Here is a 56321-nt window from a genome sequence, read left to right on the forward strand (position 1 = left end):
ATGAGCTCCGATCTTTGGCAACGCTGCTGCGAACGTCTCGCGGCAGAGATGCCAGAACAGCAATTCAACACCTGGATCCGACCGCTGCCCGCCGGCGTCGTCTCGCATGCCGAGGCCGGCCAGGTGGTGTCCGTGCGGGTGCCGAACCGCTTCAAACTCGACTGGATCCGCAACCAGTACGCGCCCCGCATCGAGATGCTGCTGGCCGACCTTGCCGGCCAGCCGGTCAAGCTCGAACTGTCGCTGGCCCCCCGTGACGGTGCGCCGTCACGCCCGGCCGGCGGCACGGCCGACGCCGCGGTGTATGTCCATGCCACGGCCGCATCGCATGCACACGGCCACCACAACGGCATCGCGATCCATCACCCTCCCGCCCCCGCCACGGCGCCACCGCCACCCGTGGCAGCTGCCGCTGCGCAGCCGGCCGGCACGTCGGCCTGGTCGCGCAGCCGTTTGAACCCGAGCCTGACCTTCGACACCCTGGTGCCCGGGCGCGCCAACCAGATGGCGCGCACCGCCGCACTGCACGTCGCGGGGGCCCCCGGGCAGATGTACAACCCGTTGTTCATCTATGGCGGTGTCGGCCTGGGCAAGACCCATTTGATGAACGCGGTGGGCAATGCACTGCTGGCCGACAACCCGAATGCGCGCATCCTGTACCTGCACGCCGAGCAGTTCATCACCGACGTCGTCAAGAACTACCAGCGCAAGACCTTCGACGAGCTGAAGGCCAAATACCACCAACTCGACCTGCTGCTGATCGACGACGTGCAGTTTTTCGCCGGCAAGGAGCGCACGCAGGAAGAGTTCTTCAACGCCTTCGAGGCGTTGCTGGCCAAGCGGGCCCACATCATCATGACCAGCGACACCTATCCCAAGGGGCTGGCCGACATCGACGAGCGCCTCACCTCGCGCTTCGACTCGGGGCTGACGGTGGCCATCGAGCCGCCGGAGCTGGAGATGCGGGTCGCGATTCTGATCAAGAAAGCCGAAGCCGAGGCGACACAAATGCCCGAGGACGTGGCGTTTTTCGTCGCCAAGAACGTGCGGGCGAACGTGCGCGAGCTGGAAGGCGCGCTGCGCAAGATCCTGGCTTACTCGCGGTTTTCACACAAGGAAATCAACATCCAGCTGGCGCGCGACGCGCTCAAGGACTTGCTGTCGATCCAGAACCGGCAGATCTCGGTCGAGAACATCCAGAAGACGGTGGCCGATTTCTACAAGATCAAGGTCGCCGACATGTACTCGAAAAAGCGCCCCGCCAGCATCGCCCGGCCGCGCCAGATCGCGATGTACCTGGCCAAGGAGCTGACCCAGAAGAGCCTGCCTGAGATCGGCGAGCTGTTCGGCGGACGCGACCACACGACCGTGCTGCACGCGGTGCGCAAGATCGGCGGCGAGCGCACCAAGAACACCGAACTCAACCAGCAGCTGCACGTGCTGGAACAGACGCTGAAGGGTTGAGCGGTGCCGCGTGCCTCTGCAGCACCCCGGCCCTGCTGCCGCCCGATGACAAGCCTGGGGACAAGTTTCGAACAACACCCGGGTTGTCCACAGCGCGGCGGCGCCGGCCGAAGTTGTTGTGTTTTGCCACTCGCGCAATCGAGGGTTCGCTGCACAAGCTTGTCAGCCTGCTAAAGCCTTGACCGGACAAGACAAAATAGCGTTTTCCACAAAAACTCGGCCGACCTACTACGGCTACCACCCCAAGAGGTTCATATGATTGTGTTGAAAGCACCCCAGGAAAAAGTGCTCGGCGCCCTGCAAGCGGTCTCCGGCATCGTGGAGCGGCGTCACACCCTGCCCATCCTGGCCAACGTGCTGATCCGCAAGACTGGCAGCCAGGTGGAGTTCACCACCAGCGACCTCGAGATCCAGGTGCGTACCACCGCCGAGTTCGACGGCGATGCGGGCGACTTCAACACCTCGGTGGGTGCGCGCAAGCTGATCGACATCCTGAAGTCGCTGCCCGCCGACCAGACCATGTCGCTCAGCGCCAACCAGAACAAGCTGACGCTGCAGGGCGGCAAGAGCCGTTTCACGCTGCAGACGCTGCCGGCCGAAGACTTCCCGCTGGTGCAAGAGGCAGCCGACTTCGGCCCCGCCTTCGGCGTGCCCCAGAAGACGCTCAAAAGCCTGATCGGCCAGGTGCACTTCGCGATGGCGGTGCACGACATCCGCTACTACCTCAACGGCATCCTGTTCGTCGCCGAAGGCAAGCAGCTGACGCTGGTGGCCACCGACGGCCACCGCCTGGCGCTCGCCAGCGCCACGCTCGAGGTCGAGATGCCGCGCCAGGACGTGATCCTGCCGCGCAAGACCGTGCTCGAGCTGCAGCGCCTGCTGAAAGACGAAGACACGCCGATCGAGATGCGCTTTGCCGGCAACCAGGCCAAGTTCAGCTTCAGCGGCATGGAGTTCGTCACCAAGCTGGTCGAGGGCAAGTTCCCCGACTACAACCGCGTGATCCCCAAGAACCACAAGAACAGCGTGACGCTCGGCCGTGCGCCGCTGTTAGCCAGCCTGCAGCGCGCCGCCATCCTGACCAGCGAAAAGTTCAAGGGCGTGCGCCTGAACATCGAGCCGGGCACCTTGCGCATCGCCTCGAGCAATGCCGAGCAGGAAGAGGCCAAGGAAGAGCTCGAGATCGACTATGGCGGCGACACCATCGAGATCGGCTTCAACGTCACCTACCTGGTCGACGCGCTGGCCAACATGAGCCAGGACATGGTGCAGATCGACCTGCACGATGCCAACAGCTCTGCCCTGCTGACCATCCCCGAGCAGACCGGCTTCAAGTACGTGGTGATGCCCATGCGCATCTGACGACGACGACCCGCGGCCCACCGCCCGGCGTCGCGCCGGGTGCTGGGGCCCGCCGAACGACGCGCACCCCGATGGGCGCGCGCGTGAGCGGCACGAGGGCTCCCCGCCCCCTTCCCGCTTCAGCGTTTCCATAGGGCAACGGCGCTAACCCCGCCCTGCCCCGACCGAGAGAATCGAGACCCTTCATGAGCGACGACCAAGCCAAGGACCCCAACGCACAACCTGCCAATGCCGCGCCGGCACCCGCCGCGCCCGACACCGGTTACGGCGAGGCCAGCATCCAGATCCTCGAAGGCTTGGAGGCGGTGCGCAAACGCCCCGGCATGTACATCGGCGACACGTCCGACGGCACCGGTTTGCACCACCTGGTGTTCGAAGTGGTCGACAACTCGATCGACGAAGCGCTGGCCGGCCACTGCGACGACATCGTCGTGACCATCCACACCGACAACTCGATCAGCGTCATCGACAACGGCCGCGGCATCCCCACCGGCGTCAAGATGGACGACAAGCACGAGCCCAAGCGCAGTGCCGCCGAGATCGCGTTGACCGAGCTGCACGCCGGCGGCAAGTTCAACCAGAACAGCTACAAGGTGTCGGGCGGCTTGCACGGTGTGGGCGTCAGCTGCGTCAACGCGTTGAGCAAGTGGCTGCGGCTGACGGTGCGCCGCGAAGGCAAGGTGCACCTGCTCGAATTCCGCAAGGGCATTCCGCAAGACCGCGTGCTCGAGCAGCGCAACGGCTTTGAGGTCAGCCCGATGAAGATCGTCGGCGAAACCGAAAAGCGCGGCACCGAGGTGCACTTCCTGCCCGACGAGACCATCTTCACCAACATCGACTTCCATTACGACGTGCTGGCCAAGCGCCTGCGCGAGCTGAGCTTCTTGAACAACGGCGTCAAGATCCGGCTGGTCGACGAGCGCAATGCGAAGGAAGACAACTTCGCCTTCGCCGGTGGCGTCAAGGGTTTCGTCGACTTCATCAACCAGGGCAAGAAGGTGTTGCACCCCAACGTCTTCCACGCCATGGGCGAGAAGATGAGCGAGCACAACACCAACGTCGGTGTCGAAGTGGCGATGCAATGGAATGACGGCTACAGCGAGAACGTGCTGTGCTTCACCAACAACATCCCTCAGCGCGATGGCGGCACCCACTTGACCGGTTTGCGTGCGGCGATGACGCGGGTCATCAACAAATACATCGAAGACAACGAGCTGGCCAAGAAGGCCAAGGTCGAGGTCAGCGGCGACGACATGCGCGAAGGCCTGGCCTGTGTGGTGAGCGTCAAGGTGCCCGAGCCCAAGTTCAGCAGCCAGACCAAGGACAAACTGGTGTCGAGCGAGGTGCGTGCACCGGTCGAAGACATCGTGAGCCGCTTGCTGACCGACTGGCTGCTCGAAAACCCGACCGACGCCAAGATCATCTGTGGCAAGATCATCGAAGCGGCACGCGCGCGTGAAGCCGCCCGCAAGGCCCGCGAGATGACCCGCCGCAAGGGCGTGCTCGACGGCCTGGGCCTGCCCGGCAAGCTGGCCGACTGCCAGGAGAAAGACCCGGCGCTGTGCGAGATCTACATCGTCGAGGGCGACTCCGCCGGCGGCTCCGCCAAGCAGGGCCGCGACCGCAAGTTCCAGGCGATCCTGCCGCTGCGCGGCAAGATCCTGAACGTGGAGAAGGCGCGCTACGAGAAGCTGCTGAGCAGCAATGAAATCCTGACGCTGATCACCGCGTTGGGCACCGGCATCGGCAAGACCGGCGCGGGCAATGGCAGCGACGACTTCAACCCCGACAAGCTGCGCTACCACCGCATCATCATCATGACCGATGCGGACGTCGACGGTGCGCACATCCGCACGCTGCTGCTGACCTTCTTCTACCGCCAGATGCCCGAGCTGGTCGAGCGCGGCCACATCTACATCGCGCAGCCGCCGCTCTACAAGGTCAAGCAGGGCAAGCAAGAGCAGTATCTGAAGGACGCGCACGAGCTGGACGCGTTCATGCTGAAGGTGGCGTTGAACGACGCTGCCCTGCACACCGGCACCGGCGACACGGTGCTCAAGGGCGAGGCCTTTGAGCAGCTGGCCCGCCAGTACGTGCTGGCCGAGAACGTGATCGACCGGCTGGGCAACTGGATGGACGCCGAGGCGCTACGCGTGCTGGCGAGCGGCACCGAGATCAACCTCGACACGCTGGAGCAGGCCGAAGCGTCGGCGATCGCGCTCAAGGGTGCGTTGCATGGCGCTGAGGTGGCGGCCGAGTTCGACTCGCGCATGGACAAGCACATCCTGCGCATCAGCCGCAAGCACCACGGCAACGTGAAGAGCAGCATCATCAATGCCGACTTCGTGCATGGCGCCGACTATGAAGTGCTGAGCACCGCGGGCAAGACCTTCAAGGGGCTGCTGGGCACCGACGCCGTGATCAGAAAGGGCGAAGGCGAGAAGCAGAAGGAACAGAAGGTCAAGGACTTCCGCGAAGCGATGCAGTGGTTGATGACGCAGGCAGAAGGCAGCGTCGGGCGCCAGCGCTACAAGGGGCTGGGGGAGATGAACCCTGGGCAGCTGTGGGAGACCACGATGGACCCGACCGTGCGGCGCTTGCTGCGCGTGCAGATTGAAGACGCGATCGAGGCCGATCGGGTGTTCACGATGCTGATGGGGGATGAGGTGGAGCCGCGGCGGGTGTTTATTGAGAGTAATGCGTTGAGGGCGGCGAATATTGACGTGTGACGCGTGTTGTAGATAACCGCAAAGCCTGAGAAACGGGGCCCGATCAGCTGAGCGACTGATCGGGCTCTGATTTTTTCTAATGGCCGTAAATCAGGCTGAGCGACCAGCGCTACGAACCCACCGGTCGCTTCGAACCGTGAAACAAGCCAGACCAGCATGCTCGACGCCTAGGTCGACGCGGGCTGAACAGCCTTCTGGTCCAGCACATCTCCAACCGGGTGCAGCGCTGGAGCACAGCGCCAACCCCGTTTTCATCCACCGCCTCGGTGACGAAAACAGCAGCGATGCTGGCACATCGGAAGATGCTCGGTTCCCCGTCCCCGGGCTTTCATCGAAGAAGCGAAGTGACGATCGATGCGATCGAGACCGTGATGAGTGCAATGCTGAAAGCCACATCACGCACTGTCAGTCTTCGCTGCATGCGTCTCCAAGCTTCGAGCTTGATCTCGGGCGGGTCACGACGAAAGTACTTGAACTGATCCGGATCTTGCGGGAGCTTCATCATCTGCATCACCTTCGCCATACGCATGCTCGAGTGACCAGAGATGAGCCGCCGCTTTGGCTTGCAGCGCGCGAAGCTGGTCAATCTGTTCTTGAATACGACCCTCTGTTTCCAAAGCCTCGGCTGCTGCCGCTTGCTCTTCGCTTGACGGGAGCTGAACTGGCAGTGCCAGCAGTTCACGTAGCTGGATCAGCGGTGTCGTGCTTCCTGCGACGATGCCACGCAACTGAAGCTGCCCCATGGGCGAGCGGAGCAGCAGAAAGAGCGCCCTTGGGTCGACAGAGCGCGGATCGCTGACGCGAAGAACAATCCCCGACTGGCCGGCGATCCAGCCGCCCGGGCCGGGGTTAGGCACCTTGGTAGGCACGATTCCCACTTTGCCGACGCTGCCCTTCACAATCAAAACGATGTCGAGCGGCTGCAAAAACAACGGAGCAGCCGACGCGAGGGTGCCGCCGTCAATGGAGATCCTGCGTTCTGCTCCGGAGATATATCCGTGTTCAGGAAGGTCGGCCGCTCCAATCTCATACAGAGTCGTGGGTTGCGCAGAAGCCGGAACATCTTTGCGGGTGGTCGCCGGCAGCGGCCGGACAGTGCGGACGAGCTGGCCCAATGTCACGGGCCGCCCGGGTGAGGGTCGTGGACCCAACAGGTTTGCTGCCTTGCGGGCCGTCACGTAGCGATTGACTTGCAGCGTGGCGTCGTTGTCGATGACGTCGGCTTGGGGGACTGTTGCAACGCACGGGTCTGAGGGTTCCTGCGCAGACGTCGCAAGCTCCGCCAGATCCCCAGGATCGCAAAGCTGCCACCGGGTTTTGGAGGTAGGAGTGCAGAACCTTGATCCGTCAACCTCCAAGAATCGAACTCGGTGGTGCCCGCCGTTGGGATCGAGGATCAATAGCGCGGTTGCGACAGCCGTGGATTCGAGCAGGCCCTTGGGAAACGCGATAACCGCCTCGACCATCCCTCGCTTGAGGAGGTCGTAGCGAAGAGCCGCTTCAGCGCCTGTATTCGACAGCAAACTGTTAGGCACGAGCACCACGACTCGTCTTTTCGCCTGAGCCAGCAAATGACGAATTGCGAGGATGGAGCCGGAAGTCGTGCTCTCCGCGAATCGGTTCCAACGGCCATCGTAGGACACCTCCCTCTCATAGCGAAGTCCCACCGGCGGGAAGCTGAGAGCGACATCGAACTTGATCAGTGAGCCGTTCGCGATCTGGGAGGGTGCAAGGATGGGATCAGCGTAGTGAACCGGCGAGGAGGCCCCGGCCAGCAGCTGAAAGAGCCGCGGGATGCTCGAGTGAATCGGTGTCTCAATAGAAGCGACTGCCCCGACCGCGTGGGCGGCGATCGCCAGTTGCGCGTAAAAGTCCCACGGTGTGTAGACAGAGTCGTTCGGTGCGAGCCGGCCGAGCTGGACCATGAGTGATACCAACCGGCTTGGGATTGCCAACGGCGCGCCGCGATCACTTCGAAGCAGATCGCCCACCGACAGCTTGTCGAGTTCCCCGGCGACAGCCAACTCGTACGCTAAAGCGACGAGTGTCAGCACCACTGTGCCGTCCATTCCTTGCAGCTTGGCAAGGTCGCTGAGAAGACCGTCGTGTTGCTCTTTCGTGGCGCTGAGCAGCGTGTCCTGAAGAACAGACAGGCCTCCGTCTACGATCCGCTGCATCGCGCAGGCCTCTGAAAGCCTGCCGCTCACCGAGAGCTTTGCCCACCCAAAAAGCGCCATGCCGACGACGAACGCGTCCAAGTCGGACAGTGCGTTGGCGCGCAGGAGCCTGATGACGTTCAAGGGACGGTTGTCTTGCATGGCCTAGCTCAAGTGGCATAAGAAGTATTGACTACTTCGAAACAAACGTCAATTCGACCGAGGACGGGCGCTGAAAGGTGGCGATGCACTCGTTGGCCGCATTAACGGCAGGACCGCACGCGAGCGCAACGAACGACGGTCACGGCTGGCAGGGGCGCGATGCAGCACTCAAGCGCGGCCAGTCCGACCAACCCTGATGGACACTCTGGTATTTCTCGTCATATGATGCCCATCATGAAGTCCGAAGACCGCCCGTCCCGCAAGGAGCTCACCCACGAGCGCATCGTGCGCACGGCCGCCCGCATCATCCGGGCCAGCGGCTACCACGGCACCGGCGTGGCGGACATCATGAAGGCGGCCGGCCTCACGCACGGCGGCTTCTACGCGCACTTCCCTTCCCGCGACGCGCTCCTGGCCGAAGCGTCCGACCAGGCCGGCGCCGAGGGTGTCGCCAGCCTGACCCAGGCTGCCGCGCGGGCTCCGGCCGGCGAAGGCCTGCAGGCTTTGCTCGACGCCTATCTGTCCGACGCCCATCTGCAGCAACCCGAGCGGGGATGCCCGGTGGCGGCACTCGGTTCGGAAATGCCTCGCCAATCGCCCGAGGTGCGCGCCGCCGCAACACGCCGCATCAAGGAGCTGGTCGACCTGATCGAACGCCTGCGGCCCGATTGGGGACAGCCCGGCGCGCACGACGCGGCGCTGGCCACGCTCAGCGCCATGCTCGGTGCGCTGCTCGTGGCCCGTGCCGTCGACGACCCTCGGTTGGCGGACGCTGTGCGCCACGCCACCCGCGAACACCTGCTGCAGCACCTCGGTTAGGTTCACCCGATGGCCTCGCCCTGTTCTGTTTCGCATACCAATATGATGCTCGTCATACAGACGCTCGGCGAATCGACGGCATCACCGGCCCGACGCCGGCCACGGGCGCCGGCCAGCGCACCCGCCGCCAGGCCAGCCGCCCCGCTCGCGGTGGTCATACGCCGCCCTTCCCCACCCATTCACCTCACGGCTCACACAGGGGTCCTCGCATGAACCAACCCATCGCTGCCGCCACCGGCACCGTCGCCGCCACACGCTCCCCGCCCGACGCAAGCCCCTGGCCGGTCTTCGGCATCGCGGCGGTGGCCGTCTTGCTCGTCTCGGTCGACAGCACGGTGCTGTTTGCCGCCTTCAGTGCCCTGCGTCGTGCCTTCCACGGCACCGACGCGTCCGACCTCTCCTGGGTCATCAATGCCTACACGGTGGTCTACGCAGCCCTGCTGGTGCCGGCCGGGCGGCTAGCAGACCGCCACGGTCGACGGCGGATGTTCCGGCTCGGCCTGGCGCTGTTTCTGGTCGCGTCACTGGCTTGCGGTGCCGCTGGCTCCGTGCCCCTGCTGGTGGCAGCGCGGGTGTTGCAGGCGATGGGCGCCGCGCTGCTCACGCCGGCCTCGCTGGCCCTGGTGCTCGCCGCGTTCGGGCCGCAACGGCGCGCGGTGGCAGTCAGCCTGTGGGGCGCGGTCGGCGGCCTTGCCGCGGCCCTTGGCCCGAGCCTCGGGTCCTTCGTCGTCGACACGCTCGGCTGGTCCTGGGCCTTCTACCTCAACCTGCTGCCAGGCGGCTGGGCCTTGTGGCGCAGCGGCCGCTTAGCGGAATCGCGCGACCCCGATCGAGGTGCGCCGGCCGACCTGCCCGGCATCGTGATGCTGATCGTTGCCGTCGGGGCGCCGGCCTATGGCGTGGTGCAGTCGGAGTCGCACGGCTGGAGCCACACCTCGGTGCTGTTGCCGCTCGCCTGTGGTGCCGTGGCCCTGGCGCTGTTCATCGCCTGGGCGCGAGGCCGGCCGCATCCGGCGGTCGATCTGTCGCTGTTCCAGCACCGCACCTACCGCTACGTCAACCTGGCCACCTTCACCTTCGGCATGGCCTTCGCGTTGATGTTCTTCGGTTTCTTCTTTTTCATGACGCACGTCTGGCACTACAGCCTGCCGCTCGCCGGGCTGGCCGTGACGCCGGGCCCCTTGCTGGTGGTGCCGGTCGCGATGCTGGGCGGGCGGCTGGCGGCACGCCACGGGCACCGGCCCCTGCTGGTCGGCGGCAGCCTGCTCTATGCCGCCGGCGGCACTTGGTTCTACCTGAGAGCCGGCGCCACGCCTGACTACCTCTACACCTGGCTGCCCGGCCTCTTGATGACCGGCACCGCCGTGGGTCTGGTGCTGCCGTCGCTCAGTGGCGCCGCCGTGGCACGCCTGCCTCCGGCCCGCTTCGGTGTCGGCAGTGCGGTCAACCAGGCGGTACGCCAAATGGGCTCGGTGCTGGGCGTCGCGCTCACCGTCGTGCTGGTCGGCCACGGGGCGCCGTCGCTGGCTGACTTCGAGCCGCTGTACGCCGCTCATGTCCTGCTAGCACTCACCACCGCCTTGTTGTGCTTGCCCGTGGACACCCGACCGCAAGTGGCGACACTACCGTCGCCACCCAGGGCGCCGCAGGAGGTCTGAGCTTCCGCCGCGCCAACCCTGATAGATCACGCGGGAATCCCTCGTTCGCGGGGACCAGGCATGCCAATGCATCCCTAGCATCGCCGTTCCTCGAAAAGCCAAGGAGGTTCCGCCATGCAACCTCTTTCCCGCCTGATCGGCTCACCGGCCATCGCCGTCCTCCTCGGGGTCCTGGCGGCCTGCGGCGGCGGCGACCCGCCGCCAGCACCCCGGCCCGAGCCCCGCCCCACTCCCGGCCCGACCTTTGCCGCCGAGATCCGGCGCACCGCCTTCGGCATTCCCCATATCCTCGCCCGCGATGAGGCCGGCTTGGGCTATGGGGTGGGCCATGCCTATGCACAGGACAACCTGTGCGTGGTGGCCGAGAAGTTCATGAGCCTGCGTGGTGAGCGATCGCGCCATTACGGGCCCGGCGAACCCGACGCTGCCGCACCGGAGGGCGCCCACCTCGCCAGCGACTACGCCCATCGCTTGATCGGCGACGATGCGAGCGTGCAGGCGTACCAGCGGGCACAGACCCCGGAAGTGCAAGCCCTGCACGCCGGCTGGGTCGCCGGCTACAACCGCTACCTGCGCGACACCCCCCGGCTGAAGCTGCCCGACGCGTGCCGCGATGCGGCCTGGCTGCGTCCCATCGAGCCCGCCGATCTGGCCCGGCTGATGCGCTACTACACGACGCTGATGGGCCTGTCCGGTTGGGCCGTGGCCCTCTCAGCCGCGCAACCGCCCGCCCCGCAATCCAGCCTGCCTGTGGCCGGCCCGCCAGCGACGGTGAATCGCCGCGAACGCGCCTTGATGCGCCTGACACAACGCCGCGCCCCCGCCAGCAATTCGATCGCCTTCGGCCGCGACACCTCCGCCAACGGCCGCGGCCTGTTGCTCGGCAACCCCCACTTTCCCTGGACAGGCGTTGAACGCCTGTACCAACTGCACCTCACTCTGCCGGGCAAGCTCGACGTGATGGGTGCGTCGCTGCCCGGCATGGCGGTGGTCGGCCTTGGCTTCACGCACGAGTTCGCCTGGAGCCATACCGCCAGCAAAGCCGCCCATGCAACCTTCTACCAACTCGAGCTCGACCCCGCCGACCCGACCCGCTATGTGGTCGACGGCATCAGCAAGCCGATGGCACGACGCCGCCTCACGCTCGACGTGCTCGGCCCCGATGGCCGATTGAGGCCGCAATCGCGCGTCTTCTACAGCACCGAATTCGGCCCGGTGGTTGTCAGCCCCGACCTGTTCGAATGGACTCCCACCACCGCCTACGCCTTGCGCGACACCAACGCCCACAACCATTGGATGGTGGCCCAATGGCATGCATTGAACCGCGCCGCCTCGCTGGCGGAGGTCAAGGCCGCGCACCAATCGCTGGTGGGCAACCCGTGGAACAACACGCTCGCGGCAGACCGCCACGGCCGCACACTGTTCCTCGACGTGTCGCCAGTGCCCCAGCTCTCGGCTGCCAAGGTGAGCCGCTGCCAGTTGGCCAGCCATGCCGACATGGCCGTCTACGGCTTGTGGGTCTTGAGCGGCAACCGCAGCGACTGCCACTGGGACGACGTGCCCGGCGCCGTCCATCCCGGCACGGTGCCCGGCCCGCAGCTGCCAGTGCTCGAGCGCGACGACTATGTGCACAACGCCAACAACAGCGCCTGGATGACCCAGCCCGCCGCACCGCTCACCGGCTACTCGCCGGTGGTGAGCCTGCAGGACGTCCCGCTCGGCCGCCGCACCCGGATGGGATTGCGGCAGATCGAAGACCGGCTCTCCGGACGCGATGGCCTGCCTGGCCGACGCGTCTCGCTGCAGCAGCTGCAAGACTTCGTGATGGGCAACCGGGTCCACCTCGCCGATCTGGTGCTCGACGATCTGCTCGCCTTGTGCCGCCCCGGCCACCCCTTGCACGACGATGCCGACAGTCCCTGCCCCGCGCTGTGTGCCTGGGACCGCACCGCCAACCTCGACGCGGGCATCGGCTACGGCTACCTGGAAGCCCTGCTGCCCTATCTCGACGAGCACCCCGAGGTCTGGCGCGTGCCCTTCGACCCGCGCGACCCGGTCTACACGCCGCGGGGGCTGGACCTGCGCACGCCCCTCGTCGAGGCCGGCCTGGTGGCGGCGCTGCGGGCCGCGGTGCAATCGGTCCATGCGAGCGGCTGGCAACCCGGTATGCGCTGGGGTGAAGTGCAGGGTGTCACGCGCGGCCGCGAGCGCATCCCCATCCACGGGGGCGACGAAGGCCTGGGCGTGTACAACTCGGTCTACAGCACACCCTCGGGCCCGGGACAGCGGGAGGTGTACGACGGCACCAGTTATGTCCAGGCGGTGGCCTTCGACGCTGACGGGCCGCATGCCGAGGCCTTGCTCAGCTACTCGCAGTCGACCGACCCCGCGTCACCGCACTTCGCCGACCAGACGCGACGCTTCAGCCGCAAGGCGTGGCTGCGATTGCCGTTCACGGAAGCCGAGATCCGCGCTGACCCGGGTTACCGCCGACTGCGCATCGAAGAGTAGTGGGCCTGCGACCGGCGCGGCCGCGCAGCTCCCCCTCCGCGCTGCCGCCCTCAGCCGCGCGGGAAAACCGGCAGCTCGTCGAGTTGCACATGGCCCAGACAAGCCGCGCTGTGCGCCGCAGCAGGCCCCTGACGCTCGACCTCGTGCGCGAATTGCACCGCCGGGTCGTCGGCCAGGCGTTGCGCCCACTGCGCGATGTGCGGGTACTCGACCGCCAAGTCGAAAAACCGATGGAAGTCCGCCCAGCGGACGACGCCGCAGGCATACGCGTCGGCCACCGTGCGCTGCGCACCGAGCAGCCACGGGCCTGCACCGATGCGCCCGTTCAAGACCTCGAAGCACTTGCGCACCTTGCCCTGTCCTATGTCTTGCAGTAGCCGGAGCTGCTCCGGCGTCAGGTCCTGCAAGTCATAAGCCGCCCACAGCGGGCCGAAGGCCGAGAAGACATCGGTGTGGAGAAACGCCAGCATCTGGTTGAGCCGGTCGAACTCGCGCGTGCCTTGTGCGAAGCCGAGGCCCCGGTCCAGGCCTTGGGCCGCGAGGTGCAGCAGGATGCCCATGCTCTGGCTTAGTGCTTCGCCGTCGGGCAGCAGCAGCGCCGGTGTCTGCAGCATCGGGTTGATGTGGCGATACAGCGGCGGCCAAGGGTGTTCGAGCATCTCGATGCGGCACAAACGATAGGGCTGCTGCAGCCACTCCAGCGCCACGATCGAGCCGAACGAACAGCCTTGCGGCACGCCATAAAAAAGAACCGGGTCCATGCGATGTGCTCCTTGCGTTAGACAACCGCGCAACGGCATCAGCAGGCCCGCGCGGCGAGCAGCACCATAAGCAGCTCATAGGGTAGATTCCGCCCTATTGAACCCACCACATCTGTAACGCTCGATGTCCAAGCCTGCCACCCGCGTGTTGGCGCTCCTGGAGCTGCTGCAAACGCACCGGCGCATGTCGGGCAACGAGTTGGCCCGGCGCCTGGGTGTGGACGGGCGCACCTTGCGGCGTTATGTGTCGATGCTGGAAGACCTCGGCGTTCCGGTCAGCGCCGAGCGCGGCCGCTACGGCGGCTACGGGCTGGCGCCGGGGTTCAAGATGCCGCCGCTGATGTTCACACCCGAAGAGACGCTGGCCCTCTCACTGGGGCTGGCCGCCGCCCGCCGTCTCGGCCTCGACCGCGTTGCGCCGGCCCTCGAGAGCGTGCAAGCCAAGCTCGAGCGTGCCATGCCGGCCCCGCTCAAGACCCGCTTGCGCGGCTTGAGCGAAGGCGCCACGGTCGATATTCCCCCCGCCCGCCTGCCCGCCGACCCTGCGTTGCTCGACACCTTGGCCGACACCATCGCGTCACACCGCCGGGTCCTGATCGACTACCGCACCGCGCAAGGTGAGGTCAGCGCACGCCGCGTCGACCCCTATGGCCTGGTGTTCCGCCAGGGCCAGTGGTACATGAGCGGCTGGTGCCACCTGCGCCAAGAGCTGCGCTCATTCCGGCTCGACCGCGTGCTGCAGCTGCAGGCGTTGACCGAAGCTTTCGAGCCCCCGGCCCCGTTCGATGCAGCCGCCCACCTGACCCACAGCATCGCCACCCTGCCGCGGGCCATGCCGGTCCGGGTGCTGCTGCACACCGACCTGGGAGATGCCTGCGACGGCCTGGGTGCTCACCTCGGCCTGCTGGTGCCGCAGCCCGACGGTGTGATGCTGCACGGCCACACCGACAGCCTGACCTGGTTTGCCCGCCAACTGGCCCGATTGCGTTGCCCGTTCGAGGTGCAAGACCCCCCCGGCCTGCGCGACGCGTTGCGCGAACATGCCGAGCGGCTGCTGCGGCAGTTGGGCCCTGCGCACCCGCCTTCGGCCTCATCCAAGCCGCCGAGGCCCTCGCCGCTTGCGACGGCCCGCCGCCGCACCGGCTCGACCGTGCCCCGCTGAAGCACCCGCGACGCGCAAGGCGCCGAGGGCGCCCGTGTGTGCACGGCGCTCAATCGCTGCGCCGCCGGCGTTGTTCCAAAAAGAACCTCACCATCTCGGCGCTGGCATCCGGGCCACGGGCATCGGTATAAGACCCTCGGGCGCTGCCCCCAGACCAAGCATGCCCTGCGCCATGCACCAGCCAATGCTCGGCCACCACCTGCCCGTCGGTGGCCCGGTGGATGCGGCGTGTACACGTGCGACCGCCGGCGGCCGCCACGGTCTGCGGTTCGACGCGGGTGTCGACGCCGACGCTCGCGGCAATCACCTGTTCGGCATTGCGGGGGTGCACCGTGGTGTCGGCATCTCCATGGAACACGATGGTCGGCATGCGACTGGCCCTGCCTGGCATCTGACCGTTGCCACCGCTGCGCATGGCAGCCAGTGCCGACGGCAAATCCGTCGCGCTGCCGGCGGCCAGCCCCGAGTGCACACCCACCGCGGCAAACAGCTCGGGGTAGGCAGCGCCGAGGATCGCGGCCATCGCGCCACCGGCGGACAGGCCGGCCACATAGACCCGCTCGGAATCGATGCTGTGCTCGCGCATCACGCGCCGCACCATGCCGGCGATCAAGGCCGCCTCGCCACGGTCGCGCTGCTGGTGGTGGTGCTTGAACCAGTTCCAGCAGCGCTGCGGATTGGCCTGTGCCGACTGGGCGGGATACAGCACGAAAAAGCCCTGTGCCGATGCGGCCTCGTTCATCGCCGTGCCAGTCGCGAAGTCGTCCGGGCTCTGTGTGCAACCGTGCAGCATCACCACCAGCGGTCGCGGCTGCGGGCCGGCAACAGGCGGAATGAACAGCTTGTAGTCGCGCTGCCCGGCCGCGGGGTCCGCATGGCTGCCGCTGATGAAACGTCCGCCCGCCGCACTGCCCTCCTTTGCGCGCGTGGCACCGTCCGTGGGCGGCGTCGACGCTGGGGCCCGGCGCCACAGGCTTTCGGCCCAGCGCATCGTCTCGGCCCGACCCGAAGGCGGGGGCATGGACGTGACGTCGGCAGGCGCACCTTCGACCGCGTCGACCACCTCACGTGCTTCGACGTCGATCACCTGGTCGGCAAACACCCGCGCCGCACCCTGCCGCGCGGCCGCCGGGGCCGCACCGGCAGGGGGGCGCTGGCCGAGGGCGGCCTGCAGCGCAGCGGTGGCGCCCTGCAGGTCGCCGGCTTGCGTGAGGCGCGTCGCCTCCTTCATCCAGTGTTGGAAGTCGGGGTGCATCGTGGTGCGCTTTCGGTGGGAAGGTGTAAGACCTGGCCGGCCGCCGCGATCAGCGGATGCGCGCGGCCAGGGCGGCCTTGACTTCGGGGCTCGCGTGCAGGGCACCGAGCACCGTCAGGGAGTCGATCGTGGCAAGGGCCAGTTCGGGCGTGACGTCGGAGCCGATCGAAGCGAGACCGAGCACGCGGATCTGCAGCGTCTCGCCTGCCGCCTGCACCGCCCGCAGATCGGCCGCGCTGTAGTGCTGGATGCCCAGCACCAGCGTCTTGCGCGCCACCACCTGGTGGACCGCCTCACGGTGGAGCGCCAGCTGGTTGCGGATCGCCGTGCGGATCAGGTCGGTGCGGTTGGCATAAAAGCCTTCCTGCACCAGCAGGTCGATCTGCCCAAGGTCGACATACCCCAGGTTGATCGTGATTTTTTCGTCCGCAGGCTTGGCCGAGGTCGAGGGAGAGGCAGGTCGGGCTGGCATGGCTCCATCCTAACACCATCCACTTGGATGGCAAAAGGAATGCAAAAAAGTGAGGGAAACTGGCCCGCGTCGCCAGTCGCCATGCCCGGCTGTGGCCACCTTGCAAAGCTTGACCGCCCACCGCATTCCAGAGGATGGACCGCCTGCCGCACCCCTCACCCTCCTGCCCGGCGCTGCGATGCGTCACGCCTCTATCCGCCAGTTGCACAACCCACCCGCCTCCACCGGCACGCTCGCACCTTCACCTTTGAAGGAGCCCCCCGGATGCCGATGACGTTCACCCCTCGACGACTGCTGCCGCGCGTTGCCACCCGCCCGCGGCGTGACGCCGCCGCATCACTTCACGAGCCGCTGCTGATCTCCTACCTGACGCTGCGCAAGCTCGTTGGGGGCCTCGGCATGCTGCTGCCGGTGATGCTGGCGCTGGGGGGTTGGTGGGTGGAGCGACCGCTCCACGTCGAGCCCTCGCTCAGTGCCTACTATCACACCCCGCTGCGCGACGTTTTCGTCGGCACGATGTTCGCGATCGGTGTGTTCCTGTCCGCGTATCGAGGTCACGACCAGCGCGACAGCCGGGCCGGCACCAGCGCCTGCGTCGGGGCCGTCGGCCTCGCGTTGTTCCCGACCGCACCGTTGGTGCCCGAGTCGCGCACCGCCGTTGTCGTGGGCCATGTGCACCTCGGCTTCGCCTCGGTGTTCTTCCTCTCGCTGGCCTATTTTTCGCTGTGCCTGTTCACCGAGAGCGCGCGCACCCAGGCGCCGACGCTCGAGAAGCAGCGGCGCAACCGCGTCTACCGTGGCTGCGGCCTGGTGATGCTGGCCGCCCTCGGCTTGATCATCGGGTACCAGGCCTTGCCCGACACCGCCAAGCTCGCGATGGAGTCCCATTCGCCGGTGTTCTGGCTCGAGTCGACGGCCATCATGGCCTTCGGTGTGTCCTGGTTCACCAAGGGTGAAGGCCTGGCGCTGTTGAAGGACAAGCGCCCTGGCCAGGCGGCGAACTGACACGCTCTCGTGCGAGGCACGTCGGTCACGATGGATGGAATGCGTACCTGGAATCGGTGCTACAGCAGGAAAAGGTGGTGACCCCGGTGTCACGCAACACCGAGGTACGCGGGTGCGACTCGGTCAACTCGCGACCGCACGCCTGACCGCGTCGAGCAGGGTTTCCGGTGTGACCGGCTTCTGCAGCACCACATAGCCCTGTTCGGTGGCCGCGGCCATGTCGGTGCTGTAGCCGGTGGCGAGCAGCACGGGCAGTTGCAGCCGCTGCTGCTCGATCCACTGCGCGAGCGCCACACCACTGACGTCACCGGGCATCACCAGGTCGCTCAGCACGAGGTCCACCTTGGCCGCGCCGCCCGCTTGCAGGTAAGCCCGCGCCTGTTCGCCGCTGGTGACATGCAGCACCTCGCAACCCGCGGCCTGCAGCAACTCTCGCGTGGCGGCGCCGACGTCAGCGTTGTCTTCCACGACGAGCACGCGTGCCGCCAACCGTGCCGCGGCCGTGCCCGGTATCGAGGGTGGGTGCGCGAGGGTTTCGTCGGTGGCTGGCAGCACCAGCGTGATGGTGGTCGACACGCCAGGCTCGCTCGCGATGTCGAGCTGGCCACCGGCTTGTGTCGCGAAACCATAGACCTGGCTCAGGCCGAGACCGGTCCCGCGGCCCGGTCCCTTGGTGGTGAAGAACGGCTCCAGCACGCGCGACAACAGTTCAGGCGGAATGCCATGGCCGGTGTCCGAGACCTCGAGGCGTATCGACTCGACACTCCCGTCCGGTGCTGGCGGCAGCCGGTCCACCGTGATCGTCAAACACCCGCCGTCCGGCATCGCATCGCGAGCGTTGACGGCCAGGTTGATGAGGGCCAGTTCCAGCTCCGACCGGTCGACCTTGACCGAAGGCGTGTCGGGTGCCACCTGTAGCCGCACCTCGATCTGCCCCCCCAGCGTCGCCTGCAATACCTGCAGCAGTTCGGGCAGCTCCTGCTGCAGACACAGCGGCTCGGGCCGGATCGCCTGCCGGCGCGAGAAGGCCAGCAGTTGGCGCGTCAGGCGCGCACCGGTGTCGGTCGCCCTGGCGATGGCGGCCAGCTGGGGACTGTCGGCGCAGGCCGGAGACAAACACCGGTGCAGGTAGACATTGTTCGACACCACTGCCAGCAGGTTGTTGAAGTCATGCGCCACGCCACCCGTCAACTGGCCCATGGCCTCGAGCTTCTGGCTCTGGCGCAAGGCCTCTTCGGCCTGTTGCAGCGCGCGGGCCTGGGCTTTCTGGGCCGTGATGTCACGACCATAGGCATACACCAGATCCCCCTCGGCCGCGGTGTACCAGGACAGCCAGCGCGGCGTGCCATCGCAGTGGCGATAGCGGTTCTCGAAGTTGCTGAGGTCGCCGCGGGTCATCGCCGACGCCAGCGCCGCCTGCGTGCGCACCGCATCGTCGGGCCAAACGAAGTCGAGAAAACTCCGGCCCACCACCTCGTCGGCTGCATGCCCCAGCAACACGGTCCAGGCAGGATTGACCGCACGGAAAATGCCATGGGCATCGACGACCACCAACAGGTCGCGCGAATTGCGCCAAACACGATCGCGCTCGGCAGTGCGCTCGGCCACCTGTTGCTCGAGCGACGCTGTCAGCGCCAGCAGGTCTTTCTCGGCGCGGCGCCTTGCGACCGCACTGCGCGTGCGGTCCGCCACCTCGCGTATGAATGCCAATTCCTCCGGGGCCCACCAGCGTGGCGTCGCATCGTGCAGGTACAGCACCCCGACCACCCCTCGGTGCTCGCTGATCGGCATGCCGACCACGGTCCGCGCGGGCAATACGGCGGCGGGGGCCTGCGTCTGGGCGTCTTGCGGCGCGTCGGTCCAGACCACGGTCTCGCCATGCTTCAGAGCGTCGACGTCCACACCTTGCTCGGGCAGCGGCAGCACCGCGCCTGCCTCGGGTGTGCCCGGCAGGTGCCAGTCGCGTTCGATCAGTAGCTTGTCGCCGGCGGCATCGAGCACGCCGTAGCCGGCCCGGCTCACCGCCAGCGCCCGCCCGAGCAATTCGGCCGCCGCATAGGACAGGTCGGCCGGGTCATCGAGTTCGCGCAAACGGTCGCCGAGCTGCACCAGCAGCGCCTGACGGCGTTCGTTGGCCGCCAGTTCGACCTGCGCACGGTGCACCTCGGTGACGTCGTGGCCCTCGACGAAGATGCCGGTCACCTCGCCCGCATCATCGAGGACGGGCTCGTAGATGAAGTTGAGATACCGCTCGTCCGGCGTGGCTTGACCGGGCATGTGGAACCGCACCGGCACCTGCACGGCGCCATATCGCTGCCCGCTGGCGTAGACCTGGTCGAGCAATTCGAAAAAGCCCTGCTCGGCCACGTCGGGGAACGCCTCACGCACGCTGCGGCCGATCAGGTCGCGGGAGCCCGCCAGGCGGACATAGGCCTGGTTGACGAACTCGAAGACATGTTGCGGCCCCTGCAGGATCGCAATGAAGCCGGGCGCCTGCTCGAACATGCGGCGCTGGCGCGCTTGCGCGGCGGCCTGGCGCCGGTCGGCCAGCACCTGGTCGGTGGTTTCGATGCACACGCCGAACAGGCCGGCCACGCGGTCCTGCTCGTCGCGTGCGGGCGTGTAGGAGAAGGCGAAGTGCGATTCCTCGGGCCAGCCACGGCGATCCAGCATCAGGCTGATGTCGTCCATGTGCACCGGCTCGCCGCCGAAAACACGGTCGAACAGCGGCTTCAAATCGTCGCGGGCCTCGCCCCAGACGTCGAGCGCCGCCTGTCCCAGCGCGCGCGGGTGCTTGAGCCCGAGGATGGGCACAAAGGCGTCGTTGTACAGCCAGGTCTGCCCGCTGCCCCAGGCCATGAACATCGGCTGCCGCGACGCGAGCATCAAGCCGACCAGCGTCTTCAGTGACTGCGGCCAGCCTGACGGCGTACCCAGCGGCGTCGATGCCCAGTCGTGCTGCCGTATCAAGGCTGCCATGTGCCCCTCGCCGCGCAGGAACGGCGGCAGGTTGTCGGCCTCCGTCGGGAACGGTGCCGGCGGCGGGCCTGCGATCGATGAGGCGTCGTGAAGCAAGGGGCAACTCGTTCTGGGTGTGCGGGCAGTGTAGCAATCGACACGGCCCGGCGGCCGGTTCATACCGCCATCCGGCGCCGTCGGCACTCACCAACATCGATCGCCGGATGCGTCAAGTGATAAAGCTGTGAACAACATTCGAACAAGGCCCTGGTTGTCCACAGGCGCCGGCCGATTGCTGAAGTTGTTGTCGGTTCGCGTTGGTGTAACCGGGGGGCGGCTTCACACGGTTGTCATGGTGCTAAGCACTTGAAGCCGTTCACGAAAACATGCTTGTCCACAATTCTTAGCCACCTCTACTACGGCTACCACGCTAAGAATTTGAATTCACTGTGTAGAACGCGACCCGTTTCACGGTGCGATCCGTCTCTGTTTTGTGCGGCCCCTGTCAGCCTTGGCACCGTGACCTCACGATGCCGCTGTCCCGGCGCAACAACTTCCGCGGCAACCTCAGGCGCTCTGCCACCGCTTCGCGATCGGATCGCCGTCGAAATCATTGAAGGCAAGCTGAGCAAAAAGAATGTGGGCGTTTGCTTTTGCAAACATTCCTCCCTCGTTTGAGGTGCAGCGCAAAGCCCCGGCTGTTGCTAGCATCACCGCCGATCACAAAGGGTCGATGGCGGCGATGCTCAAGGGTTCGACCGGCCAGAGCCGGGAACACGCCGGCTGATCGCACGGCAGGCCCGGCGAACGGCGAGAAACACAAACAAACAATCTGGGGGCACGAGCCCCGTCGGGGGGTTGCATGTCCTCTAGCGCTTTCACGTCGCTGGCCACCGGTGTGGCCGGCGGCTTCGATTTCCTCAAGTTCTTTCGGCAGGACACGCGGCTGTTGACGCTCGAAACTGCGCTCGACCACTGTGTCCTGGTGCCCGAGCGGGCGCGCGTGCGTGAAGCGGTCAACCAACCCTTCGAGCTGGAGATCGACGCCTTGTCGACCTCCGCCTACCTCGACCCGGCCGCGCTGGTCGGCGAACAGATCAGCCTGCGGCTGCAATGCGGTGACGGGCGCTACCGTCCCTGGCATGGTTTCGTGCTGCAGGCCGCGCGCATCGGCTCCGACGGTGGCGCTGCCCGGTATCGCTTCACGATGGGCCCCTGGCTCAGCTTTCTGGGCCTGCGCCGCGACAGCTTCTGCTTCCAGGACAAGACCGCACTGCAGATCGTCGAAGAGGTCTTCAAGGACTACCTCCAGGCGCATTACCGCCTGGAGGTGAGCGAGGCGCTGCGCGTGCGCAGCCTGTGCATCCAATACCGAGAGAGCGACCTCGACTTCGTGACACGGTTGTTGGCCGAAGAAGGTTTGAGCTATCACTTCGAGCACCTGGATGCCGACGCGGCACGGCAGGCTGCCGAACAAGGCCACGCCCGGCACGTGATGGTCATCACCGACCGTGCTGCCGAGCGATCGCAACTGGGCCACATCCGCTACACGCGCGCCGATGTCAACACGGTGGGCGATGCCATTTCGAGCTTTGCCGCCCATCGCCGCCTGCAGACCAACGCGATCACCGTCGGCAGCTGGAACTACAAACAGCTGGCCGGGACCACCGCCAGCGACAGCTCACACCTGCCGCAAGGCGACGTCGGCTCACTCGAGCACTACGATGGCAGCGGCGCCTACCGCTACGAAAACGCCGAGCACGCCGCCCGATCGGCTGCGCTGCGGCTGGCGTGGCACGAGCTGCAGCTCAAGCAGTTCGAGGGCCAGGGCGCGATGCGGCGGCTGCACGCGGGCCACCGCTTCCATCTGATCGACCACCCCTTGTACGGTGCCAACACGTCGGCGCTGAACTACAGCGGCCAGCTGACCGCGAGCCGGCAACGGCCTGACAACGAGTTCACGCTGCTGGCGGTCGAGCATGAAGCTGTCAACAACCTCGGGGCCGAGGTGGCGCGCTGGCTCGGCCAGCCCGAACTGGAACGCGGCGGTTATCGCAACCGCTTCGATGCGGTGCCGGCGGCGGCGCCGGTGGTGCCGCTGTTCGTGCGCAAGCCCACGGCCCCTGGCGCTCAGACGGCGCTGGTGGTGGGCCTGCAGGGCGAGCCGCTCACCACCGAGCGCGACCTGCGCGTGAAGGTGCAGTTCCACTGGCAGCGGGGCCAGCGCCCCAACCCGGGCGGCCTGTCTCACGAGAGTGTCGGTGACACCGAGGGCAATGCACCGGGCAACGAACAAGCCGGCACCTGGGTGCGGGTCGCGATGCCGAGCGCCGGCGCCAACCATGGCGCGGTGTTCGTGCCGCGCCACGGCACCGAGGTGCTGGTGGAATTCCTCGAAGGCGACATCGACCGCCCGGTCATCGTCGGCCAGCTCTACAACGGGCAGGACCTGCCGCCCTACAGCGCCGGTGTCGATTCGGGTGTCAACCATCCCGGCGTCATCAGCGGCCTCTACACCCATGCGCTGGACGGACAGGGGCACAACAGCTGGGTCGTCGACGACGCCACCGGCCAGCTCCGCATGCGCTTTCTGTGCAGCTACGCGATGAGCGAGTTGGGCCTGGGCCATTTGATCCAGCAGAGCCCGCACGGCGCGCAGCGCGGCGCCTGGCGGGGCTCGGGTTTTGAACTCGCGACGCAAGGCTGGGCCAGCGTGCGTGCCGCCGAGGGCTTGTTCATCAGCACCAGCGCGCGGCCGCAACAAGGCGCGGGCGTGGCCAGCACGCAGATGGACGCTGCCGAGGCGGTGGGTCAATTGAAGGCTGCCCACGACCTGGGCAAGCGCCTGAGCGAGTCGGCCGGCCAACAGCAGGCGCTGAAGCTGGCCAGCCACGAGCCCGACCAGGCGTTCGAGAAATTCCTGAAGCTGCTCGACGTGCAACAGGATGGGCACCACGAGGGCACCGTCAACGGCCAAACCGCCCGTAAGGCGCAGCCGGGCTCACGCGAATTGGGCGATCCGGTGGAGCGGTTCGCCGAACCCGTGATCGTGATGGACACGCCCAGCACCGCTGCTTTCGTGACGCCGGCCACCTTGGCGCAGTTCACCGGGCAGGACTTGAGCATCGTCGTGCAGGGTGACGTGCAGCAGACCGCAGGCCACACCTACAGCAGCGTGAGCGGCGAGACGACCAGCGTGTTCACGCACGAGGGGGGCATCCAGGCGATTGCGGCCAACGGGCCCGTGTCGCTGCGCGCGCACACCGACACGCTGCAAATCCTGGCCGATCAGGACGTCACGGTGATTTCGGTCAACGACGAGATCCGCATCCAGGCCAACAGCAAGATCGAGATGGTGGCGGGGCAGAGCCGCATCACGCTCGAGGGTGGCGACATCACGTATGCGTGCCCGGGGAACTTCACGGTGAAGAGTGGTGGGCACCATTGGGAGGGGCCGGGGAGTGGGCAACCCGTCTTGCCGCACTTGCCGAGCGATCTGAGCCAACTCAAGCCCAACGAGTTGGCGTTGGAATACTTCCACGCGGATGGTGAGCCGGTCCAGGGCGCACCTTTCGAGGTGACGTTCGCGGACGGCTCGAAGCGTAAGGGTGTGCTCGATGCATCCGGCAAAGCTCTGCTCACCGGTGTGCCGGCTGGCTACGCACAGGTGAAGTACGGCGAAGACGCTCGCAAGGCGCCTGAAGGCGACGGCGTGCCCAACCCGCTGTTCGGGCAGATGTGAACATGACAACGACCGCCGCCAATAATCCTGAGGCCCAACGGTTCTGGGGCTATGTTTCCTCGTGGCCTGAGGAAGTCCAACAATCGTTTTGGGAAGCGGGAACCCGTCTCAGCCAGTTCATCGGCGAAAACCCCGCGCCGCGCGTCTTGAAGTACGACACCAGCGCGCCGCCGCCTGGCATGCCGTGGTGGGAGCAGATTCTTTTTCGTCTGGGCCAGAGCGCAGTCAATCAAAGCGTCACGGCTCAGTACCAGGCGCAGGCTGTCGCCGGCGGTGCGAAGTGGCTGTGGCAGGCGCTGCAAGGCGATTTCAACAAGAACCCGACCACCGGGCAGGTGGTGACGGGCGGCATCATCAGTTTGATCCCGGTCGTCGATCAACTTTGCGACGTCCGCGACGTGATCGCCAACTGCCTGGTGTTGAGCGATGCGAAGGAGCGTGAGAACCACGAGAACTGGATCGCGTTGGGCCTCACCTGCTTTGGCCTGATCCCCCTTGTCGGCAGCGCTGTGAAAACGGTGGCCAAGGCGGCGATGAAGAAAGGAGCACGTCTGCTCGATCTGATCAAGCAGATGGAGTGGGTGGAGCGACTGGGCAAAGCGGTGCGCGTGCCTTGGGGTCGCGCGCCGCTCGAGTGGTTGTCGAAGTACGACTGGCAAGCTGCCGCAAGCGCTGCTTCCAGCAACGCGAAGAAGGCTTTTCAGAACGCGCTGGCCAAAGTCGAATCGGCGAAACGTTGGGCGGCAGGCGTCGTGAAGGCGCGGCTGGAGAAGCTTGCAGAAACGTTCCAGGTCATCATTTCGCGACTTGACGAGACCGTCAAAGTGGCAGCGCAACAACTGAAAAGCAAGCTAGATGCGCTGCTGCAGAAAGAAAAGGCACAGGTCGGCAAATACGATGGCGCCACGGGGACGAAAGCGAGCCATACCCAAAAGGGGGTGCCGCCGCGGGACCCGAGGCGCGAGGCGGCCGAGTTGATTGCGAAGGCACGCAAGGCCGAACCTCGTGTCACCGAGGACCTTTCAGGTTTGGCAAGCAAGACGGGAGGCAAGCAAGAGGGCCTCGATTACCGACTGAAGACGGAAGAGTCGCTTGCCCGCAAGCTGGAAGGAACTCGCCCGGAGAAAATCGGCGATGCGCTTCGGTACACGACTGTGTATCCTCCCGACAAGCTGGGCGATGGCGCTGCGCAGACGCTCAAGGAGCTTGAAGCCAAAGGATATACGGTTGAAAAGGTGAAGAATACCTTCGTCGAAGGTGCACCGTATAAAGGGATCAATACAACGATCCGTTCGCCCGACGGTCAACCTTTCGAGCTCCAGTTCCACACACCACAATCGTTTGATGTGAAGCAGAATCTGACGCACGGGCTGTACGAGGAGCTTCGCTTGCTGCCGCCGGACTCGCCGCGAGCGGCGGAACTGACGCAGGAGATCGCGAAGCTGTCGGACGCGATCAAGATTCCCCAGGGTATTGCCACCAAAGTACCGAACGTACCTTAGAAAGATGGAAATGTTCAATTCCGACTGGCGCTACTTCGGCCGGACCAGTGGTATGGCGGACATCTACGAGATCTTCCGTTGCCCTGCCGACAAGAAGAAGCTCGGTTTGACCGATATTCCGTTGATGGAACGGCTCAGAAGTGACGGTACATGGTTCCAGGACCCCACCGACCGTGCTTTGATGGACGAGATGTTCAGCGGCTGGTTCTCCGAGTCCGACGAGATTTCTCCGGAGAAGGCACGAGAACTTTTTGAACGCTGGAAGACGATAGACGATTGGCCCGGACGTGAGTAAGACGGCGAGTGGCTGTTGAAGGCAGATAGGCACGATACGATGTTGTGGCCGCAATCGTCCCGGCGTCGATGAAACGCACTGTTCGAGCGGGACGTCGGAGAAACGACATCATGACGTTAAACACAGACGCCCTGGACAACGCGTGGCGGTTTGCCGCCGCTGCGCATGCGGGACAAACAATCCCTGGCAGCACGCATCCCTACCTCCTGCACATCGCCTTGGTCGTCACCGAACTCGCGGCCGCCAGTGCCGCTGTTGCCGATTTCGATCTTCCCTTTGCGCTGTGCGTTGCTGTGTTGCACGACACCCTGGAGGACACGGCGGCCACCTACGAAACCTTGGCCGACACGTTCGGCGTCGACGTGGCTGACGGCGTGCAGGCCTTGAGCAAGAACCCGGCGTTGCCGAAAGAGCAGCGCATGCCCGACTCGCTGCTTCGCATCCAACAACAGCCACGCCGCGAGGTCGCCGCCGTGAAGCTGGCAGACCGTCTCGTCAACATGTCTCGTCCACCCGAGTCATGGCCGCAGGACAAGCGGCAGCGGTATTGGGAAGAGGCACAGCTGATCTGGCGGGAGTTGCACACGGCGCACGAGCCGCTGGCGGCGAGGCTGCACGACCGGATAGGCGCTTACCGGCAATACCTCTGAGCGACAGCGGGTCCGGGCATGGGTTCATTTCGATCTGCATTGCGCGTGCGTCGCCGCGCGGTGGTCCGTGCGCGGTCCATCCTGCTCTCGCTGCCCCTTGCCACGTCGGCTGTGTTCGCAATGCCGCCATCCGTCCTTGAAGCGGACCTGCAAGACGGCTCGACGCTGTCTCTTGAACGGCACTCCACCACGCCTGCGGCCCGATGGACGATCGGCCAACAGTCCCGGCCCGTGTCCTTGGACCCTCGTGTCACCCGGTCGCTGCGCCGGCCCGCGGAGGCGGTGGCGTTCCGGAACGCCGGCCCGGCCCTGGCCGGCGGCGACGCCTGGCTCCTGCTGGCCGTGACCCGGCCTTCAACACAAGGGCGTCCGACCGACTACTGCGGCAGTGGTACCGAAACCACCCTGTATCTGCTTCGCTGGTCACTGCGACGGCGGCAGCTGAACCAAGCCGACGAACTGTTGGTGCAAAGCTGTTTGCAATCACTTGTCCTGCAGTCGGACGCGGCAGACGAACAAACAGCGCTGGTCTATGCCTTGCAGCGTCCCGGCCCGGTGGTGTTCGCTTGGCAGGCGCACCCTCTGCAAGGCGATAAGTCCCGACAGCTGTCGATTCGAGAGGGCAAGATGGTGCTAGAGCCTGTAGCGGTTCAGCGGGAGGTTCGACCGTAAGACCTCGCCTGATGGCATACCCTTGCCATCAAGGTCGACCCAGCCTGTACAGCCATACCCTGCCGCGGCGCCTGAGGCTGATCCATAAAGCCCACCGCCGGTTTCAATGCCCACCACCGGCCCCGCCTACCTGCACCAGCACATGCTGCGTCATCGCCCGCACCAGTTCGTTCTCGCCGACGAACACCGTGCAGTCGCCTTCACGTTCCAGCAGTGCTGCCTCCTCGACGTTGTGGCTGCGCACCACCACGTCGACCTGCGGGTTCAACGTGCGCGCCGTCTCGATCATGCGCCGCACTTCCAAGGTCTCCGGCGTCGCCACCACTAGCAGCCGCGCTTGGGCAATATGCGCCTGTATCAGCGTGGCGGGCTCGGTCGCGTTGCCGAGCACGGCGGCCTGGCCCTGCCCTCGCAGCTGTTCGACGATCTCGCGGTTCTCCTCGGCGATGACAAAGGGAATGCCGCGCGCCTTGAGCGCGGCCGCGATCCCCTGGCCAACCCGCCCGTAGCCCACCACGACCACCTGGTTCTTCAGATAGCGTGCGTCGGTACTGGTCGGCAACTCGGCCAGCGGGTCGTCGGAACGATCCAGACGCCGGGCCAGCTCCGAATGCTGGCGGATCCATCGCAAGGCCGGGCCGGTGGCCGAGAACACCAGCGGGTTCAGCGCGATCGAGATCAACGCGCCGGCGAGGATCAGGCTCTGCCCTTCGGGTGGCAGCACCTTCAGCGACAGGCCCAGGCCGGCCAGGATGAACGAGAACTCGCCGATCTGCGCCAGGCTGGCCGACACCGTCAGCGCCGTGTTGAGCGGATAACGCAGCAGCAGCACCAGAGCACCGGCCGCGAGCGATTTGCCGACCACGATGATGGCGACCACCGCCAACACCTGCAGCGGTGCGTCGACGAGCACGCTCGGGTCGAACAACATGCCGACCGACACGAAGAACAGCACCGCGAACGCATCGCGCAGCGGCAAGGTCTCTTCGGCGGCGCGGTGGCTGAACTGCGATTCGCGCAACACCATGCCGGCGAAAAACGCGCCGAGCGCGAAGCTGACGCCGAACAGATGTGACGAGCCATACGCGATGGTCACGGCGGCGGCCACCACGCACAGCGTGAACAGCTCGCGCGAGCCGGTACGCGTCACCTGCCACAGCAACCACGGAAAGGCGCGCCGGCCGACCACCAGCATCAACGCGACAAAGGCGGCCACCTTGAGCAGCGTGACGCCCAGCTCGGCCCACATCGACGCGGTGTTGTTGGCGCTGGTCGCGGCCGCGTCGCCGCTCAACATGCCGGCCAGCGGCGGCAGCAAGACCAGCGCGATCACCATCGCCAGGTCTTCCACCACCAGCCAGCCGACCGCGATGCGGCCGTTCACCGATTCGAGGATGCCCTGGCTCTCCAATGCCTTGAGCAGCACCACGGTGCTCGCCACCGACAGCGACAGCCCGAACACGATGGCCGCAGCGGGCGACCAGCCCCACCACAACGCCATGCCGGCGCCCAGGGCCGTGGCCACCAGCATCTGCACCACGGCGCCGGGCAAGGCGATACGTCGCACCGACAACAGGTCTTGCAGCGAGAAGTGCAAGCCCACGCCGAACATCAGCAACATCACCCCGATCTCGGCCAGCTCGCTGGCGATCGCCATGTCCGCCACGAAGCCCGGCGTGCCGGGCCCGATCAGCACACCGGCGAGCAGATAGCCCACCAAGGCCGGCAACCCGAGGCGCACAGCGCCGAAACCGAGTACCAACGCCAGGCCGAAGGCAGCGGCGATGGTGGTGATCAAGGGGATGGAGTGTTGCATCGTACGGGAGCTCCTCGGGTGAGGCGGCAGTGTAACGAGCGTAGTGTTCCCTGCCGCGGGCGACCTCGAACGCAGCGCCGGCCTTGACATCTGTACACCACGCCGTCCGGCGACCCCGCCTAGCATGGTGTCGCCACGCTCCCACTTGCGGTGCAGGGTCCGCAAGCGGGCGCGCGTGCAAGCGGCGCGCCGGGCAGTAGCGGGCGCCGTTCGACACCTCTTCGACCCTGCCCTGCGCACGACGGAGACTGCACCGTGAAGCTCTACTACAACCCCCGTAGCCGCGCCACCATCGCCAAATGGATGCTCGACGAATGCGGGGCCGACTATGAGTTGGTCCCCCTGGATTTCGAACGACGCGAGCACAAGAGCCCGGCGTATTTGAAGATCAACCCGGCCGGCAAGGTGCCGGCCTTGGTGGACGGCGAGGCCCGCTTGTTCGAGAACGCCGCCATCGGCCTGTACCTGGCCGACCGCTATCCGGCCGCGCGGCTCGCGCCCGCCCCCGACGCGCCGGAGCGCGGCCGCTATCTGTCCCTGATGGTGTTTTCAACCTCCCAGCTCGAGCCGTCGATGGGCGACGCGCTGCTCAAGCTCGAGACACCGCCGCCGCGTGGCTGGAACGATTTCGACATCACCCAGGACGTGGTCGAACAGGAGCTGGGCGACGGTCCGTATCTGTTCGGCGACTGGTTCACCGCGGCCGACGTGCTGGTCGGCTCGATGTTCATCTGGAAGCGCATGTGGGGCGGCGCGCCCGGGCGTCCCAAGCTCGAGGCGTATGTGGACCGGCTGTTGCAGCGACCTCACGCGCTGCGCATGGGCTGAATCGACGGCGCGCGGTTTGGAGCAGGCAGGGCGGGCCGCTCGCCGCGGCCTGTCTTATTGACCGGGGCCCGGCACGTCGAGCCCGCCGCGCGCCTGGTCGACCGGGAAGCGGGTTTCGTTGCGGTCCATCTTGGCATGGGCCGCGCTCACAAGGTCGAACCCCAGCGCGTCGGCCAGCCGCACCAGGTAGATCAGCACATCGGCCGCCTCGTCCTGGATGCGCTGCAGGCGTTCCGGCTCGGGCGTGCGGCTTTGCGCCTCGGTCAGCCATTGCAGTTCGGCGATCAGCTCACCAGCCTCGCCGGCCACGGCCATCGCCAGGTTTTTCGGGGAGTGAAACACCTGCCAGTCCCGTGCGGCGGAAAACTGGCGCAGGCGTTCGGCAAGTTCGGTGAGACGGTCGGGTGTCATGGCCACGCGATGCAAGGGTGAGCCGTCAGCATGACACATCTATCTGCCTGGCTCACCACATCTTGGCCGCGGCCGCCGGCGCGCCACCGGATGCCCCCGCACCGCATGCGACGCGCTGCCCGGGCCCGCACGGCCCTGCCCTATGCTCACGGCTTCGGTGCACGTGCTCGAGGCCGAGCACCCTGCGTCCCTTGTTGTTGCTGTTGTCTGACCGGAGTTCCACGCCATGTCGCTCGATGCGATCGAAATCGAAACCGCCCCTCATCCCACCGCGACCGTGATCGTGCTGCACGGCCTCGGCGCCGATGGCCAGGACTTCGTGCCGATCGCCGGCGAACTCGACCTGACCTCGGTCGGCCCGGTGCGTTTCGTGCTGCCCCACGCGCCGACCCGCCCGGTGACCATCAACGGCGGCTACGTGATGCGCGCCTGGTACGACATCCTGGGCGTCGACCTGGCCCGCCGTGAAGACGAAGCCGGGCTGCGAGCGTCTCAAGCGCAGATCGAAGCCCTGATCGCCCGCGAAGAAGCGCGCGGCATCCCCGCCTCGCGCATCGTGCTGGCCGGCTTTTCGCAGGGCTGCGCGATGGCCCTGCTGACCGGCCTGCGGTATGGCAAACGCCTCGGCGGCCTGGTCGGCTTGTCGGGCTATCTGCCACTCGCAGCGCAGACCGCGGCGGAACGCTCGGACGCCAACGCCGAGGTGCCGATCTTCCTCGCCCACGGCCGCGTCGACGGTGTGGTGCCGTTCCATCGCGCCACCGCCTCGCGCGACGTGTTGCGCGAACTGGGCTACGCGGTCGACTGGCATGAGTACCACATGGAGCACACCGTCTGTCTCGAAGAGATTGCCGACCTCAATCGATGGCTCGACGGTGTGCTCGGTGCGACGGCGCCGGCTCCCGGGTCGGCCTGAGGCACGAGGCCTCATATGCCGCACCTCGTCCAGCTGTTGCTGCCGCTCTACGACAACCAGGGTCAGCGCTTGGCCTCCTCGCTGTATGCCGAGGTGCGCGCGGAACTGCTGGACCGCTTCGGTGGGCTGACGGCCTACACACGGGCGCCTGCCACGGGCGTCTGGGAGCCCGACGAGGGCCAGACGGTGCGCGACGACATCGTCGTCTACGAGGTGATGGTGGACAGGCTCGACCCGCCCTGGTGGCGGTCCTATCGCGAACAGCTGGAAGCGCGTTTCAAGCAAGACGCGCTGGTCGTGCGGGCGCATGCGGTCGAGCGCCTGTAAGCCCGGCGTTCCGGCCGCCGGCGGGGCCAAGCGCGCGCCTCAGGGCGCCAGGAAGCCCTCTTTCACGGCGTCCATCAACGGGTTGGTCTTGCCGTCGCTGCTGCCGTAGTTCACCAGCCAGACGATGGTGCCGCCGGCCCCGGTGCGGCGCACCCACGCGCCTTTGGCGCGGATGCTGTCGGGGTCCTCGTAGCTGAGGTAGCCGGTGAGGCCCCGGCCCTCGGGCTGGAAGCCGCCGGGGTAGCTGCGATAGTGCATCTGGGCCGCGGTGTCCCAGCGTTCCTGGCCCTCGCTCAGGTAGCCGTGGCGCACCAGGTTGCTCCATGACCACTCGACGTCGTAACTCTCGACGTGGACACCCTCGGGAATGGCCTGGTCAGGCCCTGTCACCGGCGGTGCGATGTTGATGGCGTAGAAGCCGATGCCGATGCCGACCTTGTGGCGCGGCACGCCGGCGTCGACATACGCCTGCACGCTGCTGGTCAAATCCATCGGCCGGTTGGGCTTGGCCCCGGCGATGGGGCTGAAGTGGGAGCTGACCCAGCCCGGCGCGTCGAAGGCCATCGCATAGCTCATCAGGTTGTACTGGTCCACCAGTGATGCCACTTCGACTTTCCAGGGGTCGACGCGGTCGGTGTTGGTGTTGAGCGCATAGCCCGGGAAGGTGATGACGAAGGGCCGCTCGCGCCACCGCGGGTAGTCGGCCTTGGCGCGTTGGCGCAGTTCCTTGAGCAGGGCGATCAGCTGGGCCTGGTGCTGGGGCGCATCGAGATCGTCTTCCCAGTCGATGTCGACGCCGTCGTAATCGTGCGCCGCCAGGTAGTCGAGCAAGTTCTTGACGAAGGTCGCCCGCACGGCGGGCGCCGTCGAGGCGGCATAGGCCGGGCCGTCGCCCACGCCGCCCACCATCAGCAAGGCCTGCGTCCCGGCCGCATGGGCGCGGTCGATCAAATACTGTTCGACGCTCTTGTTGCCCGCATGGCCGGCGCCGACGTAACCCGGGTTGTAGGGATGGTTCGGGTCGTGCGCGGTGCCGGCGCCTTCCACCACCTGTGCGACCGTGGCGCCCATGCCGGGCGCGACGCGTGCGAACACCAGATGGGTCATCGCGGTCATGTCGACGTGTTGCGGCTGCTGCAACCCTTCGCCGTCCTCCCAGAAGTAGCCTGCGTAGTAGGCGGTGACCCAGGGACGGCTGTCGCCGGTGCCCCCGCTGCCCGTGCCGCTGCCGGCCTGGTCCCCGGAGGACGGTCCACCACTCCCACTGCTGCTGCTGCTGCCGCCGCCGCCGCATGCGACCAGGCCGACGCTCAACAGCGCACCGGCGGCCAGGTGCTGCATCAGCGCGCGTCGTTGCGGCGCCGCGGGCCTGCCGGCGACGCCGCGGTTCTGCTTGCCTTCGGTCAGCCGCACCGCGCTGGCCGGCTTGTCGTCCCATCCACTGCTCATGATTCCTCTGCCCTGGTTGTTCTTGCCGCGCCGACAGCGGCACGTGGAGGTGCAGACGCTGGACCGACCGGCGGCGGCCGAACCTTAGCGAGGGTGGGAGGGGTTTGGAATGTTCGGACTAGGGGGCGGTGTCCCCGCTTGAGGGGACACCGCAGGGGCGCCCGCCGTCAGGCTGTGACGCAGTGCGCAGACGGCGTTGCAGCGGCGGTCGCGAGCGCCGGCGTCAGGCGGGCTTCTTCTTCTTGCCCCGATCGGCGACCAGCGTGACCACAGAGGGCATCACCGCCCCCGGCGAGAGTGGCTTGGCCGGGCTCTGGTCTTTCTTCGGCTTTTTGGTTTCCTTGTTGCTGCGTTGCTGGCCTTTGGGCATGTGAGCCTCCTTTTGTGGTGTGCGAGCGGCCAGGGTGGCCGACTTCGGCTCGAGCATCGTCGGGCCGGCCGGGGAAGTCAATCGAGGCCGGCGCTGGGCACGCGGGCCGCGAACGGGAGGCCCGCCGGCCGACCTGTGCAACTGTGAAAGTTGTAGTTCAAAGATACCAGAACAATACCAAAACCTTATTTGGTATTGTCAACTGGTAGCATCGTCGGGTCCTCGGATCGAGCCCGTGGTGCACGTCGGGTGACCGAGGCCAGCCCGCCCGCCGCGTTTTTCTTGCGCGTGCCCGGCGTCGCATTCCGTACCGAGGAGCCCCCAACCATGCATCCCGACAAGCTCACCCGTCTCGCCCGTCTGTTTGCCACCCTCGCGGTGGCCGGCGGCGTTTTGGCCGCCCATGCCGCCCCCCTGTGGCAGGAAGGCAGCACCTACAACGCCGGCACGGTGGTCACCTATCAAGGTCGCGACTACCAGGCCTGGGTCACCCATACCGCCTACGCTGGGGCGGGCTGGAACCCGGTGTCCACGCCCAGCCTCTGGAAGGACCTGGGCCCGACCTCGGGCGCACCCGCCCCCGCGCCGACACCTGCCCCGACACCGGCCCCCACGCCTGCGCCCACACCCGCTCCCACCCCGGCGCCCACGCCGGCCCCGACACCCGCACCCACCCCTGCCCCGGCCCCCACGCCGGCGCCCGCCCCCGGGCCGGCGCCCGCCCCCGGGCCGGCGCCGTCGTTGCCCAAGCATGTGGTGGTCGGCTATTGGCACAACTTCGACAACGGCACCGGCACCATCCGCCTGCGGGACGTGCCCGATGAATACGACATCATCAACGTCTCGTTCGCCGAGGGCGACCCGTTCGCGCCGGTCGGCACTGCCAAGTTCGAGCTCGACAAGGCTTTCAACGAAGCCGAGTTCATCGCCGACGTGCGTGCCAAGCAGGCCAAGGGCAAGAAGGTGCAGATCTCGCTGGGCGGCGCCAACGGCGTGATCGTGCTCGACAGCAACGCCGCGCGCGACGCCTTCATCAAGAGCATGGGCGCCATCATCGCCAAGTACGGCTTCGACGGCATCGATGTCGACATCGAGAACAACCTGTCGATCGGCGCCGGCGAAGACTTCCGCAATCCGCAGACGGCCCAGGTGGTGCACCTGATCGCCGGCGTCAAGGCGCTCAAGGCGCGCTTCGGCAGCAAGTTCACCGTGACCATGGCGCCCGAGACGGCGTATGTGCAGGGCGGCTATGCCGTGTCCGGCGGCATCTGGGGTGGTTATCTGCCGATCATCCACGGCCTGCGCAACGAGCTGACGCTGCTGCACGTGCAGCACTACAACACGGGCAGCATCACCGGGGCGGACGAGAAGATCTACAGCCAGGGCACGGTGGACTTCCAGGTCGCGCTGACCGACATGCTGCTGACCGGCTTCAACGTCGGGCGTGACCCCAACAAGTTCTTCCCGCCGCTGCGGGCTGACCAGGTCGGCTTCGGCCTGCCTGCCACGCCGGGCGCCGCACCGTCCGGCGGCCACTTGTCGGTCGCGCAGACGCAGCAGGCGCTGGACTGTCTGATGAAGCGGCTGAACTGCGCCGGCTACACGCCGAAGACGGCCCACCCCAACCTGCGCGGCATCATGACCTGGTCGGTGAACTGGGACAAGACGCAGAACTACGCCTTTGCCAAGGGTCATCGCGCGTATTTCAACCGCCAGCGCTGAGCGGGGCGGCCGGCGGCCGGTTCAAGGGGGGGCGCCCTTGGCGGCCGCCTGTTCCAGCTGCCGCGCCAGCTCACGGGTGTTGATCGGCTTGGTGACGTAGGCGGCGCAGCCGGCCGCCAACAGCTCCTGCTCCCGGTAGCGGTCCGGGAAGGCCGTCACGGCGACCACCGGCACGTCACGCGTCGCTTCGCTCGCCTTGAGCAGGCGCACGAAGCTCAGGCCGTCCATGCCCGGCAGTTGCAGGTCGAGCAGGATCACATCCGGGCGGTCCTGGGCGATGGCAGCCACCGCCGCCTCTGCCGAGCGGCTGCTCAGCACCAAATGGCCGCTGACCTCGAGCACCGTGCCGGCCAGCTTGAGGTCGACCCGGTCGTCTTCGACCACCATCACCTTGACGCGGGGCCCCGTGCTCTGCTGCAGGAACTGTTCGACCTGGCGGCCCAGCTGCCGCGTGTCGATGGGCTTGGTGATGTAGCCCGAGCAGCCGGCCTGCAGCGCCTTTTCGTCGTCGCCCTTCATCGCGAAGGCGGTGAGGGCCACGATGGGCGTGTTGGCATAGCGCGGGTCGGCCTTGAGGCGACGGGTCAGCGTCAGGCCATCCATGCCCGGCAGCGCGATGTCCATCAGGATCAGGTCGGGGTGCATCTCCTGCAGGCGCTGCAAGGCCTGCTCCGCGTCGGCGGCGGTGGTGACGACATAGCCGTCGAGTTCCAGCACGTCGGCAGCCAGCTTCAGGTTCAAGCGGTTGTCGTCGACGACGAGGATACGTCCGGGCATGGGGTCTCCTTCTCAAGCCGGCAGGGTCTGTTGGGACACGGTTTCATGGAGCGGCAGGCTGACGCTGAAGGTGCTGCCGCGCCCCGGTTCGCTCTGCACGCTGATGCGGCCTCCTTGTAGTTCGACGATCTTGCGGGTCAGCGCCAGGCCCAGCCCGGTGCCTTCGTATTGGCGCGCCTCGCCCGAATCGAGCTGCTGGAACTCGACGAACAACCGGTCCATGTCACGGGCGTGGATGCCGATGCCGGAATCGACCACCTGGAGCGACAGCGCCGGGCCTTCGACACGCTCGATGTGCACGCTGACATGTCCGCCCTCGGGCGTGAACTTCACGGCGTTGGAGAGCAGGTTGAACAGCACCTGCTTGAACTTCTGCAGGTCCAGTGTCACTTCGCCGACCGCGGCCGAGACGTTGCGCTGCACCTGGATGCGCTTCTTGTAGGCCAGCGGCCCGAGCACGGTGCAGATGTCTTCCACGGCCCGCGCAGGGAGGAAAGGCTGCGGGTGCAGTTCCATCTTGCCGGCCTCGACCTTCGACAGATCGAGCACGTCGTTGATCAGCTGCAGCAGATGCCGGCCGCAGCCGAGGATGTCGGCGATGTATTCCTTCTGCTTGTCGTTGAGCTTGCCGAGGCGCTCGTCCACCAGCAGTTCCGAGAAGCCCAGGATGCCGTTGAGCGGTGTCCGCAGCTCGTGCGACATGTTGGCCAGAAACTCGCTCTTGAGCCGGTTGGCTTCCTGCAAGGTCTTTTCGATGCGTTTGCGTTCCGTCGCGTCGCGGATGGCGCTCGCGATCAACAGGCCGTCCTCGGTCTGGATCGGGCTCAAGCTGATCTCGACCGGGAACTCCTGGCCGTCCTTGTGCAGGCCGTTGAGCTCCCTGCCCGCGCCCATCGAGCGCGTCTTCGGGTGGGCGCCGAATACCGTCCGGTGCTTGGAGTGGGCGGGCCGAAAGCGCGGCGGCACCAGGATCTCGATCGACTGGCCCAACATCTCCTCGCGCCGCCAGCCGAACAGCTGCACCGCCTGCGAGTTGACCAGCACGATCTCGCCCTGCTCGTTGACGATGACCATGGCGTCGGGCGCCGATTCGAGCAGATCGCGAAACTTGCGATCGGCCTTGCGACGCGCTTCCTGACGGTCGGTGATGTCGCGCACCGCACTCATCACCATCGGCCCTGCATCGGTGTTCAGCGGCCCCAGGCTGATCTCGACCGGAAACTCTTCGCCGTTGCGGCGCTGACCGTACAGTTCCAGCCCTGCGCCCATCGTACGGGTACGCGGCTGGCCGAAGAAGCCGCCGCGGTGGCCGAAGTGCAAGGCTCGATAACGGGCAGGCAGCAGGATCTCGATCGGTTGGCCGATCAATTCGGCGCGGGCATAACCGAACACCTGCTCGGCCTGAGAGTTCACCAGGACGATACGGCCGCTGACGTTCACCATCACGATCGCGTCGGGCGTCGATTCGAGCAGGTCGCCGTACTTCGAGCCGACCAGTTTGGCGTCGCGCAACACCTTCAGGTGGCTGACGTCCTTCATCGTCAGCAGAAAGCAGCGCAGCGCGCCGGCCTCGTCGAGCACCGCCTTGCACGAGACGCTGACATGCAACAGCGCCCCGTCCTTGCGGGAGCGCACCGCCTCGGCGACCGACAGGCCATGCCTGCGGGCGTTGTCGAAGCCGCGCCGCAGCTCTTCTGCCTGCTCCGGCGTGGTGATCAGGGCCGAGAGCGGGCGCCCCACGGCTTCGTCGGCGCTGTGGCCGAAGATGTGTTGCGCCGCAGCATTCCAGGCCAGCACGTCGCCGCTGGCCGAGACCACGATCACTGCGTCCGGGTTTTCCGACAGCGACAGTGCGTTGAAGTCTTCCGCCATCGTGTACTGCTCCTGATGTACGACAACACAACCATCGTACTGCTGTTCAGCAACCCTCAAGGGCTGGGGGCTGGCCGGTCGCAGGGCTGGGCCACGCGGTCGACCAGCGCCAGCAGCGCGTCGAGGTCGGCCGGTTTGGTCAGGTGATGCTCGAAGCCGGCGGCGGCCGAACGGCTGACGTCGGTGGGTTGCCCCCAGCCGGTGAGGGCAACCAGCACCGGGCAGTCGGCGCCGCACTGCTCGCGCAGGCGGCGCGCCAGTTCATGGCCGCTCAGATCGGGCAGGCCGATGTCGAGCAGCGCCAGCTGCGGTTTCCAGTGGCTGATGATGCGCAGCGCTTCGTGGCCGTTGTAAGCGATGTGCACCTCGTGGCCGTCGCTGCGCAGCACCTGTGCCATCGAGTCGGCGCTGTCGCGGTTGTCGTCCACCACCAGCACGCGGCAGGCGACCGTGCCACGCGCGGTGCGGACCTCGGTACCGCCGGGGCCGGCGCCCGGGTCGTCGCTCACGACCGGCAATCGGATCTCGAACCGTGCACCGTGTCCTTCCCCCTCGCTTTCGGCGTGGACCGACCCGCCATGCATCTCGACCAGCGCCTTGACGATGGACAGGCCCAGTCCCAGGCCACCTTGCGCCCTGCCGAGCGCGCCGTCCACTTGCGCGAACACGTCGAACAAGCGGCGTGCCTCGTGAGGCGGAAAGCCGATGCCGTTGTCCTGCACGCAGATCAACACGTCCTGGTCCTCAAGACAGGCTGACAGCCGGATCTCGCCCTGGCGCGGTGTGTACTTGGCGGCGTTGGTGAGCAGGTTGGCGACACACTGCGCGATGCGGGTCCGGTCGGCATCGGCCCAGACCGGCTGTGGCGGCAGATCGACGCTCAGGCGGTGGCGCATCGCGTCGATCTGCGGCAAGCTGGTTTCCACCGCCGCCTGGATCGCGTCGCGCAGGTCCAGCCGTTCTTTTTGCAGCACGATCTTGCCGCGCGTGATGCGCGCCACGTCGAGGAGATCGTCGACCAAGCGCGACAGCTGCCCGACCTGGCGCTGCATCACGCCGGTCGCCCACTGCTGTTGCTGCTCCGACAACCGACCTGCCTGCAGCAGGTGCAAGGCGTTCGACAGCGGCGCCAATGGATTGCGCAACTCGTGCGCCAGCGTGGCGAGGAACATGTCTTTCTGCACGTCGGCGTGGCGCACCTCGTATTGGCGCTCGCGGGTCCGCAACGCGGTGCGGACCGCGCTCACCAGCGTGGCCACCTGGGTGGGTCGCTCCAGCACGGTGACGTTGCCCAGCACGCGGGCCGCCCGGCTTGCCAGTGCGGACAGCCGGCCGCGCTGGCTCAGCAGCAGCACCGGCAGGTCCGACCAGGAGGCCTGCGTGTCCACCAGCTGCTGCAGCATCCGCAGCGCCGCGGCCTCCTTCAAGGCTTCCTCGGCGACCACCAGGGCACCGATGCCGTCGTGCGCGTGCTGCACCGCATCGTGGGCATGCGCGCAGCGCAGCACCTCGATCCGGGAGTGCTGTAGCGCGGCCTCGATCAGCACCGCATCCTTGCCGCTGGGGGCGAGAACGAAGACACGACGTTCCATGGCAGCTCAGCGCAGCCGGTCTTTCATCAACGGGTCTTCGGTGCCGGTGTAGACCGGCACGCCCGTGAGGACGCCATGGAAGCCGCGCAGCGGTTCGCTGACGCGCAGCCCCTCGGCGTCGAGGTGGAACTCGCGGATGGCGCGCTCGTGCAGACCGCTGCGCTTCTTGAGCACCGACACCGCCTGGCGCACCAGGCCTTGCGACTCGAAATAGCGCATCACCACCACGGTGTCGGCCAGATAGCTGGCATCCACCGGGCTGGTCATCGAACCGATCAGCCCCTGCTGCACGCTGACCAGCAGCGTGGTGGTGCCGAGCTGGCCGAGGTAGGTGAGCATCTCGTGCAGCTGGGCGTTGAGAAAACGCTCATCGGGCATCGCGTTCAGGTAGCCGTTGAGGCTGTCGATCACCACCACGCTGGCACGCTCGGCCCGCGCCGCCTGTCCGACCCGATGGGCGAATTCGCCTGGCGACAACTCGGCCGGGTCGATTTGCTGCACGGTCAGCCGGCCGGAATCGAGGTGCGGCTGCAGGTCGTTGCCCAATCCGCGCATGCGCTTGAGCAGGGTCGAGACGCTCTCGTCGAACAGGAACACGGCGGCGCGTTCGCCACGCGCGGCGGCCGCCACGGCAAAGGTCACCGCGACCGTCGACTTGCCGGTGCCCGGCGCCCCGGTGACCAAGGTGCTGGTGCCGCGCTCCAGGCCACCGCCCAGCAACTCGTCCAGGCCGGTCACGCCGCTCGCCAAGGTGCCCGGGTGCACGACCGCGCGGTGCGCCGCCGCACTGAGGCGCGGAAACACGACCAGGCCGCCGGGCCGGATCGTGAAGTCGTGGTAGCCGCCGACGAACGGCACGCCGCGGTATTTCACCACCCTCAAGCGCCGGCGCTCGCGGCCATAGTCCGGGTGCCATTGTTCGAGCGCGATGATGCCGTGGGCAATGCTCTGCAACTGCGGGTCTTCCGCGGTGGCGGTGCGGTCGTCGAGCACGAAGACGGTACATTGCCGGCCGGCGAAAAACTGCTTCAGGCCCAGCATCTGGCGGCGGTAGCGCAGCGGGCTGCCGGCCAGCAGCCGCAGCTCCGACAGCGAGTCGAACACGACACGCGCCGGCTTGCGCCGCTCGACCTCGGCCAGGATCGACTTGGTGGTTTCGCCCAGCTCCACTTCGTCGGGCTGGAACACGGTGTATTGCTCGGTCGGCAGCAAGGCCTGTTCGTCGGGCACCACCTGCAGGATCTGGACGCCGTTCAGGTCCCAGTGATGCGAGCTGGCGATCGCCCGCACCTCCTCCTCGGTTTCCGACAGCGTGATGTACAGGACCGACTCGCCAAGCCGGGCGCCGGCCTGCAGGAACTGCAGCCCGAGGGTGGTCTTGCCCGAGCCCGGTATGCCTTCCACCATGTACAGCCGGTTGGGTGTGATGCCCCCGCCGAGGATGGTGTCCAGTGCCGCCACGCCGGTCGAGATGAAGGGCGAGGACCCGGCCAGTGCGGCGTCTGGAAGCGTAGTCGAGTGATCCATGTGCATGTCGTTCGTGGTCAGGGCCGCTGGCCGGAAGGCCGCGGCGTCGCCGCCAGCGGCCATCGATGTGGCCTCGGGCGGTGGTGTCGCCTTGTGCGTGCCGTCGTCGGCTGCGGCGTTCGCAGTCAAAAGCATAACTGCGACGCGTGCGGGGCCTCGCACCGCTCCCCGAAATGTAGGGGGTGGAGGCACCGATCCGGCCTTGCATCATGTCAGTCGATCGCCTACTGCGCACCGAAAAGGGCTGTGGCGAAATGCTTGCACCATGCACTATGTCCTTAACCGCGAAGACTTCCTCGAGGCCTTGCAGGAGCTGGAGGAAGAACTGTCCGAAGCCACCCTCGCCTCCGGCGATGTCTTGAGCCATTGCTGGCAATGCGTGGGATGCGGCAACCAGTACACCTCGTTCGAGCTGATCGGCCCGCCGCTGCCTTGCGTCTGCGGCGAGGTGAGGTTGCTGCCCAGCCTTCCGACCTTACATTGACGGCCATGACCCAGCCCCGCCCTGGCTCCGAGCCCTCCTCCCGCCCCGCGCTGATCGACCCGTACGACGAGGGCGACATGCGCCACTGGGCCGAGAAGCTCAGCGTCACGGTGGAACAGCTGCGGGAGGCGGTGGCCCAGGCCGGCCCGCGCCCCGAGCAGGTCGGCGAATACCTGCTGCGGATGCGCGCCGACGACCATCGCGTGCCCTGAAGCGGCGCCCGTCGGGCGGCGTGGGATGCAAACCTGTGTGATGCCCGGCCGGTCGCCGCGGCCGCCGCGTGGCGTGCAAAAGCACCGGATTCGCGCCGAATCTGCACGCCCCCCGAAACCAGGGGCTGCACAAGAGCGATACAACCCGACACCATCGCGCCTGGAATAGCGGGTGGGGGTGGACTAATGCGCGGCTGCGCGGGCCCTCACCGTCACACCGGTTCGAGGGGCATCACCGTCGGACCGACCACCATCACAAGAGGTCCGGGACGATGGATCCTATACAGGGTGCAAGGCGGCGCTGTGCGGCACAGGCGAGGGGCCGGGCGAAGAGTTGCGGCGCAGCGACGGCTGCCGGGTCGGACCGGTCGGGATGCGACCTCGCGCGGAAGCTTGCACATCGGCGACATCCGGATGCTGCGCTGCGTTCGCTTGCCGGGCCAGCGCGTGGCGCCGACGGAGTGGTCGCGTGAACGATCGCCTGTCGCTGTACAGCTTGCCGATGCCGCTCGCGTCCGTCGACGCGCCCGTCCTGGTGCTCCAGGCCGCCGTCGTGCGCTCGGCCGATGGCCGCCGGTCCGCCGCATGGACCGGTGTGGCTCTGGCCGCCGCCGTGTTCACGCTAGGGGGTGCCCTCACCTACTCGCTCTGGACCAGCGGCATCAGACCACTTGCCGGCGCGGCCCCGTGGATCACACCCGCGGCGCTCGGCGCCGGCTGGCTGCTGTGGCTGCTGTTTGCCCTGTCGGTCGGGTCCTTGCCGTTGTGGCTGCATGAGCGGCGCCGGGCATCGGGCCCGCTCGGCACGCTGCGGGACGTGCGCATCGCCGTCAGCAGCGCCGGCCTCGACATTGCAGGGCTGGGACCGCTGCCGTGGTCGGGTCTGCTGGCGGTGCACACCTTCGACGACGAACGCGGCGAGGCGCAGGCGGTCGAGCTGCGCACCCGCGAGCACGGCCGCTTGATCCTGCAGGGCGACGGGCCTGAGTTCGAAGCCGCCGAGCCACTGCTGGAGGCCATTGCGCGGCACCGCGGGACCGCGTATGGCGTCTGCAGGGTGCGGGCAGCCTGAGCCGGGCCACAGCTTCGCGACGCGTCAGCGGCCGCGTGCGACCGGCGTCCGGAAGGTGATGGAGTAGCGCAACGACGGCGTGGGTGCCACGCTGTGCTGCCAGCCCCAGCGCGCCTCGCCTTGCAGCACATAGGCCGAGCGCGGCGCCAGCTCGATCGTGAGGACGTCCTGCTTGCGCGGCTGCACCGGCGGGTAGCGGCGAAACCGCATGCGGCAGCTGCCGAGCAGCGAGACGCCGACCACCACCTCGAAGTCCGGCACATCGCGGTGCCAGCCGAGCGGCGTCCCGGGCTGGTATTCGGCCACCAGGGCATTGCTGAAGGCGTCGGGCTGCAAGCCGCTCCATGCCGCGACTTGCGCCTGCAGCGGCCGCAGCACGTCGGGCAAGGCCTGCGCCGGCTGCAGATGGTGGTCGTCGAAGTCGTACTGGCTGCCGTAGCTGGCCACTCGCCGTCGCGCGGTGTAGCCCTTGTAGCGGGCTTCCTCGAGCGGCAAGGCCGAGACGATCTCGAGCAGTTCGCCTTCTTGCGCCGGCGTCAGGAAGCCGGCCTGGTAGACCAGGCCGTTGGGCAGCACGGCTGGCGTGTCGAACAGCTCGGACTGGTCGTGTGTCTGGGTGGCGGGTGAGCGCGGCGGCATGGCCCTTGTGTCACAGCAGGGCGTGTGCCGCGGATGGCTTGGACAATGCAGAGACGCGGGCCCGGCGGGCGCCACCCCGTCGACTCAATTGCGGAACAGCTTCAATGCCGCGTACTGCAGCAGCATGATGGTCTTGGCGTCCTTGATCTCACCCCGGTCGATCATCGCGAGGGCGTCGTCGATGTCGACCTCCAGCACCTCGATGTCCTCACCCTCGGCGTGCAGGCCACCTCCCTCGTGCTGCTTGGCGTCGCGGTCGTAGGTGGCAATGAAGAAGTGCACCAGTTCCGTGACCGAACCCGGGCTGCTGTAAGCCTCGAACACCTTGTGCACCTCGTGCACCCGGTAGCCCACTTCTTCTTCGGCTTCCGCGCGCACCCGTTCCTCGGGCGCCGCGCCTTCCAACAGCCCCGCCGGGGTCTCGATCAGCAGGTCGTCGAGCCCGTTGACGAAGGCGGGGTAGCGGAACTGCCGGGTGAGGATGACGGTGCGTTGTGCCGGGTGGTAGAGCAGCAGCGTGACCGCGTTGCCGCGGTCGTAGGTTTCGCGTGTCTGGGTCTGCCACTCGCCGCTGCTGCGGCGGAAGTCGAAGGTGACCTTCTTCAGGACATAGTGGTCGTCCGACAGCAGTTTTTCTTCGCGCAGGCGGACGCGGTCTCGAATGCTCATGTGCAGGCCATGTGATCGTCTTGCCGCCAGCTTGCCCGAAGCAGACGCGTCGGTCGTGAGCAGATGTTGGTAGACCTGGCGTGTCTCGGCGTGTCGTGGGCCGGGCCACTGCTGCGTCAACCAGCCCCCACGAACCGCATCAGCAGCGGATGTCAAAAACAGAAGCGGATGCTCACTCGCGCTGGTCCGCCGTGGTGGCCTCTAGCCTGGCCGAGGCGCGCATCAGCACCCCTGCTTGCCACTCAAGTAAATGCAGAAGATCGTGGCCCGGCGGGAGCATCATCGAGTTTGTACTTTCTACAGAACCCCTGCCGACCATGTCCTATGCGAGCTCGCCACACGTGCTCCGGCACATGCCGGACGGGCGGGCCGTGCTGGTGGGCGAGCAGCAGATGTACCGCGCGCTCGACCAGCTGCCGGTACCCGCCTACGCCTGCGATGCCGCGGGCCTGATCACCTACTACAACGCCGAAGCGGTCGAACTGTGGGGCCGCGCACCGCGGCTGAACGACATGGCCGAGCGTTATTGCGGCTCGTACCGGCTGTACCAGCCGGACGGCGCCCCGCTGCCGCACGAGCACTGCTGGATGGCGCGTGCCTTGAGCGAGCAGCGCGAGTTCCGGGGCATGGAGGTGGTGATCGAACGCAACGACGGCAGCCGGCGCACGGCCCTCGCTCACGCCCGACCCTACCGCGGCCCTGCCGGCCAGGTGCGCGGCGCCGTCAACGTGATGGTCGACATCTCCGAGCGCAAGCAGACCGAGGCCGTGCTGCGGCGGGCCGACCGCCACAAGAACGAATTTCTGGCGATGCTCTCGCACGAGTTGCGCAACCCGCTCGCGTCGATACGCAACGGCTTGCACATCCTGCGCCTGAGCGGCGCCGGCGGCAGCACGCCCGAGGCCGAGACGGCCTGCGACACGATGGAGCGGCAACTTGCCCACACCGTGCGGCTGATCGACGACCTGCTCGACCTGACACGCATCACGCGTGGAAAGATCGAACTGCGACGCGAGCGTGTCGACCTGACGGACGTGGTGGGCGACGCGGTCGAGGCGAGCCGGGGGCCTCTGGAAGCGGCTGGCCACCGTTTTGAACTGGTGCCACCGCCGCACCCGCTGTTCGTCGACGGGGACCGTACCCGGCTGGCCCAGGTGGTGGGCAACCTGCTCATCAACAGCGCCAAGTACACTCCGCCGGGCGGGTGCATCACCCTGACGGTCGACTGTCAGGGTGGCCAAGCGGTGATCACGGTGCGAGACGATGGCATCGGCATCGAACCCGACGTGTTGCCACAAATTTTCGAGTTGTACATGCAAGGTGAACAATTGCCCCAGTCTTCCCAGCGTGGATTGGGCATCGGTCTGAGTCTGGTGCGGGGCCTGGTCTCGCTCCACGGCGGCCATGTGCACGCGCACAGCGACGGCCGGGGCAAGGGCAGCCAGTTCAGCGTGCAATTGCCGGTTGCCAGCCCGGTGGCCGACGACGGCCCGGACGATGGCAGCGGCACGGGGAGCGGCGGCCTGTCCAAATACCGCATCCTGGTCGTCGATGACAACCAGGATGCCGCGATCAGCCTCGCCGTCATGCTCAAGCTGATGGGCCACGAGAGCAGTACGGCGCACGACGGCCTCGAGGCGGTTTCGTTGACGGCGTCCACCGCGCCCCAGGTGGTGCTGCTCGACCTGGGCTTGCCCGGCATCAATGGCTACGAAGCCTGTCGCCGCATCCGTGCCCTGCCGGACGGCGGCCGGCCGGTGCTGATCGCCCTCACCGGCTGGGGCCAGGAAGACGACAAGCGGCGCTCCAAAGAGGCCGGCTTCGATTTCCATCTGGTCAAACCGGTCGACCCCGACGCGCTCGAAAAACTGCTTGCCGGGCTGGCGTTGCCGCCGGGCTGAGCAGGCCCTCGACCGTCAGTCCGAGACGGCCGCCGTCGCCGACACCCGGCGCAGGTCTTCGAGCCAGGCCGCATAGGCCTGCTCGCGCTCGGGCGAGCGCAGCCGCAGCAAGGCGGACGGGTGCAGCGTGATCAACACGCGCCGCCCGTCTGGGCGTGACAACCACTGGCCGCGCTCGGCCATCACCGGCACCGTGCGGCCCAGCAGCGAGCGCGCCGCCGTGGCGCCGAGTGCGACGATGGCTTCGGGCCGCACCGCCTCGATCTCGCTTTCCAGCCAGTGGTGGCAGGCTGCCGCTTCCCGCTGTGCCGGCGTCTTGTGGAGCCGTCGGGTGCCGCGCAACTCGTACTTGAAGTGCTTGACGGCGTTGGTGACATAGAGCCGCTCGCGCGGCCAGCCGAGTTCCGTCAGCGCCCGGTCGAGCAAACGGCCCGCGGGGCCGACGAAGGGCCGGCCGGCCTGGTCTTCCTGGTCGCCGGGCTGCTCGCCGACCAGCATCACGCGCGCTTGTACATCGCCCTCACCCCACACCGTCTGGGTCGCGTAGAAGCCCAGCGGACACTCGCGGCAGCCGGCGGCCTGCTCGCTCAGAGCGCGCAAGGCGCGCAAGCCGGCGCCCTTGCCATGCAACTCGACCTGGGGTGGGCGCGGCGGCGGGTCGAACGGAACGCCGGGTGGGGTCTCGCCAGCCGGCACCTCGAGCGGGGCGGGGGTCCCCCGCGGCGCACGGGGAGAGGTGGTCGTGGTTCGAGGCATGTGGGAGCCTTTCGACGGGCGACGGCCGTTCAGGCGCGCGCCGGGTTCGGTTTCACCGCACGCCTCGGCGGCCCGCCGAGCACCTGGCGCCGCATGTCCTCCACTTCCGGTGACAGCACGCGGCGCTGCCGCAGCACCCACGGCAGGCCGGCCAGGCTCTGCCGCAGCACGGCGGCCAGCTGGTCGGACGCGGCGGCTTCCCGCAGCACCCGGCGTGTCTCGTGCCACAGGCTGCTCCAGGGCAACCGCATCCAGGCGATCCACAAGGTGTTGCGGCTGTGCAGCACACGCCGCCCGCCAGCATCGCGGGAAGGCGAAGGATGGTGGTGGGTGACGACGTCGGCCGCATACACCATCTGCCAGCCATGCGAGGCGAGGTCGAGCCCCAGCAAACGCTCTTCGCAGCCGATGAACAGCCGGCGCTCGTAGCCGCCAGCGGCCCGGAAGGCGTCGGTGCGCATCACCACGGCGCCGGCCATGAAGCCGATCAAGGCGGGCCCTGGCAGGTCGTTCGCCTGCAACGGGCTGTGGGCCATGAAGCGGCAGGTCGGGTCCTCGCGCCCTTGCGGCCCCACCAGCACGCGCGCGGCGACGGCGGCGACGCGCGGGTGGGCGTCGAGCAGGTCGCCGGCGCGCTGCAAGGCGTCCGGGGCCCACCAGGTGTCGTCGTCGCAGAAGGCGACATAGGGCGTGCGCACCTGCTCCACACCGGCGTTGCGTCCGGCGGCGCCGAGGTTGTCGTCGCAGCGCACCAGCTGGACCTGCGGGAAGTCGTGGCGGATGCGGGCGCTGGTGCCGTCGGTGGAAGCGTTGTCGACGACGATCAGCGGCAGCCGTCCGGGCAGTGCGATCAAGTGTGCCAGCGTGCGCGACAACTCGTCGACGCGGTTGTGCGTCAGCACGACGATGCTGGTGCGCGGGTCAAACAGCACGATGGGGTTCCTTCATCTTCACCCGGTGCGTGGCCGCCAGCCGTTCGCGTTCGCGCGCTAGCGCCTCGGCACGCGATGTGGCCCGGCGGCTCGGCGCTGTGCGCTGTGCGGGCGGCGTGATCTGCCAATAGCGCTCGGCCGCCAGCACGTCGGCATAGCCGCCCTTGCCGAAGGCGCGCAGCTGGCTGGCATAGGCCTGGATGGCGCGCTGCTTGTCGGCCAGCGCCCCGCTGCGCTGCGGAAACGCGGGCGTCGCGCACACCTCGGCTTCGGCCAGCGCCAGCAAGCGCCGCTGCAGCAGGCCGGGCATGCGCCGGTACAAGGCATCCTCGTAGGCGAGCCACAGCAGCTGCGGACGTTGCCCGGCGACTTGCAAACAGGCCTCGTGCACCAGCGTATGGTCGGAATGGAACAGCCCCATCGGCATCACCACGGCGCCCGGCCGCAGTTCGTCGACCGCGGCCAGCAGGGCGCCGGCAATGTCGTCCGCGCTGGGTGTCTGCTCGTACTGGCTGTCCAGAAAGCTGAGCCAGACCGGCCGTGCGCCCAGCAGCGACAGCGCATCCCGGTCTTCCTCATGCCGCGAGGCCATCGCCTGCTGGCTGCTGCTGAAGCCACAGCGGGCGTCCCAGTCGGTGTTCAGCGCCTCGTCGCCGGGCGCGCCGGCAAACACGGTCAGCACGGTGCTGCCGGGGTGGGCGGCGAGCAACTGGCCGCAGGCGAACACGCCGTCGTCGAGATGTGGCGACACCACCAACAGGCGCTCTAGCGGAGGCAAAGCAGGCATGACAACAGCCCTCCTAGGAGATCTGGGCCTCTTTCGCGCAGCACACCGCATACCCGGCGACCCGGGTTGTCGCTTGGCGCCGGGCCGGCGGGGCGGCGGCCTGCGGTATCGATACGCTTCCAGCGCGGCAGGGCATCACCGGCCGGGCGGCGGGCGTATGCGGGTCTCGGCAGAATCACCGCCATGACCGGCGACCGCAGTTCCTTCGACGTCGGGGTGATTTCCGACACCCATGGCTTGCTGCGGCCTCAGGCGCTGGCCGCATTGGCCGGCTGCCGGCACATCCTGCACGGCGGCGACATCGGTGGCCCGGACATCCTCGAGCGATTGGCCGACATCGCTCCCGTCAGCGCGGTGCGCGGCAACAACGACCGAGGGGCGTGGGCCGAGCGGCTGCCGGAACAGTTGCGCCTCGAACTCGGCGGCGTGGTGTTTTTCATGCTGCACGACCTCGCCCAGCTGCCGCCGCTGCCGGACGGGGTGCAGGTGCTGGTGAGCGGGCACTCGCACAAGCCGCGGCTGCAGCAGCGCGATGGCGTGTGGTGGCTCAACCCGGGCAGTGCAGGGCCGCGCCGCTTCACACTGCCGATCAGCGTGGCGCGCGTCAGCGTCGGCGCGGCGGGACCCGAGCCGCGGCTGATCGAGCTGGCCCTGCCGGCGACCGCTACGGCGCGGCGCTAGCTAGCCCGCGTCAGGCCGGGGCGCGCAAGGTCAAGGTGCAGGTGTCGCCCGAGGCCTCGCGCCAGACACGCACCCAGGCCAGCTGGGGCACGCTGTCCGACAGTGCGCTGGCGATGTAGCTGCACAAACCTTCGAGCGTGGGCCGTGTCAGGCCCTCGACTTCGTCGAGCAAACGGTGGTCGAGTGCGTCGCGCACCGGATCGATGGCGCGGCGCAGATGGCCCAGGTCCATCACCATGCCGGTGTCCGCCTGCGGTGCGCCCCGCACGGCCACTTCGGCGAAATAGGTGTGGCCGTGGATACGACGGCTCGGCTCGGCGTCGACCTTACGTTCGAGCGTGTGGGCGGCTTCGAAAAAGAAGCGTTGGGTCAGTTCGTACTGCATGCGGGCTTACCGGATGTTCAACACTTTGTGCGTCTGCACGCTCAATCGCCAGCGCGGGTCCGTCAGGCAGTGCTGCACGGCCCATTCGGTGTTGCGCACGCGATCGGGCCCGTCCATGGCCTGCAGGAAGCGGTGTTCGAAAGGGAGTGTCGCGAGCGCGTCGAGGTCGAGGCCGGGTTGCGGCACCACCACCTTCAGCTCCTGGCCACGCGTCTGGTGCAGCGGCGCGCCGGCCTTGGGACTGACGCAAATCCAGTCGATGCCCTCGGGCGCGGCGATGCTGCCGTTGGTCTCGATGGCGATCTCGAAGCCGGCCTCGTGCAAGGCGTCGATCAGCGCCGTGTCGACCTGCAGCAGCGGTTCACCGCCGGTCAGCACCACCAGGCGGCGGCCACCACGCCCGGTCCACTGCCCCGCCACGGCGGCGGCCAGCGCCGCCGCGTCGGCATAACGCCCGCCGAAGGTGCCATCGGTGCCGACGAAATCGGTGTCGCAGAAGCGGCACACGGCCGAGGCCCGGTCGGCCTCACGGCCGCTCCAGAGGTTGCAGCCGGCAAAGCGGCAGAACACGGCAGGGCGCCCGGCATTGGCGCCCTCGCCTTGCAGGGTGTAGAAGATTTCCTTGACTTGGTAGGCCACGCGTCGCTCCAGGCACGCGCGGCAGCCTGGGCCCCGAGGCCCCGGACGGAAGCCGGGGCGGCGCGTGCGAATCCGATATTGTCGCCGCCCCGCGGGGGCGACGCCGCACACGTGCCACCCGGCCCGTCACAGGTTGCGGAATTCTTTCAGCAAACCGCCGCCCACGTCGAACTTGCGCGGGCCGGGTTCGCGCCAGACCACGCGCAGGATGTAGTCGCGCGGCGGGTCGCCTCCCAGGCAGCGGGCCATGTTGCCCGCCAGCACGCCGAACTGCACGTCCGATGCGTACTTCTTGTTCATGTTGACGCGATCGTTGAAGACGAAGCGCAGGTCGGTGTAGGTGACCGTATAGCCCTCGCCACTGCTGCGCCGCACGGCGCTGAAGCGGCCGCTGGCGCCGAAGTCGCCCACCGTGCGGTCGGTGCCGTGCAGCACCGCGTAGCCGCTGCGGTAGCCGCCGGTCTCACCGCCCACTTCGGCATGCCAGGTCAGCTGGAACTCGGCCTCATGGCGCCCGCCGTTCTGGTGCATCGGCATGCGCACGCTGTTCGACGCCGCATGCTCGGCCAGCCGCTCGGCGATCTGCTGCTGCAGGCCGGCGTCGGCTTGCATGTAGCGCGCCCATTTTTCGTTGTCGAACACCACCTCCGACGGCGCCTTGCCGCTGAACCACAAGTCGAAGATCTCTTGTGCATACGGGTCCATCGCCAACTGCGCACCCGAGTGCAGCATCTCGGCCGTGGTGGGAAACAGGGCGGAACTGCAGGTCGGGCCCGGCGGCTTGCCGGCCTGCCGTGTGAGAGTGCCGCGATCGACGATGGGACGCTGTGCGGGCCCGCCGAGGGGGCCGCGACTACCGGTGTGACGGGGATGGCTCATATCTGCTCCAAGCGGCCGCGAGCTTAATGAAGCTCGCCGGGCGCCGCCATCCCTACCATGCACCGCCCGGTGGCCGCCTAACATAGTAGTGAGGTGCCGGCGCTGTTCGGCCGCCGCTCACGTCTCATCCCTCTCAAAAGGATCTCGCGATGAAAGCCATCTGGAACAACACCGTGGTCGCCGAAAGCAACGACACCGTGGTCATCGAAGGCAACCACTACTTTCCCGAAACCGCGGTCTGCCGTGACTACCTGATGCCCAGCAACACCCGCACGAGCTGCTCGTGGAAGGGCACCGCGCACTACTACAACCTGCTGATCGACGGCAACGCCAACCCGGACGCGGTCTGGTACTACCCCGAACCCAAGGACGCGGCCGCGTCGATCAAGGGCCGCGTGGCGTTCTGGAAGGGGGTTCAGGTGGTGGAATGAGCGTCGGACGGCCGTCCGGAAGGCGCTCGCACCGCAGTGTTTGGCACGGAGGTTAGCGAGTCAGCACTTCGGCCACACGCTCGCGCAGGACCGGCAACAGCTCGGCCTCGAACCACGGGTGCCGGCGCACCCACAGCTGGTTGCGCGGGCTCGGGTGCGGCAGCGGGATGACCGTCGGCAGGTGCTCGCGCCAGCCCTGCACCACCTCGGTCACGCCGCGTCCGGCGTCGCTCAGATGCCAGCTCTGCGCATAACGCCCCACCACCAGGGTCAGTTGGAGTTGCCGCAGCGGCTGCAGCAAACGTGTGCGCCACTGAGGTGCGCACTCGCGGCGCGGCGGAAGGTCGCCCTGGCGCGCCGAGCCGGGGAAACACAATCCCATCGGCACGATGGCGATGCGGCGGGCGTCGTAGAAGGTGGCGCGGTCGACGCCCATCCAGTGGCGCAGTCGTTCGCCGCTGGCATCGTTGAAGGGAATGCCGGTCTCATGCACCTTGCGGCCCGGCGCCTGCGCGGCGATCAGGATGCGCGCGTCGGGGTGCAGCTGCAGCACCGGCCGCGGGCCATGCGGCAAATGGGCCGCGCACAGCGTGCAGCCCTGCACGTCGGCGAGCAGCCGGGCGATCTCATCCATGTCGGACAGGCACCGACCGGCACAGCGGTTGCCGACGAGGCGAAGCGTGGCGGGACTGCGTCGACCCTGCGGGTTGCACGGCAGCCGGCCCCTCACAACAACCGGGAGAGTACGTGATGAAGCCCAAGCTGAAACCTCTGAACCAACAAACCATCGTCATCACCGGCGCCACCAGTGGCATCGGGCTGGCCACCGCCTTGATGGCGGCGCAGCGCGGTGCCAACGTGCTGCTGGTGGCGCGCGACGAACAGGCGCTCGCCGAGGCCAACCGGCAGATCGTCGCCGAAGGCGGCCGCGCCATGTACGTGGTCGCCGACGTCGGGCGACGCGAAGACCTGCAGCTGGTGGCCGACACCGCGATCGAGAATTTCGGCGGTTTCGACACCTGGGTCAACAACGCGGGCGTGTCGATCTGGGGCAAGCTCGAAGACGTGCGGGACCGCGACGGCCAACGTTTGTTCGAGACCAATTTCTGGGGTGTGGTGTACGGCTCGCTCATCGCCGCAGCCCATCTGCGCGAGAAAGGCGGCGCCATCATCAACCTGGGCAGCATGGCATCGGACCGCGCCGTGCCGCTGCAAGGCCTCTACAGCGCGAGCAAACACGCGGTCAAAGGTTTCACCGACAGTCTGCGGGTGGAGCTGGAAGACGACCGGGCACCGGTCTCGGTGACGCTCATCAAGCCGGCCTCGATCGCAACGCCTTTTACCGATCACGCCAAGAATTACACCGAGTTCGAGCCCAAGCTGGCGCCGCCGGTGTACACGCCCGAAATGGTGGCCGAGGCCATCCTGCACGCGGCGCAGCACCCGAAGCGCGACGTCTTCGTCGGCAGCGCCAGCAAGATGATGGGCAGCATGAGCCCGCATGCGCCGCGTCTGCTCGATTGGATCAGTCGCAAGGTCTTGATCAACGCCCAGTTGCGTGACGAACCGGCGCAACGCCAGGGCAGCAACCTTTATGAACCGAATGGCGGCGGCCAGGTGCGCGGGCGCCACCCCGGCCAGCTGACACGTCCCAGCCTCTACACCCAGGCCGTGCTGCATCCCAAGAGCACCGCGGTGGTCGCGCTGGCGGCGGTCGCGGCCTTGGCGCTGTGGGGCCGGGGTCCGGCAGCGCGCTTGCGCCGCTCCTGACCTGCACCACCGGTGGCCGCCTCAGCGGCGGCCACCTTCATGCCAGCGGGGCGGCCTTGTCGGTCTGCTCGGGCACCGCCTCGCGCGGGCGACCTTCGCGGCGCAGTCGCATCTGCAGTGCGAGCATCTCCTCGCCGAGCGTCGCCCGGCGCGGTGCGTCGAGCAGCTGCTTCACCTTGGGGAACAGGTTCTCTTCCTCTTCCTTGTGGTGGTGTTCGGTCTGCTCCTTCAGCACCTTGAACTTCGGCTCGAAGGTTTGGTCGTCGGGCTGCAGCGCCATCAGGTCGGCGAGCAGACGCTTGAGCGAGAGATGTTCTTCGAGCGACTCCAGCAGGATGTCTTCGGTGCGTTGCGCCTTCACGGCCGGGTAGAAAACCTGCTCCTCCGAGGCGACGTGCACCGTCAGGTGATCGGCCACTTCGGCGAACAGCCGACGTTGCGCTTCGGTGTCGTCGGCCTCGGTCCAGGCCTTCATGCGCGACTCGAGTTCTCGGTGCTGGCGGGTGAGCAGGTCGATGGCGTCCATGGTGGGTGCTGCAGGTGTTGATCGTGTCGTGGGAGTGGGTGTACAACGTGGCCGCTGGCCGTGAAACGCCATAGCAGATGGTGTGCCCGCACCCTTCCCCCTCCCCCTCGATGCCTGCCCTGAGCCGTCTCCACCACCGCCGCCTGCGCGACATTTACCGATCGGCCGGCTGGCCGTGCCTGGACGTGATCGAGGTCGAGCTGCTCGCCGAGGGCCTGCTCGAGCGGGTGCCGGCGGCCGATGGCCGTGAATGGCTGCGGGTCACCGAAGCCGGGCTGCAGGTGCTCGCGCAGGCCCTGCAACGCAACCGGGCGGCCTATGACCTGCACGAGATGCTGGTCGAACGGGTCGCGCAGCAACTGCTGCGCGACGGGCGGCTGGCGTGGCGCGGCCTCGGGTTGCGGGCCAAGGTGGCGGGGTCGCGGGTGGAACTGGCCCCCGCCGAGCCCGCCTTGCCGCTGTTGCCGGACCTGGAAGACTGCGGCGCCCCCGGGCCGGAGGGCCGCTGGTGCATGGCCCGGCCGGACGTCTACTCGGTGCGGCACACCAGCGTCGAGGCCTACCTCGATCCGGTCGTGCACGAGATCAAGGTGCGGCGCTCCGACCTGCTGGCCGACCTCAAGCGGCCTGACAAGCGCGCCGCCTACCTGGCCCTGTGCCGCGAGTGCTACTACGTGATCGCCCAAGGCATCGCCGAGCCCGACGAGGTGCCGCCCGAATGCGGCGTCATCGTGGCGCAGGGCAAGACCTTCGAAGGGCCGCTGGTGGTGGCACGCCAGGCGCCCAAGCGGGCCGCCTTCGAAGATGGCCGATTGCCGTTCGGCGTCTGGATGGCGTTGGCGCGTGCGGTGCCGGTGGAGGCGACGCTGCAGGCCTGGCAGCTGTCGCTCGGCGACCCCGGTGTCGCCTAGCCGAGCCGCAAGGCCGCCGCCAGCGGCAAAACGGGGGTCGCTATACCATGGTCGCTTCTTCGTTTTCGTCGCTGGTTTGCCATGACTGCTGCTGCTACGCCCGTCTATTTCTGGGAAGACTTTGCGCCCGGCTCGGTTCGCGAGTTCGGCGGCCTGAAGGTCGACAAGGAAGCGGTGCTCCGCTTCGCCAGCGAGTTCGACCCGCAGCCTTTTCACCTCGATGAAGAGGCCGCCAAGCAGTCCTTGTTCGGCGGCCTGGCCGCCAGCGGATGGCACACCTGCGCGATGGTGATGCGGATGATGTGCGACAACTATCTGCTCAAGGCGGCCAGCCTCGGCTCACCCGGCATCGAGAAGCTGCAGTGGCTCAAGCCGGTTTACCCCGGCGACGTGCTGCGGGTGCGCATGACCGTGCTCGAGGCCCGGCCGATGAACAGCAAGCCCCATGTCGGCCTGGTGCGCAGCCAGTGGGAGGCGCTGGCGACGCGGGCCGACGGCAACGAGGAGGTGGTGTTGCGCATGGAGGGCTGGGGCATGTTCCGCCGCCGTGAGGTCAGCGAAGCCGCCGCCTGAGAGGAGCGGCAAGCCCTGGGCGGGCACCAGGGCACTCCGTCCGCGGTGCTTGCGCTTACCATGATCCATCCTTGCAGGACTGTCACGCACCGCCATGCCCGTCGATCCCACCCTCCGTTCGCTCAACATCGACCTGCCCGCCCAGCCCCAGGTGCTGATGCAGCTGTCGCTGCTGCTCGCAGAGGAGCAGGTCGACTTCAAGGCCATGGGCAGCCTGATCGAGGGCGACATGGCACTGGCCGCAGCGGTGCTGAAGGCGCTCAACTCGCCGCTCTACGGCCTGCGCCAGCCGGTGCGCACGGTGCAGCAGGCGATCCAGTACCTGGGCACCAGCGAGGTCGCCGCCATCACCTTCGAGATGGGCTTGCGTTCGGTGTTTCCGGCCTCGCCCGAGCTGGACGCGCTGTGGTTCCGCGCCAACCGCCGCGGCATGCTGATGGCCCTGATGGCGCGCCGCCTGGGCATGCAGAGTTTTGCCGCCCACTCCGCCGGCCTGTTTGAAGAATGCGGCAAGGCGGTGATGTTCAAGCATGCGCCCGAGCAATACGGCGCGATGCTGAAAAACGCACCCAGCGATGACCTGTTGGTGTTGCAGGAAATGCAAACCTACGGCGTCAGCCATGACGCCCTCGGCGCCGCCTTGTGCGAGACCTGGATGCTGACCCCCGCGGCCATCACCTGCGTGCGCTACCACGTGGTGGTGCAGTCTGGCGGTGAATGGCCCGACAAGCCGGGCGCCCGCCCGCTGTGCGCGTTGTCGGCGGTCGCACATTACTTGCTGCGTGCTCCTGAGGCGGTCGATGCTGCAGTGCGGGCCGCCGCGACCCTGGGCGAGCTGGATGAAGCACGGTTGATGGAGGCTGCGCACGACGCTCATGCGGTGATGCGTGCTGCCTGATGGAACAAATCGGGTGTTATTGACGCTTCAGCGACAGATCCTCAGGTGAAATACGAGTGCCGTCGGGTTGCGACCGGTGCGATCCTCGGGCGGACCACTTCTCTCCTCCGAAGAACATAGGACTCCATACATGCAACGTCGACAAATGCTCAAGGTGCTGGGCGCTTCCGCGGTCTCGCTCGGCGCCGCGGGCGGCTCGCGGGCGCAGACCTTCCCGTCCCAGCCCATCAAGCT

Annotated in this window: 51 protein-coding genes (1 of these 51 running past the window's edge); 28 read left to right on the plus strand and 23 right to left on the minus strand. The window is 67.3% G+C overall.

Annotated elements, in window-relative coordinates:
- The 3 genes from dnaA (at position 1) to gyrB (ending at position 5555) form a co-directional block, all read left to right on the plus strand.
- Entirely contained in the window at positions 1–1464 is a 1464-nt protein-coding gene (gene dnaA / locus AAW51_RS00005; RefSeq protein ID WP_047192979.1) for a chromosomal replication initiator protein DnaA, read from the plus strand.
- 255 nt (positions 1465–1719) lie between these two features.
- The gene (dnaN, locus tag AAW51_RS00010; RefSeq protein ID WP_047192980.1) at positions 1720–2826 is read left to right on the plus strand and encodes a DNA polymerase III subunit beta; all 1107 of its coding nucleotides are present in this window, start codon (positions 1720–1722) and stop codon (positions 2824–2826) included.
- A 185-nt stretch (positions 2827–3011) separates the two neighbouring features.
- Positions 3012–5555, plus strand: a complete 2544-nt coding sequence (gene gyrB, locus AAW51_RS00015; protein ID WP_047192981.1) for a DNA topoisomerase (ATP-hydrolyzing) subunit B — start codon at positions 3012–3014, stop codon at positions 5553–5555.
- 455 nt (positions 5556–6010) lie between these two features.
- On the opposite strand, the gene AAW51_RS00020 is transcribed toward gyrB, so the two are convergent.
- Complete coding sequence (locus tag AAW51_RS00020; protein WP_047192982.1) at positions 6011–7873, minus strand: N-6 DNA methylase; 1863 nt, start codon at positions 7871–7873, stop codon at positions 6011–6013.
- A 222-nt stretch (positions 7874–8095) separates the two neighbouring features.
- Between AAW51_RS00020 and AAW51_RS00025 the strand changes: the two genes are divergently transcribed.
- From AAW51_RS00025 to AAW51_RS00035, 3 genes are all read left to right on the plus strand, one after another.
- Complete coding sequence (locus AAW51_RS00025) at positions 8096–8692, plus strand: TetR/AcrR family transcriptional regulator (protein WP_047192983.1); 597 nt, start codon at positions 8096–8098, stop codon at positions 8690–8692.
- 209 nt (positions 8693–8901) lie between these two features.
- Entirely contained in the window at positions 8902–10350 is a 1449-nt protein-coding gene (locus AAW51_RS00030) for an MFS transporter (protein ID WP_047192984.1), read from the plus strand.
- A 114-nt stretch (positions 10351–10464) separates the two neighbouring features.
- Positions 10465–12861, plus strand: a complete 2397-nt coding sequence (locus AAW51_RS00035) for a penicillin acylase family protein (protein WP_053013204.1) — start codon at positions 10465–10467, stop codon at positions 12859–12861.
- A 50-nt stretch (positions 12862–12911) separates the two neighbouring features.
- Here the strand turns inward: AAW51_RS00035 and AAW51_RS00040 are convergent, their stop codons facing one another.
- The gene (locus tag AAW51_RS00040) at positions 12912–13622 is read right to left on the minus strand and encodes a glutathione S-transferase family protein (protein ID WP_047192985.1); all 711 of its coding nucleotides are present in this window, start codon (positions 13620–13622) and stop codon (positions 12912–12914) included.
- Between the two features lie 124 nt (positions 13623–13746).
- Between AAW51_RS00040 and AAW51_RS00045 the strand changes: the two genes are divergently transcribed.
- Positions 13747–14784 carry a helix-turn-helix transcriptional regulator gene (locus AAW51_RS00045; protein ID WP_083437953.1) on the plus strand — a complete coding sequence of 346 codons (1038 nt, stop codon included), beginning with the start codon at positions 13747–13749 and terminating at the stop codon, positions 14782–14784.
- Positions 14785–14833: 49 nt separating this feature from the next.
- On the opposite strand, the gene AAW51_RS00050 is transcribed toward AAW51_RS00045, so the two are convergent.
- Together AAW51_RS00050 and AAW51_RS00055 are read right to left on the minus strand one after the other, a co-directional pair.
- Positions 14834–16039, minus strand: a complete 1206-nt coding sequence (locus AAW51_RS00050) for an extracellular catalytic domain type 1 short-chain-length polyhydroxyalkanoate depolymerase (protein ID WP_047192986.1) — start codon at positions 16037–16039, stop codon at positions 14834–14836.
- Positions 16040–16088: 49 nt separating this feature from the next.
- Positions 16089–16511: a CopG family transcriptional regulator gene (locus AAW51_RS00055; RefSeq protein WP_047192987.1), complete on the minus strand. Its 423-nt coding sequence runs from the start codon at positions 16509–16511 to the stop codon at positions 16089–16091.
- A gap of 264 nt (positions 16512–16775) precedes the next feature.
- Here AAW51_RS00055 and AAW51_RS00060 point away from each other — a divergent pair, with 264 nt between their 5' ends.
- Positions 16776–17516: a hypothetical protein gene (locus tag AAW51_RS00060; protein WP_053013205.1), complete on the plus strand. Its 741-nt coding sequence runs from the start codon at positions 16776–16778 to the stop codon at positions 17514–17516.
- 123 nt (positions 17517–17639) lie between these two features.
- Here the strand turns inward: AAW51_RS00060 and AAW51_RS00065 are convergent, their stop codons facing one another.
- Entirely contained in the window at positions 17640–20591 is a 2952-nt protein-coding gene (locus tag AAW51_RS00065) for a PAS domain-containing protein (RefSeq protein WP_053013206.1), read from the minus strand.
- 745 nt (positions 20592–21336) lie between these two features.
- Here AAW51_RS00065 and tssI point away from each other — a divergent pair.
- Genes tssI through AAW51_RS29600 form a run of 5 tightly spaced genes read left to right on the plus strand, consistent with a single transcriptional unit; the run spans position 21337 to position 27335 of the window.
- A complete protein-coding gene (gene tssI, locus AAW51_RS00070) occupies positions 21337–24216 on the plus strand; it encodes a type VI secretion system Vgr family protein (protein ID WP_053013207.1) in 2880 nt (959 codons plus the stop codon).
- Between the two features lie 2 nt (positions 24217–24218).
- Complete coding sequence (locus tag AAW51_RS27690; RefSeq protein WP_157359536.1) at positions 24219–25718, plus strand: hypothetical protein; 1500 nt, start codon at positions 24219–24221, stop codon at positions 25716–25718.
- Positions 25719–25728: 10 nt separating this feature from the next.
- On the plus strand, positions 25729–26013 hold the full coding sequence (locus AAW51_RS00085) for a hypothetical protein (RefSeq protein WP_047192988.1): 285 nt from the start codon (positions 25729–25731) through the stop codon (positions 26011–26013).
- Between the two features lie 44 nt (positions 26014–26057).
- Entirely contained in the window at positions 26058–26663 is a 606-nt protein-coding gene (locus AAW51_RS00090; RefSeq protein WP_238947711.1) for an HD domain-containing protein, read from the plus strand.
- Positions 26664–26681: 18 nt separating this feature from the next.
- Positions 26682–27335, plus strand: a complete 654-nt coding sequence (locus AAW51_RS29600) for a hypothetical protein (RefSeq protein ID WP_157359537.1) — start codon at positions 26682–26684, stop codon at positions 27333–27335.
- Between the two features lie 103 nt (positions 27336–27438).
- Here AAW51_RS29600 and AAW51_RS00100 read toward each other — a convergent pair whose 3' ends face one another.
- Positions 27439–29151, minus strand: coding sequence for a cation:proton antiporter (locus tag AAW51_RS00100; RefSeq protein ID WP_047192991.1), 1713 nt, complete (start codon positions 29149–29151; stop codon positions 27439–27441).
- A 255-nt stretch (positions 29152–29406) separates the two neighbouring features.
- Here AAW51_RS00100 and AAW51_RS00105 point away from each other — a divergent pair, with 255 nt between their 5' ends.
- Positions 29407–29979: a glutathione S-transferase family protein gene (locus AAW51_RS00105; protein WP_047192992.1), complete on the plus strand. Its 573-nt coding sequence runs from the start codon at positions 29407–29409 to the stop codon at positions 29977–29979.
- A gap of 54 nt (positions 29980–30033) precedes the next feature.
- Here AAW51_RS00105 and AAW51_RS00110 read toward each other — a convergent pair whose 3' ends face one another.
- Entirely contained in the window at positions 30034–30390 is a 357-nt protein-coding gene (locus tag AAW51_RS00110; protein ID WP_083437955.1) for a nucleotide pyrophosphohydrolase, read from the minus strand.
- A 226-nt stretch (positions 30391–30616) separates the two neighbouring features.
- Between AAW51_RS00110 and AAW51_RS00115 the strand changes: the two genes are divergently transcribed.
- On the plus strand, positions 30617–31306 hold the full coding sequence (locus AAW51_RS00115) for an alpha/beta hydrolase (protein ID WP_047192994.1): 690 nt from the start codon (positions 30617–30619) through the stop codon (positions 31304–31306).
- 15 nt (positions 31307–31321) lie between these two features.
- A complete protein-coding gene (locus AAW51_RS00120; RefSeq protein WP_047192995.1) occupies positions 31322–31633 on the plus strand; it encodes a hypothetical protein in 312 nt (103 codons plus the stop codon).
- A 39-nt stretch (positions 31634–31672) separates the two neighbouring features.
- Here AAW51_RS00120 and AAW51_RS00125 read toward each other — a convergent pair whose 3' ends face one another.
- The gene (locus AAW51_RS00125) at positions 31673–33082 is read right to left on the minus strand and encodes a glycoside hydrolase family 18 protein (RefSeq protein ID WP_053013209.1); all 1410 of its coding nucleotides are present in this window, start codon (positions 33080–33082) and stop codon (positions 31673–31675) included.
- Between the two features lie 223 nt (positions 33083–33305).
- Positions 33306–33452, minus strand: a complete 147-nt coding sequence (locus tag AAW51_RS30320) for a hypothetical protein (RefSeq protein ID WP_169787956.1) — start codon at positions 33450–33452, stop codon at positions 33306–33308.
- 327 nt (positions 33453–33779) lie between these two features.
- Between AAW51_RS30320 and AAW51_RS00130 the strand changes: the two genes are divergently transcribed.
- The gene (locus AAW51_RS00130; RefSeq protein ID WP_053013210.1) at positions 33780–35174 is read left to right on the plus strand and encodes a chitinase; all 1395 of its coding nucleotides are present in this window, start codon (positions 33780–33782) and stop codon (positions 35172–35174) included.
- A 21-nt stretch (positions 35175–35195) separates the two neighbouring features.
- Here AAW51_RS00130 and AAW51_RS28685 read toward each other — a convergent pair whose 3' ends face one another.
- The 4 genes from AAW51_RS28685 to AAW51_RS00150 are packed head-to-tail and all read right to left on the minus strand — an operon-like array spanning position 35196 to position 40942.
- On the minus strand, positions 35196–35951 hold the full coding sequence (locus tag AAW51_RS28685) for a response regulator (RefSeq protein ID WP_083437956.1): 756 nt from the start codon (positions 35949–35951) through the stop codon (positions 35196–35198).
- Between the two features lie 12 nt (positions 35952–35963).
- Positions 35964–37823 carry a PAS domain S-box protein gene (locus AAW51_RS00140; protein WP_047192996.1) on the minus strand — a complete coding sequence of 620 codons (1860 nt, stop codon included), beginning with the start codon at positions 37821–37823 and terminating at the stop codon, positions 35964–35966.
- A 56-nt stretch (positions 37824–37879) separates the two neighbouring features.
- Positions 37880–39415, minus strand: coding sequence for a hybrid sensor histidine kinase/response regulator (locus AAW51_RS00145; RefSeq protein ID WP_047192997.1), 1536 nt, complete (start codon positions 39413–39415; stop codon positions 37880–37882).
- 6 nt (positions 39416–39421) lie between these two features.
- Entirely contained in the window at positions 39422–40942 is a 1521-nt protein-coding gene (locus AAW51_RS00150) for an ATPase domain-containing protein (protein WP_083438632.1), read from the minus strand.
- Between the two features lie 265 nt (positions 40943–41207).
- Between AAW51_RS00150 and AAW51_RS30325 the strand changes: the two genes are divergently transcribed.
- The 3 genes from AAW51_RS30325 (at position 41208) to AAW51_RS00165 (ending at position 42710) form a co-directional block, all read left to right on the plus strand.
- Complete coding sequence (locus tag AAW51_RS30325; RefSeq protein WP_047192998.1) at positions 41208–41426, plus strand: hypothetical protein; 219 nt, start codon at positions 41208–41210, stop codon at positions 41424–41426.
- Between the two features lie 5 nt (positions 41427–41431).
- On the plus strand, positions 41432–41638 hold the full coding sequence (locus AAW51_RS30330) for a DUF3606 domain-containing protein (RefSeq protein ID WP_047192999.1): 207 nt from the start codon (positions 41432–41434) through the stop codon (positions 41636–41638).
- A 469-nt stretch (positions 41639–42107) separates the two neighbouring features.
- Positions 42108–42710 carry a hypothetical protein gene (locus tag AAW51_RS00165; protein WP_047193000.1) on the plus strand — a complete coding sequence of 201 codons (603 nt, stop codon included), beginning with the start codon at positions 42108–42110 and terminating at the stop codon, positions 42708–42710.
- A gap of 24 nt (positions 42711–42734) precedes the next feature.
- Here the strand turns inward: AAW51_RS00165 and AAW51_RS00170 are convergent, their stop codons facing one another.
- Both AAW51_RS00170 and AAW51_RS00175 read right to left on the minus strand, forming a co-directional pair.
- Positions 42735–43349 (minus strand): alpha-ketoglutarate-dependent dioxygenase AlkB, encoded by a 615-nt coding sequence (locus AAW51_RS00170; protein WP_047193001.1) that lies wholly within the window; start codon positions 43347–43349, stop codon positions 42735–42737.
- Between the two features lie 84 nt (positions 43350–43433).
- Positions 43434–44018 carry an NUDIX domain-containing protein gene (locus AAW51_RS00175; protein WP_047193002.1) on the minus strand — a complete coding sequence of 195 codons (585 nt, stop codon included), beginning with the start codon at positions 44016–44018 and terminating at the stop codon, positions 43434–43436.
- Between the two features lie 317 nt (positions 44019–44335).
- Between AAW51_RS00175 and AAW51_RS00180 the strand changes: the two genes are divergently transcribed.
- Complete coding sequence (locus AAW51_RS00180) at positions 44336–45919, plus strand: hybrid sensor histidine kinase/response regulator (RefSeq protein WP_169787957.1); 1584 nt, start codon at positions 44336–44338, stop codon at positions 45917–45919.
- A gap of 15 nt (positions 45920–45934) precedes the next feature.
- Here AAW51_RS00180 and AAW51_RS00185 read toward each other — a convergent pair whose 3' ends face one another.
- Genes AAW51_RS00185 through AAW51_RS00200 form a run of 3 tightly spaced genes read right to left on the minus strand, consistent with a single transcriptional unit; the run spans position 45935 to position 48394 of the window.
- Positions 45935–46675 (minus strand): UdgX family uracil-DNA binding protein, encoded by a 741-nt coding sequence (locus AAW51_RS00185; protein WP_083437959.1) that lies wholly within the window; start codon positions 46673–46675, stop codon positions 45935–45937.
- Between the two features lie 29 nt (positions 46676–46704).
- Complete coding sequence (locus tag AAW51_RS00195; RefSeq protein WP_335337652.1) at positions 46705–47607, minus strand: glycosyltransferase family 2 protein; 903 nt, start codon at positions 47605–47607, stop codon at positions 46705–46707.
- Positions 47597–48394, minus strand: coding sequence for a PIG-L deacetylase family protein (locus tag AAW51_RS00200; protein WP_053013213.1), 798 nt, complete (start codon positions 48392–48394; stop codon positions 47597–47599). Before AAW51_RS00200 ends, AAW51_RS00195 begins: the two co-directional genes overlap by 11 nt.
- Before the next feature lie 183 nt (positions 48395–48577).
- Here AAW51_RS00200 and AAW51_RS00205 point away from each other — a divergent pair, with 183 nt between their 5' ends.
- Positions 48578–49075 (plus strand): metallophosphoesterase family protein, encoded by a 498-nt coding sequence (locus AAW51_RS00205; protein WP_047193006.1) that lies wholly within the window; start codon positions 48578–48580, stop codon positions 49073–49075.
- A gap of 10 nt (positions 49076–49085) precedes the next feature.
- Here AAW51_RS00205 and AAW51_RS00210 read toward each other — a convergent pair whose 3' ends face one another.
- The 3 genes from AAW51_RS00210 to AAW51_RS00220 all read right to left on the minus strand — a co-directional run bounded on the left by AAW51_RS00210 (position 49086) and on the right by AAW51_RS00220 (position 50978).
- Positions 49086–49460, minus strand: coding sequence for a 6-pyruvoyl trahydropterin synthase family protein (locus AAW51_RS00210; protein WP_047193007.1), 375 nt, complete (start codon positions 49458–49460; stop codon positions 49086–49088).
- 6 nt (positions 49461–49466) lie between these two features.
- Positions 49467–50099: a 7-carboxy-7-deazaguanine synthase gene (gene queE / locus AAW51_RS00215; RefSeq protein WP_047193008.1), complete on the minus strand. Its 633-nt coding sequence runs from the start codon at positions 50097–50099 to the stop codon at positions 49467–49469.
- A 126-nt stretch (positions 50100–50225) separates the two neighbouring features.
- Positions 50226–50978, minus strand: a complete 753-nt coding sequence (locus AAW51_RS00220) for a hypothetical protein (protein WP_047193009.1) — start codon at positions 50976–50978, stop codon at positions 50226–50228.
- Between the two features lie 149 nt (positions 50979–51127).
- On the opposite strand from AAW51_RS00220, the gene AAW51_RS00225 reads away from it, so the two are divergent.
- Positions 51128–51409, plus strand: a complete 282-nt coding sequence (locus AAW51_RS00225; RefSeq protein WP_047193010.1) for a DUF427 domain-containing protein — start codon at positions 51128–51130, stop codon at positions 51407–51409.
- A 52-nt stretch (positions 51410–51461) separates the two neighbouring features.
- Here AAW51_RS00225 and AAW51_RS00230 read toward each other — a convergent pair whose 3' ends face one another.
- Complete coding sequence (locus AAW51_RS00230; protein ID WP_047193011.1) at positions 51462–52043, minus strand: uracil-DNA glycosylase family protein; 582 nt, start codon at positions 52041–52043, stop codon at positions 51462–51464.
- Between the two features lie 116 nt (positions 52044–52159).
- Here AAW51_RS00230 and AAW51_RS00235 point away from each other — a divergent pair, with 116 nt between their 5' ends.
- A complete protein-coding gene (locus AAW51_RS00235) occupies positions 52160–53179 on the plus strand; it encodes an SDR family oxidoreductase (RefSeq protein WP_047193012.1) in 1020 nt (339 codons plus the stop codon).
- 37 nt (positions 53180–53216) lie between these two features.
- Here AAW51_RS00235 and AAW51_RS00240 read toward each other — a convergent pair whose 3' ends face one another.
- Entirely contained in the window at positions 53217–53705 is a 489-nt protein-coding gene (locus AAW51_RS00240; RefSeq protein WP_047193013.1) for a hemerythrin domain-containing protein, read from the minus strand.
- Between the two features lie 110 nt (positions 53706–53815).
- Between AAW51_RS00240 and AAW51_RS00245 the strand changes: the two genes are divergently transcribed.
- The 4 genes from AAW51_RS00245 to AAW51_RS00260 form a co-directional block, all read left to right on the plus strand.
- Entirely contained in the window at positions 53816–54616 is an 801-nt protein-coding gene (locus tag AAW51_RS00245; protein WP_335337653.1) for a hypothetical protein, read from the plus strand.
- An 81-nt stretch (positions 54617–54697) separates the two neighbouring features.
- Complete coding sequence (locus AAW51_RS00250; protein WP_047193015.1) at positions 54698–55189, plus strand: MaoC family dehydratase; 492 nt, start codon at positions 54698–54700, stop codon at positions 55187–55189.
- Positions 55190–55283: 94 nt separating this feature from the next.
- On the plus strand, positions 55284–56087 hold the full coding sequence (locus tag AAW51_RS00255) for an HDOD domain-containing protein (protein ID WP_047193016.1): 804 nt from the start codon (positions 55284–55286) through the stop codon (positions 56085–56087).
- 130 nt (positions 56088–56217) lie between these two features.
- Positions 56218–56321, plus strand: partial view of a Bug family tripartite tricarboxylate transporter substrate binding protein gene (locus AAW51_RS00260; RefSeq protein ID WP_047193017.1) — the start only. The gene runs 865 nt beyond the window's last position; only the first 104 of its 969 coding nucleotides appear in the window; its start codon is at positions 56218–56220; the stop codon falls past the right edge of the window.

Origin of the sequence: Caldimonas brevitalea (assembly GCF_001017435.1) — a bacterium.
GTDB lineage: Bacteria > Pseudomonadota > Gammaproteobacteria > Burkholderiales > Burkholderiaceae_C > Caldimonas > Caldimonas brevitalea.

Bases quoted from the DNA above. Each gene is read 5' to 3' on its own strand.
- dnaA (WP_047192979.1), top strand. From the start codon at position 1: ATGAGCTCCGATCTTTGGCAACGCTGCTGCGAACGTCTCGCGGCAGAG.
- dnaN (WP_047192980.1), top strand. From the start codon at position 1,720: ATGATTGTGTTGAAAGCACCCCAGGAAAAAGTGCTCGGCGCCCTGCAA.
- gyrB (WP_047192981.1), top strand. From the start codon at position 3,012: ATGAGCGACGACCAAGCCAAGGACCCCAACGCACAACCTGCCAATGCC.
- AAW51_RS00020 (WP_047192982.1), bottom strand. From the start codon at position 7,873: ATGCAAGACAACCGTCCCTTGAACGTCATCAGGCTCCTGCGCGCCAAC.
- AAW51_RS00025 (WP_047192983.1), top strand. From the start codon at position 8,096: ATGATGCCCATCATGAAGTCCGAAGACCGCCCGTCCCGCAAGGAGCTC.
- AAW51_RS00030 (WP_047192984.1), top strand. From the start codon at position 8,902: ATGAACCAACCCATCGCTGCCGCCACCGGCACCGTCGCCGCCACACGC.
- AAW51_RS00035 (WP_053013204.1), top strand. From the start codon at position 10,465: ATGCAACCTCTTTCCCGCCTGATCGGCTCACCGGCCATCGCCGTCCTC.
- AAW51_RS00040 (WP_047192985.1), bottom strand. From the start codon at position 13,622: ATGGACCCGGTTCTTTTTTATGGCGTGCCGCAAGGCTGTTCGTTCGGC.
- AAW51_RS00045 (WP_083437953.1), top strand. From the start codon at position 13,747: ATGTCCAAGCCTGCCACCCGCGTGTTGGCGCTCCTGGAGCTGCTGCAA.
- AAW51_RS00050 (WP_047192986.1), bottom strand. From the start codon at position 16,039: ATGCACCCCGACTTCCAACACTGGATGAAGGAGGCGACGCGCCTCACG.
- AAW51_RS00055 (WP_047192987.1), bottom strand. From the start codon at position 16,511: ATGCCAGCCCGACCTGCCTCTCCCTCGACCTCGGCCAAGCCTGCGGAC.
- AAW51_RS00060 (WP_053013205.1), top strand. From the start codon at position 16,776: ATGCCGATGACGTTCACCCCTCGACGACTGCTGCCGCGCGTTGCCACC.
- tssI (WP_053013207.1), top strand. From the start codon at position 21,337: ATGTCCTCTAGCGCTTTCACGTCGCTGGCCACCGGTGTGGCCGGCGGC.
- AAW51_RS27690 (WP_157359536.1), top strand. From the start codon at position 24,219: ATGACAACGACCGCCGCCAATAATCCTGAGGCCCAACGGTTCTGGGGC.
- AAW51_RS00085 (WP_047192988.1), top strand. From the start codon at position 25,729: ATGTTCAATTCCGACTGGCGCTACTTCGGCCGGACCAGTGGTATGGCG.
- AAW51_RS29600 (WP_157359537.1), top strand. From the start codon at position 26,682: ATGGGTTCATTTCGATCTGCATTGCGCGTGCGTCGCCGCGCGGTGGTC.
- AAW51_RS00100 (WP_047192991.1), bottom strand. From the start codon at position 29,151: ATGCAACACTCCATCCCCTTGATCACCACCATCGCCGCTGCCTTCGGC.
- AAW51_RS00110 (WP_083437955.1), bottom strand. From the start codon at position 30,390: ATGACACCCGACCGTCTCACCGAACTTGCCGAACGCCTGCGCCAGTTT.
- AAW51_RS00115 (WP_047192994.1), top strand. From the start codon at position 30,617: ATGTCGCTCGATGCGATCGAAATCGAAACCGCCCCTCATCCCACCGCG.
- AAW51_RS00120 (WP_047192995.1), top strand. From the start codon at position 31,322: ATGCCGCACCTCGTCCAGCTGTTGCTGCCGCTCTACGACAACCAGGGT.
- AAW51_RS00125 (WP_053013209.1), bottom strand. From the start codon at position 33,082: ATGAGCAGTGGATGGGACGACAAGCCGGCCAGCGCGGTGCGGCTGACC.
- AAW51_RS30320 (WP_169787956.1), bottom strand. From the start codon at position 33,452: ATGCCCAAAGGCCAGCAACGCAGCAACAAGGAAACCAAAAAGCCGAAG.
- AAW51_RS00130 (WP_053013210.1), top strand. From the start codon at position 33,780: ATGCATCCCGACAAGCTCACCCGTCTCGCCCGTCTGTTTGCCACCCTC.
- AAW51_RS28685 (WP_083437956.1), bottom strand. From the start codon at position 35,951: ATGCCCGGACGTATCCTCGTCGTCGACGACAACCGCTTGAACCTGAAG.
- AAW51_RS00140 (WP_047192996.1), bottom strand. From the start codon at position 37,823: ATGGCGGAAGACTTCAACGCACTGTCGCTGTCGGAAAACCCGGACGCA.
- AAW51_RS00145 (WP_047192997.1), bottom strand. From the start codon at position 39,415: ATGGAACGTCGTGTCTTCGTTCTCGCCCCCAGCGGCAAGGATGCGGTG.
- AAW51_RS00150 (WP_083438632.1), bottom strand. From the start codon at position 40,942: ATGGATCACTCGACTACGCTTCCAGACGCCGCACTGGCCGGGTCCTCG.
- AAW51_RS30325 (WP_047192998.1), top strand. From the start codon at position 41,208: ATGCACTATGTCCTTAACCGCGAAGACTTCCTCGAGGCCTTGCAGGAG.
- AAW51_RS30330 (WP_047192999.1), top strand. From the start codon at position 41,432: ATGACCCAGCCCCGCCCTGGCTCCGAGCCCTCCTCCCGCCCCGCGCTG.
- AAW51_RS00170 (WP_047193001.1), bottom strand. From the start codon at position 43,349: ATGCCGCCGCGCTCACCCGCCACCCAGACACACGACCAGTCCGAGCTG.
- AAW51_RS00175 (WP_047193002.1), bottom strand. From the start codon at position 44,018: ATGAGCATTCGAGACCGCGTCCGCCTGCGCGAAGAAAAACTGCTGTCG.
- AAW51_RS00180 (WP_169787957.1), top strand. From the start codon at position 44,336: ATGTCCTATGCGAGCTCGCCACACGTGCTCCGGCACATGCCGGACGGG.
- AAW51_RS00185 (WP_083437959.1), bottom strand. From the start codon at position 46,675: ATGCCTCGAACCACGACCACCTCTCCCCGTGCGCCGCGGGGGACCCCC.
- AAW51_RS00200 (WP_053013213.1), bottom strand. From the start codon at position 48,394: ATGCCTGCTTTGCCTCCGCTAGAGCGCCTGTTGGTGGTGTCGCCACAT.
- AAW51_RS00205 (WP_047193006.1), top strand. From the start codon at position 48,578: ATGACCGGCGACCGCAGTTCCTTCGACGTCGGGGTGATTTCCGACACC.
- AAW51_RS00210 (WP_047193007.1), bottom strand. From the start codon at position 49,460: ATGCAGTACGAACTGACCCAACGCTTCTTTTTCGAAGCCGCCCACACG.
- AAW51_RS00220 (WP_047193009.1), bottom strand. From the start codon at position 50,978: ATGAGCCATCCCCGTCACACCGGTAGTCGCGGCCCCCTCGGCGGGCCC.
- AAW51_RS00225 (WP_047193010.1), top strand. From the start codon at position 51,128: ATGAAAGCCATCTGGAACAACACCGTGGTCGCCGAAAGCAACGACACC.
- AAW51_RS00230 (WP_047193011.1), bottom strand. From the start codon at position 52,043: ATGGATGAGATCGCCCGGCTGCTCGCCGACGTGCAGGGCTGCACGCTG.
- AAW51_RS00235 (WP_047193012.1), top strand. From the start codon at position 52,160: ATGAAGCCCAAGCTGAAACCTCTGAACCAACAAACCATCGTCATCACC.
- AAW51_RS00240 (WP_047193013.1), bottom strand. From the start codon at position 53,705: ATGGACGCCATCGACCTGCTCACCCGCCAGCACCGAGAACTCGAGTCG.
- AAW51_RS00245 (WP_335337653.1), top strand. From the start codon at position 53,816: ATGCCTGCCCTGAGCCGTCTCCACCACCGCCGCCTGCGCGACATTTAC.
- AAW51_RS00250 (WP_047193015.1), top strand. From the start codon at position 54,698: ATGACTGCTGCTGCTACGCCCGTCTATTTCTGGGAAGACTTTGCGCCC.
- AAW51_RS00255 (WP_047193016.1), top strand. From the start codon at position 55,284: ATGCCCGTCGATCCCACCCTCCGTTCGCTCAACATCGACCTGCCCGCC.